This window comes from Micromonospora sp. DT47, from assembly GCF_049844475.1.
In the GTDB taxonomy this organism is placed as follows: domain Bacteria; phylum Actinomycetota; class Actinomycetes; order Mycobacteriales; family Micromonosporaceae; genus Micromonospora.
The window spans coordinates 220,899-276,911 of the sequence record NZ_JBNCLC010000004.1 but is presented as its reverse complement, the minus strand read 5'-3'; the positions used below and the strand labels follow the sequence as shown (position 1 = coordinate 276,911).

Annotated in this window: 53 protein-coding genes and 1 pseudogene (2 of these 54 running past the window's edge); 28 read left to right on the top strand and 26 right to left on the bottom strand. The window is 72.4% G+C overall.

From position 1 onward, the window contains the following. Both upp and ACLQ2U_RS08420 read left to right on the top strand, forming a co-directional pair. On the top strand, positions 1-513 hold the 3' portion of the coding sequence (gene upp, locus ACLQ2U_RS08425; RefSeq protein ID WP_425749986.1) for a uracil phosphoribosyltransferase. Its footprint begins 120 nt before the window's first position; the window shows 513 of its 633 coding nt (coding positions 121-633); the start codon falls outside the window, past its left edge; it ends in the stop codon at positions 511-513. Between the two features lie 75 nt (positions 514-588). Then, positions 589-1,266: a GOLPH3/VPS74 family protein gene (locus tag ACLQ2U_RS08420; RefSeq protein WP_425749985.1), complete on the top strand. Its 678-nt coding sequence runs from the start codon at positions 589-591 to the stop codon at positions 1,264-1,266. A gap of 86 nt (positions 1,267-1,352) precedes the next feature. Here the strand turns inward: ACLQ2U_RS08420 and ACLQ2U_RS08415 are convergent, their stop codons facing one another. Next, a complete protein-coding gene (locus ACLQ2U_RS08415) occupies positions 1,353-3,020 on the bottom strand; it encodes a phospho-sugar mutase (protein WP_425749984.1) in 1,668 nt (555 codons plus the stop codon). Positions 3,021-3,069: 49 nt separating this feature from the next. Further along, positions 3,070-5,082: a serine/threonine-protein kinase gene (locus ACLQ2U_RS08410; RefSeq protein ID WP_425749983.1), complete on the bottom strand. Its 2,013-nt coding sequence runs from the start codon at positions 5,080-5,082 to the stop codon at positions 3,070-3,072. A gap of 207 nt (positions 5,083-5,289) precedes the next feature. Between ACLQ2U_RS08410 and ACLQ2U_RS08405 the strand changes: the two genes are divergently transcribed. Then, positions 5,290-6,873, top strand: coding sequence for an acyl-CoA mutase large subunit family protein (locus tag ACLQ2U_RS08405; protein WP_425749982.1), 1,584 nt, complete (start codon positions 5,290-5,292; stop codon positions 6,871-6,873). 611 nt (positions 6,874-7,484) lie between these two features. Next, positions 7,485-8,744, top strand: coding sequence for an amidohydrolase (locus tag ACLQ2U_RS08400; RefSeq protein ID WP_425749981.1), 1,260 nt, complete (start codon positions 7,485-7,487; stop codon positions 8,742-8,744). Here the strand turns inward: ACLQ2U_RS08400 and ACLQ2U_RS08395 are convergent. After that, entirely contained in the window at positions 8,701-9,681 is a 981-nt protein-coding gene (locus tag ACLQ2U_RS08395) for a DUF4349 domain-containing protein (RefSeq protein WP_425749980.1), read from the bottom strand. The genes ACLQ2U_RS08400 and ACLQ2U_RS08395 overlap by 44 nt on opposite strands. Before the next feature lie 121 nt (positions 9,682-9,802). Between ACLQ2U_RS08395 and ACLQ2U_RS08390 the strand changes: the two genes are divergently transcribed. The 4 genes from ACLQ2U_RS08390 to ACLQ2U_RS08375 are packed head-to-tail and all read left to right on the top strand — an operon-like array spanning position 9,803 to position 13,168. Continuing rightward, entirely contained in the window at positions 9,803-10,432 is a 630-nt protein-coding gene (locus tag ACLQ2U_RS08390) for an MBL fold metallo-hydrolase (RefSeq protein ID WP_425749979.1), read from the top strand. 3 nt (positions 10,433-10,435) lie between these two features. Beyond that, positions 10,436-11,383 (top strand): hypothetical protein, encoded by a 948-nt coding sequence (locus ACLQ2U_RS08385; RefSeq protein WP_425749978.1) that lies wholly within the window; start codon positions 10,436-10,438, stop codon positions 11,381-11,383. 31 nt (positions 11,384-11,414) lie between these two features. Next, entirely contained in the window at positions 11,415-12,164 is a 750-nt protein-coding gene (locus tag ACLQ2U_RS08380) for an SCO6745 family protein (RefSeq protein WP_425749977.1), read from the top strand. A gap of 41 nt (positions 12,165-12,205) precedes the next feature. Continuing rightward, entirely contained in the window at positions 12,206-13,168 is a 963-nt protein-coding gene (locus ACLQ2U_RS08375) for a GNAT family N-acetyltransferase (protein WP_425749976.1), read from the top strand. Between the two features lie 72 nt (positions 13,169-13,240). Here the strand turns inward: ACLQ2U_RS08375 and ACLQ2U_RS08370 are convergent, their stop codons facing one another. Beyond that, entirely contained in the window at positions 13,241-13,696 is a 456-nt protein-coding gene (locus ACLQ2U_RS08370; RefSeq protein WP_425749975.1) for a gamma-glutamylcyclotransferase, read from the bottom strand. 106 nt (positions 13,697-13,802) lie between these two features. On the opposite strand from ACLQ2U_RS08370, the gene ACLQ2U_RS08365 reads away from it, so the two are divergent. The 3 genes from ACLQ2U_RS08365 (at position 13,803) to ACLQ2U_RS08355 (ending at position 16,908) form a co-directional block, all read left to right on the top strand. Beyond that, entirely contained in the window at positions 13,803-15,206 is a 1,404-nt protein-coding gene (locus tag ACLQ2U_RS08365) for an NAD(P)H-quinone dehydrogenase (RefSeq protein ID WP_425749974.1), read from the top strand. Positions 15,207-15,437: 231 nt separating this feature from the next. Next, on the top strand, positions 15,438-15,884 hold the full coding sequence (locus ACLQ2U_RS08360) for a MerR family transcriptional regulator (RefSeq protein WP_425749973.1): 447 nt from the start codon (positions 15,438-15,440) through the stop codon (positions 15,882-15,884). A 13-nt stretch (positions 15,885-15,897) separates the two neighbouring features. After that, the gene (locus ACLQ2U_RS08355; RefSeq protein ID WP_425749972.1) at positions 15,898-16,908 is read left to right on the top strand and encodes an aldo/keto reductase; all 1,011 of its coding nucleotides are present in this window, start codon (positions 15,898-15,900) and stop codon (positions 16,906-16,908) included. Positions 16,909-16,932: 24 nt separating this feature from the next. Here the strand turns inward: ACLQ2U_RS08355 and ACLQ2U_RS08350 are convergent, their stop codons facing one another. Then, the gene (locus tag ACLQ2U_RS08350) at positions 16,933-17,592 is read right to left on the bottom strand and encodes a DUF998 domain-containing protein (protein ID WP_425749971.1); all 660 of its coding nucleotides are present in this window, start codon (positions 17,590-17,592) and stop codon (positions 16,933-16,935) included. A gap of 175 nt (positions 17,593-17,767) precedes the next feature. Then, the gene (locus ACLQ2U_RS08345) at positions 17,768-18,376 is read right to left on the bottom strand and encodes a DedA family protein (protein ID WP_425749970.1); all 609 of its coding nucleotides are present in this window, start codon (positions 18,374-18,376) and stop codon (positions 17,768-17,770) included. 520 nt (positions 18,377-18,896) lie between these two features. On the opposite strand from ACLQ2U_RS08345, the pseudogene thrS reads away from it, so the two are divergent. After that, positions 18,897-20,115, top strand: a pseudogene (thrS, locus tag ACLQ2U_RS08340) (threonine--tRNA ligase). A 5-nt stretch (positions 20,116-20,120) separates the two neighbouring features. On the opposite strand, the gene ACLQ2U_RS08335 reads toward thrS, so the two are convergent. The 3 genes from ACLQ2U_RS08335 to ACLQ2U_RS08325 form a co-directional block, all read right to left on the bottom strand. After that, positions 20,121-22,064: an ABC transporter ATP-binding protein gene (locus ACLQ2U_RS08335; protein WP_425750137.1), complete on the bottom strand. Its 1,944-nt coding sequence runs from the start codon at positions 22,062-22,064 to the stop codon at positions 20,121-20,123. Positions 22,065-22,180: 116 nt separating this feature from the next. Then, on the bottom strand, positions 22,181-23,914 hold the full coding sequence (locus ACLQ2U_RS08330; RefSeq protein WP_425749969.1) for an ABC transporter ATP-binding protein: 1,734 nt from the start codon (positions 23,912-23,914) through the stop codon (positions 22,181-22,183). Further along, positions 23,908-24,426 (bottom strand): MarR family winged helix-turn-helix transcriptional regulator, encoded by a 519-nt coding sequence (locus ACLQ2U_RS08325; protein WP_425750136.1) that lies wholly within the window; start codon positions 24,424-24,426, stop codon positions 23,908-23,910. Before ACLQ2U_RS08325 ends, ACLQ2U_RS08330 begins: the two co-directional genes overlap by 7 nt. Positions 24,427-24,518: 92 nt before the next feature. Between ACLQ2U_RS08325 and ACLQ2U_RS08320 the strand changes: the two genes are divergently transcribed. Further along, a complete protein-coding gene (locus ACLQ2U_RS08320) occupies positions 24,519-25,136 on the top strand; it encodes a TetR/AcrR family transcriptional regulator (protein ID WP_425749968.1) in 618 nt (205 codons plus the stop codon). A 99-nt stretch (positions 25,137-25,235) separates the two neighbouring features. Here ACLQ2U_RS08320 and ACLQ2U_RS08315 read toward each other — a convergent pair whose 3' ends face one another. Both ACLQ2U_RS08315 and ACLQ2U_RS08310 read right to left on the bottom strand, forming a co-directional pair. Continuing rightward, the gene (locus tag ACLQ2U_RS08315) at positions 25,236-26,675 is read right to left on the bottom strand and encodes a GuaB1 family IMP dehydrogenase-related protein (RefSeq protein ID WP_425749967.1); all 1,440 of its coding nucleotides are present in this window, start codon (positions 26,673-26,675) and stop codon (positions 25,236-25,238) included. Positions 26,676-26,872: 197 nt separating this feature from the next. After that, on the bottom strand, positions 26,873-28,627 hold the full coding sequence (locus tag ACLQ2U_RS08310; RefSeq protein WP_425749966.1) for an acetyl/propionyl/methylcrotonyl-CoA carboxylase subunit alpha: 1,755 nt from the start codon (positions 28,625-28,627) through the stop codon (positions 26,873-26,875). A gap of 130 nt (positions 28,628-28,757) precedes the next feature. Between ACLQ2U_RS08310 and ACLQ2U_RS08305 the strand changes: the two genes are divergently transcribed. The 4 genes from ACLQ2U_RS08305 (at position 28,758) to ACLQ2U_RS08290 (ending at position 32,548) form a co-directional block, all read left to right on the top strand. Continuing rightward, the gene (locus ACLQ2U_RS08305; protein ID WP_425749965.1) at positions 28,758-29,384 is read left to right on the top strand and encodes a PadR family transcriptional regulator; all 627 of its coding nucleotides are present in this window, start codon (positions 28,758-28,760) and stop codon (positions 29,382-29,384) included. Positions 29,385-29,511: 127 nt separating this feature from the next. After that, positions 29,512-30,471, top strand: a complete 960-nt coding sequence (locus ACLQ2U_RS08300) for an ATP-binding cassette domain-containing protein (RefSeq protein WP_425749964.1) — start codon at positions 29,512-29,514, stop codon at positions 30,469-30,471. A 26-nt stretch (positions 30,472-30,497) separates the two neighbouring features. After that, complete coding sequence (locus ACLQ2U_RS08295) at positions 30,498-31,253, top strand: ABC transporter permease (protein WP_425749963.1); 756 nt, start codon at positions 30,498-30,500, stop codon at positions 31,251-31,253. Between the two features lie 59 nt (positions 31,254-31,312). After that, on the top strand, positions 31,313-32,548 hold the full coding sequence (locus ACLQ2U_RS08290; RefSeq protein ID WP_425749962.1) for an MFS transporter: 1,236 nt from the start codon (positions 31,313-31,315) through the stop codon (positions 32,546-32,548). A gap of 104 nt (positions 32,549-32,652) precedes the next feature. On the opposite strand, the gene ACLQ2U_RS08285 is transcribed toward ACLQ2U_RS08290, so the two are convergent. The 9 genes from ACLQ2U_RS08285 to ACLQ2U_RS08245 all read right to left on the bottom strand — a co-directional run bounded on the left by ACLQ2U_RS08285 (position 32,653) and on the right by ACLQ2U_RS08245 (position 39,883). After that, complete coding sequence (locus ACLQ2U_RS08285; protein WP_425749961.1) at positions 32,653-33,306, bottom strand: O-methyltransferase; 654 nt, start codon at positions 33,304-33,306, stop codon at positions 32,653-32,655. Between the two features lie 10 nt (positions 33,307-33,316). Beyond that, positions 33,317-33,973: a Maf family protein gene (locus ACLQ2U_RS08280; protein WP_425749960.1), complete on the bottom strand. Its 657-nt coding sequence runs from the start codon at positions 33,971-33,973 to the stop codon at positions 33,317-33,319. Between the two features lie 500 nt (positions 33,974-34,473). Further along, positions 34,474-35,643 carry a hypothetical protein gene (locus ACLQ2U_RS08275; protein WP_425749959.1) on the bottom strand — a complete coding sequence of 390 codons (1,170 nt, stop codon included), beginning with the start codon at positions 35,641-35,643 and terminating at the stop codon, positions 34,474-34,476. A gap of 29 nt (positions 35,644-35,672) precedes the next feature. Further along, complete coding sequence (locus ACLQ2U_RS08270) at positions 35,673-35,984, bottom strand: type VII secretion target (RefSeq protein ID WP_425749958.1); 312 nt, start codon at positions 35,982-35,984, stop codon at positions 35,673-35,675. Beyond that, a complete protein-coding gene (locus ACLQ2U_RS08265; protein WP_425749957.1) occupies positions 35,974-36,384 on the bottom strand; it encodes a YbaB/EbfC family nucleoid-associated protein in 411 nt (136 codons plus the stop codon). The genes ACLQ2U_RS08270 and ACLQ2U_RS08265 overlap by 11 nt, the downstream gene beginning before the upstream one ends. 76 nt (positions 36,385-36,460) lie before the next feature. Beyond that, a complete protein-coding gene (mycP, locus tag ACLQ2U_RS08260) occupies positions 36,461-37,630 on the bottom strand; it encodes a type VII secretion-associated serine protease mycosin (RefSeq protein ID WP_425749956.1) in 1,170 nt (389 codons plus the stop codon). Then, the gene (locus ACLQ2U_RS08255; protein WP_425749955.1) at positions 37,627-39,105 is read right to left on the bottom strand and encodes a hypothetical protein; all 1,479 of its coding nucleotides are present in this window, start codon (positions 39,103-39,105) and stop codon (positions 37,627-37,629) included. Before ACLQ2U_RS08255 ends, mycP begins: the two co-directional genes overlap by 4 nt. Next, positions 39,102-39,554, bottom strand: a complete 453-nt coding sequence (locus ACLQ2U_RS08250) for a hypothetical protein (RefSeq protein ID WP_425749954.1) — start codon at positions 39,552-39,554, stop codon at positions 39,102-39,104. Before ACLQ2U_RS08250 ends, ACLQ2U_RS08255 begins: the two co-directional genes overlap by 4 nt. 116 nt (positions 39,555-39,670) lie before the next feature. Further along, positions 39,671-39,883: an acyl-CoA carboxylase subunit epsilon gene (locus ACLQ2U_RS08245; RefSeq protein ID WP_425749953.1), complete on the bottom strand. Its 213-nt coding sequence runs from the start codon at positions 39,881-39,883 to the stop codon at positions 39,671-39,673. Positions 39,884-39,973: 90 nt separating this feature from the next. On the opposite strand from ACLQ2U_RS08245, the gene ACLQ2U_RS08240 reads away from it, so the two are divergent. After that, complete coding sequence (locus ACLQ2U_RS08240; RefSeq protein ID WP_425749952.1) at positions 39,974-41,872, top strand: serine/threonine-protein kinase; 1,899 nt, start codon at positions 39,974-39,976, stop codon at positions 41,870-41,872. Positions 41,873-41,961: 89 nt separating this feature from the next. After that, positions 41,962-42,192, top strand: a complete 231-nt coding sequence (locus ACLQ2U_RS08235) for a hypothetical protein (RefSeq protein WP_425749951.1) — start codon at positions 41,962-41,964, stop codon at positions 42,190-42,192. Positions 42,193-42,282: 90 nt separating this feature from the next. Here the strand turns inward: ACLQ2U_RS08235 and ACLQ2U_RS08230 are convergent, their stop codons facing one another. Beyond that, positions 42,283-43,038, bottom strand: a complete 756-nt coding sequence (locus ACLQ2U_RS08230; RefSeq protein WP_425749950.1) for a GH25 family lysozyme — start codon at positions 43,036-43,038, stop codon at positions 42,283-42,285. A 126-nt stretch (positions 43,039-43,164) separates the two neighbouring features. Beyond that, positions 43,165-43,716: a Uma2 family endonuclease gene (locus ACLQ2U_RS08225; RefSeq protein ID WP_425749949.1), complete on the bottom strand. Its 552-nt coding sequence runs from the start codon at positions 43,714-43,716 to the stop codon at positions 43,165-43,167. A gap of 101 nt (positions 43,717-43,817) precedes the next feature. Between ACLQ2U_RS08225 and ACLQ2U_RS08220 the strand changes: the two genes are divergently transcribed. The 4 genes from ACLQ2U_RS08220 to ACLQ2U_RS08205 all read left to right on the top strand — a co-directional run bounded on the left by ACLQ2U_RS08220 (position 43,818) and on the right by ACLQ2U_RS08205 (position 47,114). Further along, the gene (locus ACLQ2U_RS08220; protein WP_425749948.1) at positions 43,818-44,561 is read left to right on the top strand and encodes a M50 family metallopeptidase; all 744 of its coding nucleotides are present in this window, start codon (positions 43,818-43,820) and stop codon (positions 44,559-44,561) included. A 108-nt stretch (positions 44,562-44,669) separates the two neighbouring features. Further along, entirely contained in the window at positions 44,670-45,653 is a 984-nt protein-coding gene (locus ACLQ2U_RS08215; RefSeq protein WP_425749947.1) for a ketopantoate reductase family protein, read from the top strand. Positions 45,654-45,712: 59 nt separating this feature from the next. After that, on the top strand, positions 45,713-46,213 hold the full coding sequence (locus ACLQ2U_RS08210; RefSeq protein WP_425749946.1) for a SigE family RNA polymerase sigma factor: 501 nt from the start codon (positions 45,713-45,715) through the stop codon (positions 46,211-46,213). Beyond that, positions 46,206-47,114: a hypothetical protein gene (locus ACLQ2U_RS08205; RefSeq protein ID WP_425749945.1), complete on the top strand. Its 909-nt coding sequence runs from the start codon at positions 46,206-46,208 to the stop codon at positions 47,112-47,114. The genes ACLQ2U_RS08210 and ACLQ2U_RS08205 overlap by 8 nt, the downstream gene beginning before the upstream one ends. A gap of 57 nt (positions 47,115-47,171) precedes the next feature. On the opposite strand, the gene ACLQ2U_RS08200 is transcribed toward ACLQ2U_RS08205, so the two are convergent. Further along, positions 47,172-48,755, bottom strand: coding sequence for an acyl-CoA carboxylase subunit beta (locus ACLQ2U_RS08200; RefSeq protein ID WP_425749944.1), 1,584 nt, complete (start codon positions 48,753-48,755; stop codon positions 47,172-47,174). 85 nt (positions 48,756-48,840) lie between these two features. Here ACLQ2U_RS08200 and ACLQ2U_RS08195 point away from each other — a divergent pair, with 85 nt between their 5' ends. Together ACLQ2U_RS08195 and ACLQ2U_RS08190 are read left to right on the top strand one after the other, a co-directional pair. Next, positions 48,841-49,716, top strand: a complete 876-nt coding sequence (locus ACLQ2U_RS08195; protein ID WP_425749943.1) for a biotin--[acetyl-CoA-carboxylase] ligase — start codon at positions 48,841-48,843, stop codon at positions 49,714-49,716. 115 nt (positions 49,717-49,831) lie between these two features. Continuing rightward, entirely contained in the window at positions 49,832-50,404 is a 573-nt protein-coding gene (locus ACLQ2U_RS08190; RefSeq protein WP_425749942.1) for a PH domain-containing protein, read from the top strand. Positions 50,405-50,459: 55 nt separating this feature from the next. Here the strand turns inward: ACLQ2U_RS08190 and ACLQ2U_RS08185 are convergent, their stop codons facing one another. Next, the gene (locus ACLQ2U_RS08185) at positions 50,460-51,173 is read right to left on the bottom strand and encodes a GtrA family protein (protein WP_425749941.1); all 714 of its coding nucleotides are present in this window, start codon (positions 51,171-51,173) and stop codon (positions 50,460-50,462) included. Between the two features lie 62 nt (positions 51,174-51,235). Beyond that, a complete protein-coding gene (locus tag ACLQ2U_RS08180) occupies positions 51,236-51,826 on the bottom strand; it encodes a GtrA family protein (protein ID WP_425749940.1) in 591 nt (196 codons plus the stop codon). A gap of 419 nt (positions 51,827-52,245) precedes the next feature. Here ACLQ2U_RS08180 and ACLQ2U_RS08175 point away from each other — a divergent pair, with 419 nt between their 5' ends. From ACLQ2U_RS08175 to ACLQ2U_RS08165, 3 genes are all read left to right on the top strand, one after another. Continuing rightward, complete coding sequence (locus ACLQ2U_RS08175) at positions 52,246-54,096, top strand: phosphoenolpyruvate carboxykinase (GTP) (protein ID WP_425749939.1); 1,851 nt, start codon at positions 52,246-52,248, stop codon at positions 54,094-54,096. A gap of 31 nt (positions 54,097-54,127) precedes the next feature. After that, positions 54,128-54,988: a hypothetical protein gene (locus ACLQ2U_RS08170; RefSeq protein ID WP_425749938.1), complete on the top strand. Its 861-nt coding sequence runs from the start codon at positions 54,128-54,130 to the stop codon at positions 54,986-54,988. Between the two features lie 129 nt (positions 54,989-55,117). Then, positions 55,118-55,888, top strand: a complete 771-nt coding sequence (locus tag ACLQ2U_RS08165; protein ID WP_425749937.1) for an isoprenyl transferase — start codon at positions 55,118-55,120, stop codon at positions 55,886-55,888. Between the two features lie 95 nt (positions 55,889-55,983). Here ACLQ2U_RS08165 and otsB read toward each other — a convergent pair whose 3' ends face one another. Next, positions 55,984-56,013: the final stretch of a trehalose-phosphatase gene (gene otsB, locus ACLQ2U_RS08160; protein ID WP_425749936.1), read on the bottom strand. Its footprint extends 795 nt past the window's final position; the window shows 30 of its 825 coding nt (coding positions 796-825); its start codon lies beyond the right edge, outside the window — the gene reads right to left on this strand; it ends in the stop codon at positions 55,984-55,986.

The window sequence follows — 56,013 nt, the reverse complement described above, 5'->3', positions numbered from 1 at the left end:
TACGAGGCCGCGCGCTCCTTCCCCGTCGAGCAGTACCCGATCCAGACCCCGGTCACCGCCACCGAGGGCACCCGGCTGGCCAACCCGCCGCTGCTGGTGCCGGTGCTGCGGGCCGGTCTCGGCATGGCCGACGCCGCGCTCGGCCTGCTGCCCGAGTCGTCGATGGGCTTCGTCGGCCTGGCCCGGGACGAGGTGACGTTCGAGCCGCGCGCGTACCTGGAGTCGCTGCCCCGCGACCTGACCGGCCTTCCGGTGCTGGTCCTCGAACCGATGGTGGCCACCGGCGGCTCGCTGGAGCACTGCTGCCGGCTGCTCGCCGACCGCGGCTGCACCGACATCACCGTGCTCTGCGTCCTCGTCGCGCCAGTGGCCATCGAGCGGCTGGAGAAGTCGGGCCTGCCGCTGCGCCTGGTCACCGCCTCGATCGACGAGCGGCTGAACGAGGACATGTTCATCGTGCCGGGCCTCGGCGACGCCGGTGACCGGCAGTTCGGCGGCATGCCCCGGTTCTGACCCCATCACGGTCGGCGGGTCGGGTGTCGGCGGGTCGGCGCGCGGGGCAGCGCCCACCCGCTACCGTCTCGGGCCATGACTGGTGTTGCGCTCGCCGAAGAGCTGCTGCTGCTGGCGTACGACGACGAGACCGGCAAGGCGACCATGCCCCGGATCAGCCTCGACCTGGGGATGGCCGCCGCCGTCCTGGTCGAGCTGGCCCTGGCCGGCCGGATCGCGTACGCCGAGGGGAACCTGGCGGTCACCGACCCGACGCCGGTCGGTGAGCCGATCCTCGACGAGGTGCTGGCCCGGATCGCGGCGGACACCCCGCACACGCCGTCCTCGTGGGTGCAGCGGCTGCGGCACCGCCTGCGCGACCGGATCCTCGGCGACCTGGTCGCCCGCGGCGTGGTGCGGGACGTGGAGGAGACCGAGCTGGACTTCATCCACGTGCACCGCTACCCGATGGCGGACGCGTCCGTGGAGGAGGAGACCCGGCAGCGGCTCGCCGAGGCGCTGGCCGACGGGCAGCTGCCCGACGAGCGGACCGCCGCGCTGGCCACCCTGGTCGCGGTGCTCCGGATGGAGCCGGCGCTCGGCCTGACCGGCACGGCGGCCGCCGAGGCTCGCCGCCGGCTGGAGGAGATCGCTGGCGGCGCCGGCTTCTCCGGCAACGTCAGCCTGGACGACTCGGTCGTCCGCCCCTCGGTGGGCCTGGTCATCGCCGCCCTCGGTCAGGCCGTCGACCAGGCTCTCGGCAAGCGCTCCTGAGCCACCCCGCTCCCGGCGATCAAGGGGTTCGCGTCCTCCGGAAGCGCTCCGGGACGCAAACCCCTTGATCAATCTGGCGTGGGGGGTCAGACACCCAGCGCGGTGGCGATCTCGGCGCGCAGCGTCGAGATCGCTGCCTGGGCACGGGTGCGGGCCGCGGCGACGTCGCCGTCCGCGACCGGCTCCACCACCTCGAGGTACGCCTTCAGCTTCGGCTCGGTGCCGGACGGGCGGATCACCACCCGGGCGCTGTCGGTCCGCAGGATCACCACGTCCGAGGCGGGGAGCAGGTCCTCCGCCGCGGTGACCGGGTGCCCGAGCAGGGCGGCCGGGGTGGCCGCCCGGATCCGGGCCATCGCGTCGGCGATCACCCGCAGGTCGTCGACCCGGACGGAGAGCTGGTCGGTGTGGTGCACGCCGAACTCGGCGGCCAGCTCGTCCAGCCGGTCGGTGAGCGTGCGGCCCTGCGCCTTCAGGCCGGCGGCCAGCTCGGCGACGGTCAGCGCGGCGGTGATGCCGTCCTTGTCCCGGACGTGCTCCGGCGCGACGCAGTAGCCGAGCGCCTCCTCGTAGCCGAAGACCAGCGGTTCGGCCCCGCCACCGGCCCGGACGATCCACTTGAATCCGGTCAGCGTCTCGTCGTACGGCAGGCCCCGGGCGGCGCACATCGCCCGGAGCAGGGACGACGACACGATGGTGGTGGCGTACAGGCCCGTCACGCCGCGCCGCATGAGGTGGTCGGCGAGCAGCGCGCCGACCTCGTCCCCGCGCAGCATCCGCCAACCGGTCCCGCCGTCGCGGACGACCACCGCGCAGCGGTCCGCGTCCGGGTCGTTGGCGATCGCGAGGTCCGCGCCGGTGGAGTCGGCGAGCGCGACCAGCCGGTCCACCGCCCCCGGCTCCTCCGGGTTGGGGAAGCTCACCGTCGGGAAGGCCGGGTCCGGCTCGGCCTGGTCGGGCACCACGCCGGGCACCGGGAAGCCGGCCCGGGCGAAGGCGGCGGTCAGCACCGCCGCGCCCACTCCGTGCAGCGGGGTGTACGCCACCGTCAGGTCGCGCGGCCCGTCCGGCGCGATCACCGCGGCGGCCCGGTCGACGTACGACGCCACCAGGTCGTCGCCGAGCACCTGGCCGTGCGGGCCGAGCGGCACCTGCGCCAGCGGGCCGACCGCCCGGATGGCCGCCTCGATCCCGGCGTCGGCCGGCGGCACGATCTGCGCGCCCGCGCCGAGTACCCCGCCGAGCTGAGCACCGAGGTAGACCTTGTAGCCGTTGTCCTGCGGCGGGTTGTGGCTGGCGGTGACCATCACTCCGGCCACCGCCCCCAGGTGCCGGACCGCGTACGCCAGCACCGGGGTGGGCAGCGGTCGGGGTAGCAGCAGCGCGGGCCGGCCGGCACCGGTGGCCACCTCGGCGGTGCGCTCGGCGAACGCGCGGGAACCGTGCCGGGCGTCGTACCCGATCACCAGCGGGCCCTCGCCGCCCTGGGCGGCGAGCCAGCCGACCAGCCCGGCGGCGGCCCGGGTGACCACGGCGAGGTTCATGCCGTTGGGGCCGGCGCGCAGCGGGCCGCGCAGCCCGGCGGTGCCGAAGGTCAGCGGCCCGGCGAACCGGTCGGCCAGCTCCGACGCGCTCCCCGGCAGCCGGTCGAGCACCGCCCGCAGCTCGTCCCGGCTGGCCGGGTCGGGGTCGTCATCGAGCCAGCGCCGAGCCTGGTCGCGAATCTGGTCAAGGTCAGTGGTTTCCGCCGCCATTGCCTCTTGATAGCACGGCGGCGGACCACCACTCTGCGTTGCCCTCAGCTCAGCTGGCGGCGGCGAGCTTGAACGACCCCACCATCGCGTCGAAGATGGGCTTGCTCCCGGCAAACTTGGCGTCGGTCGAGGTGAGGTAGAACGAGTAGACCTTGCCATCGTGCACCACGCCGCGCCACACCCCGTGCCGCATGTTGTCGCCCTCACCGCAGGTGTACTCGAACTCGGCTGCGGCCTCACCGGCCAGCTCCTGCTCGGTCATCGAGAGCTGGTGGTACGGCTTGACGCAGGACTTGCTGCGCTCCTTCAGGCCCTTCGCCGCGATCTCGGCCCACCGCATCGAGCTGTCGCCGCGGAAGTCCTCGGTGAGGATGCGGACCTTGCGGCCGCTGTCCTCCGGGTCGACGTAGTCGACGAAGACGCCGCCGGTCGCCTTCTTCCAGCCCTTCGGCACCATCACCCGCACGCCCTTCGCCGAGTGCTCCTGCAACTCGACGCCGGGGTTGGCCGGGGCGGTCGCGGTCGGCTGGGTCTGGAGCGGGGCGGTGGGCTTCGGGTCGCCGCCGCTGAACATCGCCACCATGCCGATCAGCAGGACCACCGCCAGGCCGCCGGCCGCTGCGAGCTGGACCTTGCGGGGCCAGCCCTTGACCGTGGTGACCAGCTGACCGCCGGCACCCTTGGCCTTGCCGAGCGGGCCGCCGTCGGCCCCGCCCGGCGCGGTGGCCGGCGAGGTCCACGGCTGGCCGGTGCCGGGCACCGACCACTGGCCGCCGCCGTAGACCGGCTGGGTGGCGTCCGGGTGGCCGCCGTAGACCCGCTGGGTGGCGTCCGGATGGCCGGTGCTGATCCGCTGGGTGGCCTCCGGCGCGCCGCCGTACGTCCCGGCCACCGGCCGACCGGGTGGGGGCATCGCCCCGGTGGGGGTGTGCAGCGGGCCGGCCAGCGCGTCGGCGCTGGTGTCGTCGAGCCCGGCGGCGGCCACGGCCGGCGTCGGCCGCTCGCCGCGGCGCAGCGCGGCCAGCCGGTCGGTCAGCGACTCCCTCGGGTCGAGCATGGCCCGGCCGCCGATCTGCCCGCTCGGCTTCGGCTCGGGCTGCGCGGGCAGGGCGGGCGGCGCCGGGGGGCGCTGCACCGGCACCACCGCGTACGGGTCGGTGACCGAGTTGACCGCGGTCGCGGTGCTGGTCAGCGGCCCGGCGAGCAGTTCGCGGAGCATCGCCCGCGCGGTGTGCACGTCGAGCCGGCGGCCCGGGTCCTTCTCCAGCAGGCCCATCAGCACCCGGGTCAGCGGGCCGCTGCGCTGCGGCGTGGCCGGCGGGTCCTCGACCACGGCGTGCATGGTCTCGATCGGGTCGCCCCGGTCGAACGGGGGCCGCCCCTCCACCGCGGTGTAGAGCGTCACGCCGAGCGAGAAGAGGTCGCTAGGCGGGCCGAACTCCTGGCCCATGGCCCGCTCGGGGGAGATGAAGTGCGGCGAGCCGAGCACCATGCCGGGGGTGGTGAGCTGGACGTCGGTGGGCATCCGGGCAACGCCGAAGTCGGTCAGCACGCAGCGACCGTCGGTGCAGATCAGCACGTTGGCCGGCTTGACGTCGCGGTGCAGCACGCCGTTGGCGTGCGCCACCTCGAGGGCGCCGAGCAGCGCGATGCCGATCTTGGCGACCGCGCGGGGCGCGATCGGCCCGTCCTCGATCACCATGTCGGCCAGGCTGCGCGCGTCCAGCAGTTCCATCACGATCCAGGGGCGGCCACGCTCGGTGACCACGTCGTACACCTGGACCACGGCGGGGTGCTGGATGGCCGCGGCGGCGCGGGCCTCGCGCAGGGTGCGCTCGTACATGGCGTCCCGGTCGCTGGGGGCCAGCCCCGGGGGCAGGACGACCTCCTTGACCGCCACGTCACGCCGCAACAGGGTGTCTGTGGCACGCCAGACCGTGCCCATGCCGCCGTTGCCCACCGAGGAGCGCAGCGAGTAGCGACCACCGATGGTGGTGCCGGGTGCCGCGCGTCCGTTCGGAGGACTGACTGGTCCGCCGCTCCACGTCGGGATCTGAGTCACAGAAAAGCCACCGGGGGATATCGAGGGGGCTGGGACACAACTCCCCTATCTTGCTGGTTCCGACGCCCGATGCGAAACCCGACGCGGCGGACCTTTGCTCTACTCGACGCTACGTGCGCAGGTGTTCACCTCTGGGCGATCTCCGTCGTGCCTGGGTGTGCGGTATCCCTCACCCATAGATGCCGCCCGGCGTCCTACCATCCGGTGATGAGCGAACGGCGGTCCAGCGAGTCCGGTTTCCCCATCAAGGGCGTCTACACGGCGGCCGACCTCCCCGGTGAGCTGGAGACCCGACTCGGCGGGCCGGGCGAGTTCCCGTACACCCGTGGGGTCTACCCCACCATGTACACCTCCCGCCCGTGGACCATGCGGCAGTACGCCGGCTTCGGCACCGCCACCGAGTCCAACGCGCGCTACCACCAGTTGTTGCGGGCCGGCACGATGGGTCTCTCCGTCGCCTTCGACCTGCCCACCCAGATGGGCTACGACTCCGACGACCCGATCGCGCACGGCGAGGTGGGCAAGGTCGGGGTGGCCATCGACTCCATCGAGGACATGCGGCTGCTCTTCGACCGCATCCCGCTGGACAAGGTCTCCACCTCGATGACCATCAACGCGCCTGGCTCGGTGCTGCTCCTGCTCTACCAGCTCGTCGCCGAGGAGAACGGCGTCGCCAGCGGCGCCCTCAACGGCACCATCCAGAACGACATTCTCAAGGAGTACATCGCCCGGGGGACGTACATCTTCCCTCCGAAGCCCTCGCTGCGGCTGGTCGCCGACACCTTCGCGTACTGCCGCAAGGAGGTGCCGAAGTGGAACACCATCTCGATCTCCGGCTACCACATGGCGGAGGCCGGCGCGACGCCTGCGCAGGAGATCGCGTTCACCCTGGCCAACGGCGTGGAGTACGTCCGGGCCGCGCTGGAGGCCGGGCTGGCCGTGGACGACTTCGGGCCCCGACTGTCGTTCTTCTTCGTCGCCCGAACCACCCTGCTGGAGGAGGTCGCGAAGTTCCGCGCCGCCCGGCGGATCTGGGCCCGGCTGATGCGCGACGACTTCGGCGCCAAGGACCCGAAGTCGATGATGCTGCGCTTCCACACCCAGACCGCGGGCGTGCAGCTCACCGCCCAGCAGCCCGAGATCAACCTGGTCCGGGTCGCGGTGCAGGGGCTGGGCGCGGTGCTCGGCGGCACCCAGTCGCTGCACACCAACAGCTTCGACGAGGCGATCGCGCTGCCCACCGAGAAGGCCGCCCGGCTGGCGCTGCGGACCCAGCAGGTGCTGGCGTACGAGACGGACCTGACCGGCACCGTCGATCCGTTCGCCGGGTCGTACGTGGTCGAGGCGATGACCGCCGAGATCGAGGCGGCGGCGACCGAGCTGATGGAGCGGGTGGCCGACCACGGTTCGGCGGTGGACGCCATCGAGGCCGGTTTCCAGAAGCGGGAGATCGAGCAGTCCGCGTACCGGATCGCCCAGGAGATCGACTCGGGCGAGCGGGTGGTGGTCGGCCTCAATCGCTTCACCATCGACGAGGAGGAGCCGTACGAGCCGCTGCGGGTGGACCCGGCGATCGAGGCGGCCCAGGCGGAGCGGCTGGCCCGGTTGCGCGCGGAGCGGGACAACGCGGCGGTCGAGCGGGCCCTCGCGGAGCTGCGCGCCGCGGCCGAGGGCTCCGACAACGTGCTCTACCCGATGAAGGAGGCGCTGCGGGCCCGGGCCACCGTCGGCGAGGTCTGCGGGACGCTGCGCCAGGTGTGGGGGACGTACCGGCCGAGCGACCGGTTCTGACCTGAGCTTCCACGGCGGCCCCCGCTCGCGCTCCGGCGCGGCCGGGGGCCGCCGTGCGGGTAGGGGTGGTGGTGGATCCGGGGGTCGCCGGCCGGCCCGCCGGAGAGCTACCGTCGGTCACAGATCCCCGGTGGCGCATCGCGATCCGCGGCGCCGCCCGGGCAGCGTGGCCCGCCGGGGCGGGTGTGTGCCCCCCGGGGTTCCTGGGTAACCCGAGCGGGTGAATCGGACGGACAGCGTGTCCGGTCGCGCGCGGGACCGCTGTGTCACCGTCGGGAGTCGCCTGACTGCCGAGGGTCGTCGGTTAATTGTCGGAGCGGCAGTTAATCGCGGCGACTAATGCGACAATTCGGAACGACGGCCCCGGATCGACGGCGATTTCGTGACCGCCGAAACGGTTACGCGTTGTAGGAGGTGTGGGGCAGATGACGGCGTTCGAACGCGATCTACCTGCTGTCCCGCAGATTTTCGAGCCCTCTCACCAGGGCTTACGTGACGCTGCGCGGTCCGATCACTACCGTAACGAGGTTGCGCAGCGTCACCGGCGGAGGTCTAGGCTGTCTGCTGTCCTCCCCGATGATCCATCCATTCCTAGTGATCGAGAATTCGACGTGACGAGTGCGTTGACGCTGCCGAACGGCAGCCAGCTGGCGTCGTCCTGGCCGGAGGCACCGTCCGGGTCCCAGCCCCTGCCCTTCGAACTGGATCATCTGCTCGCCCTGCGGGTACCCGGCCTCATCGCCACCCGTCGCCACATCCACTCCCACCCGGAACTCTCCGGCGAGGAGTTCGAGACGGCGGCGCTGATCGCGCGCGAGCTCTCCCTGGCCGGCCTGCACCCGCGGCTGCTGCCCAAGGGCAACGGTGTCATCTGCGACATCGACGGGCGCCCCGACGGCCCGGTGATCGCGCTCCGCGCCGACATCGACGCGCTGCCGCTGACCGACCCGAAGGACGTCTCGTACCGGTCCACGGTGGAGGGCGCCTGCCACGCCTGCGGCCACGACGTGCACACCACGGTGATGCTCGGCGTCGGCATGCTGCTGGCACAGCTCGCCGACGCCGGCCAGCTCGACGGCCGGATCCGGCTGATCTTCCAGCCGGCGGAGGAGATCCTGCCCTGCGGGTCGCTGGAGGTCATCGAGGCCGGCGGCCTGGAGGACGTGGTCCAGATCTTCGCGGTGCACTGCGACCCCACGCTGCCGGTCGGCAAGGTGGGGCTGCGGGTCGGGCCGATCACCGCGGCCGCCGACAACGTCACCGTCCGGCTCACCGGCCCGGGCGGGCACACCGCCCGACCGCACCTGACCGTCGACCTGGTCGACGCGCTGGGCCGGCTGGTCACCGAGGTGCCGGCCCTGGTCAGCCGCCGGGTGCCGGCCAACAGCGGACTGCTGCTGGTGTTCGGCCACGCTTCGGCCGGCACCCGCTACAACGTCATCCCCTCCGAGGCGTGCGCTTCCGGCACCCTGCGGGTGATGGACCGCGACACCTGGGAGCAGGCTCCCAAGATCGTCGCTCAGGTCGTCCGGGACGTCATCGCGCCCACCGGCGCCACGGTCGACCTGGAGTACCTGCGCGGCCGGCCGCCGGTGAGCAACGACTCCCGGGCGATCCAGGTGTTCACCGCCGCCACCGCCGCGGCGCTCGGCCCGGAGGGGATCGCCGAGACCCCGCAGAGCATGGGCGGCGAGGACTTCTCCTGGTACCTGGAGTACGTCCCCGGCGCGCTGGCCCGCCTCGGCGTCGGCCGGTCCGGGCCCAACGTGGACCTGCACCGGGGTTCGTTCGACGTGGACGAGCGGGCCATCCCCGCCGGGGTGCGACTCATGGTGCAGACCGCGTTGCGGGCACTGGCGGCGGCGCGGTAGGAGCCGGCGGACGCGGGCCGCCGGGAGCCGGCGGACCGCCGACCGGCGTCGTGGGCGGCGCCGGGGGAGCGGGCCGTCGCCGACGCCGCCGGCGCAGCACCACCATCAGCACCACCAGGGGTACGCCGAAGGTCAGCAGCCAGGGCAGCACCGCCCCGAGCACGGTGAGCAGGATGCTCATCGAGGCCACGAAGACCCGCCAGCCGCCGCGCAGCCCGACCAGGAAGCCGGTGTCGGTCTCCTCCTCGGCCGTCGAGGCGTCCTTGCCGACGAACGTCACGGTGATCGTGGAGAGCGCGGTCAGGTCCGCCAGCCGCCGCTTCTTCGCCTCCAGTGAGGCGAGATCCGCCTCCCGCCTGGCCACATCCTCCTCCAGCGACACCAGCTCGGAGATCGAGGTGGCCCGGGCCAGCAGCTTGCGGGCGCTCTCCACCCGGGCCCGCTGGGTGGTGATCCGGGCATCCAGGTCGACGGTCTCCTCGGTGACGTCCTGCGTCCGCACCTCGCGGCGCTGCTGCCGGCCGTACGTGGCCAGCTCGTCGATGAGCGCGGTGAACTTCGCCGCCGGCACCCGCAGCTCCAGCTCGGCCTCCGCGTCGGCGGCGACGCTGCGCCGCTGGTCACCGCCGACGAACCCGCCGGCCGCGGTCACCGCGGCGACCGCCTTGCGGGCCGCGCCCTCCACGTCGTCCACCTGCACCCGCATCGTTCCGGTGTAGATGATCGACCGCTGGTCCACCCGCAGGTCCGGGGCGCCCGCACCGGCCTTGCCCGGCTCGGCCGCCCCACCCGCCGGCGCCCCGCCGGCCGGCGCGTCCGCCCGGGAGCCGTTCGAGTCGGCCGAGTCACCACCCGCACCGCAACCGGCCAGCAGCAGCACCGCCAGCCCCAGCGCCGCCCACGTCGATCCGCGGCGGCGTCCCATCTGTCTGCTCATCCCCGCTCCGTCCTCTGAATGCCCCGGTTCCCGGGGGCGATGGCTCGGACGCGACGCGACACCGCGCCGGTTCCGGCAGACTGCGCTGAGGACGTCACGATTCGGTAATCGAGGAGTCACGATGCAGCTCACCAAGTACGCGCACTCCTGCCTCCGGGTCCAGCACGACGGGGCGGTGCTGGTCATCGACCCGGGCGTGTTCAGCGAGCCGGAGGCGCTGGACGGGGTGGACGCGGTGCTCATCACCCACGAGCATCCGGACCACGTGAACGTCGAGGCGGTGGTCCGGCAGCTCGACAAGAGGCCGTTCCCGATCCACGGCCCCGCCTCGCTCGCGACCACCCTCGGGGACGCGGCCGAGGCGCTGACCCCGGTGCAGCCCGGCCAGTCGTTCACCGCGGCCGGCGTCGCGGTCCGCGCCTACGGCGGGCGGCACGCGGTCATCCACCCGGACATCCCGGTCGTGGACAACCTGGGGTACCTGGTCAACGACGTGGTCTACCATCCCGGAGACTCTCTGGTCGTCCCCGACGAGGTGCAGGTGGACACGCTCTTCGCCCCGATCCACGCGCCCTGGTCGAAGTTCTCCGAGGTGGTCGACTTCATCCGGGCGGTCGCGCCGCGCCGCGCGTACGCCCTGCACGACGCGCTGCTCAACGACAACGGGTACGGCGTGCTGGACCGGCAGTACGCCGCGCTGTCCCGCACCGACTACCAGCGGCTCGAACCGGGCAGCCGGATCGACGCCTGACCCGTGCCCGCCGTCCCGTCCGACCTGGTCCGGCAGCTCTACCGCACGCCGCCGGACCGGTTCGTCGCCGCCCGGGACGCCGCCGTCGCCGAGGCCCGCAGGGCCGGTGACGCCGCTGGCGCCCGCCAGATCGCCAGGCTGAAGCGTCCCACCGTGGCGGCCTGGCTGGTCAACCTGCTCGCCCTGGAACGCCCCGAGCTGGTCGCCGACCTGGCCCAGCTCGCCGAGGCGCTGCGCGCCGCCCAGCGCGACCTCAAGGGCCCGAAGCTGCGGGAACTCTCCGCCCAGCGACGGGCCGTGGTCTCCGCCCTGGTCGCCGAGGTCCGCCGGATCGCCGCCGGTACGCCGGACGCCCCGTCGGCCGGGAAGCTGCCGCTGGCCGAGGTGGAGGCCACCCTCAACGCCGCACTGGCCGACACCGAGGTGGCCGAGCAGGTCCGCTCGGGACAGTTGCTGCGGGCGGCCCACTATGCCGGCTTCGGCGAGGTGCCCCGGCCGCAGCTGCGGTTGGTCACCGGGGGCGCCGAGGAGCCGCAGCCGGAGCGGGCGCCCGACCGGGCGGCGGAGCGGGCCGGGGCGCGCCGGGCCCGGGACGAGCGAGCGGCGGCGCGGGCGGCCCGGGCCGAGCGCGCGAAGCGTCGCCGGGCGCTGGAGAAGGAGCTGGCCGCGGCGCGTAGCGACCAGGAGCAGGCCGAGTCCGAGCTGGACGGCGCGACGGAGGCCGAGCGGGACGGCACCGCCGCCCTGGACCGCATCGAGGCCGAACTGGCCGAACTGGAGCGTCGGCGGGCCGCCGCCGAGCAGGAGCTGAGCCGGTCGAAACTGGCCCGCCGCGCCGCCGAGCGGGCGCTGACCGCCGCCCGCCGGCGCGCCGGCGAGGTGGAGGCGGCGGTCGAGGCGGTGGATGCCGAAGAGGAGGATGCCGCCACGGCCGACGACCGGACAGAATGAGCCCGATGGATGCCGCTAACGGGCGGTCCGCGTGACGCCGGAGCAGGTGGCGGCCGCCAGCAAGCCCGCCGTGCTGGAGCTGGGGGAGGCGTTCAGCCGCTGCCCGGGCACGCTGCGCCGGGCCCGGCTGCTCGGCATCTCCGGCTGGGCCTTCTACATCACCGGCCGGGCCGGCGCGCTCGGCGATGTCCGCGCCGAGACGGTCGCCGCCGCGCTCGGCTTCATCGCCCCGGAGGCGGTCGCCGACGGGTGGGACGCGGCCGCCCGGGTGGTCCGGCCGCTGGACGTGGCCGCGGCCAACCTCGCCGAGTGCTGCCGCTGGGGCGCCCAGCACCTGGACGACCTGCCGGGGATGCCGCGGCTGGCCGCGCTGCTGGAACGGGTGGTGGCCGCCGCCGATCCCACCGGGATGCCGCTCTTCGCCGCCTGGCGGGCCATGCCGGTGCCGGCCCACGCCGCCGGCGCCCGGGCCGCGGTCGGGCTGCTGCTGCTCCGCGAGCACTTCACCGGGGCGTACCTGCTGGCCGTCCGGGCCGGTGGGATGACGCCGCTGGAGGCGGTGCTGGCCGGCCCGGAGGGCGAGACCGGGGCGACGGCGTGCGGCTGGTCGCCGCCGTACCCGCCGGTCGGCCCGCTGGTCCGCCGGCGGCTCTGGGCGGAGGCGGTCACCGACCGGCTGGCGTCGGCGGCGTTCCAGGCGCTGCGCCCGGGGGAGGGTACGGAGCTGGTGGAGCTGCTCGCCGCCACCCGGGCCCGGCTCGCCGCTCCGGTGGCGCGATAAATCGGCGGCGGGCGGCCCGGTCCGCTGCCAGAATCCGGTCCGTGACCCTCCCCGCCGGCTGGACCGCCCGCCGACCCACCAAGGACGACGTCCCCGCGATCCTCGCCGTGGTGCACGCCGCCGACACCTTCGCCGTCGGCTACCCGGACTTCGACGCCGAGGACGTCGAGGCCGCGCTGACCGCGCCGTTCTTCGACCCGCAGCGTGACTCCTGGCTGGTCGCCGACCCGGAGGGGACGGTGGTCGCCTGGGCGACGCTGGACAACCCGACCGGGGTGGGCCGGGAGTTCGTCGAGGTCCACGTCGACCCGGAGCGCGGCGGGTCGCTGCGCGCGCCGCTGCTCGCCCGGCAGCTGGACCGGGTCGCCGGGCGGGCCGCCGAGCGGGGCCTGCCCGCGCTCACCGTCCGCGCCGCCGTCTCCGCGCCGGAGACCCACTGGGCCGCCGAGCTGGCCGAGGTCGGCTTCACCCGGGTCAAGCGGTACGTGCGGATGACCCGCCCGCTGGCCGGCCTGCCCGCCGAGCCGGCCGCCCCGACCGGGGTGACGATCCGGGCGCTGCGCGTCGACGACGAGGCCGACCTGCGCCTGTTCCACCGGATCTTCGACACCGCGTTCCGGGACACCCCGGACTACGAGCCGCTCGACTTCGACCGCTGGCGGGAGCAGATCCCCACGTACGGCAGGGTCTGGGACGAGTGGTTCGTCGCCGAGGTCGACGGGGAGCCGGCCGGTGCCCTCCAGTCCTCCGACCAGGCGCTCGATCAGGACATGGGCTGGGTGCGCACTCTGTCGGTCCTGCCCGCGTACCGGCGGCGCGGGGTGGGCGCGGCGCTGCTGTGGCGGGCCTTCACCGTCTACGCGGCCAAGGGGCGCGGCTCCGCCGGCCTCGGCGTCGACCTGACCAACCCGACCGTCCCGGTCACCCTGTACCGCTCGGTGGGGCTGCACGAGGGTCGCTGGACCGACATGTACGAGCGGATCGTCCCGGCCGCCGGTGTGTGATGCACGACGCCCGTCGGGGTCGGCGGCGAGCGCCGGCGGCCCCGGGAGCAGACTGGGGGCGTGGGATACGCGCTACGCCGACGCGGTGCCGGTGGGGCGGGACCGCAGCTCGGTGACGTAGTCGTCCGGCGCGCCCGCCTTCTCGGCCGCGTTCGCGATCTCCGACAGATACCAGGAGGTCGGCAGGCCGCCCTCGTACCCGTCGAAGACATACATCCACGCGGTCACGTCGCCGTCCAGAGTCGAGACCCGGACGTGCAGCTTGCGGTACGTGCCGGCGGTGACGCCGTCGATCTCGTCGAGCTGCGCGGCGTCGTACGGGTGGATGTCGTACAGCGCCACGAAGACCCGGTCGCCGGGGGACTCGACGACCGTGCTGACCGAGCCCTCCCAGCCGATCACGTCCTCGCCCGCGAAGGTCAGCCGCCAACCCTCCAGCCAGCCGACGCCCACCATCGGCGAATGCGGGCAGTAGGCGCGCATCCGGGCGGGGTCCAGGTTTGAGCCGTAGGCCGCGTAGTGACGCACGGCGATGACGATAGCCCGGCGGACGGGTGGGGGAGAATACGACGGTGCGTGTCGGACGCGTTCGGGAGAAGAAAGTCACTGTGAGCACTGACGGAGGGCGGGGGCTGTGAGCCACATCGTGATCATCGGCGGGGGGCCGGCCGGCTACGAGGCGGCGCTGGTGGCCGCCCAGCTGGACGCCGACGTCACCGTGGTGGAGGCCGAGGGGGCCGGCGGCGCCTGCGTGCTCTCCGACTGCGTCCCGTCGAAGACCTTCATCGCCAGCTCGGAGGTGGTGACCGGCTACCGGGACACCGAGGAGTTCGGGGTGCACTCCGACGGCCTGGAGGCGGTGACGGTCGACGCCCAGACGGTCCACGAGCGGGTGAAGCGGCTGGCCCTGGCCCAGTCCGCCGACATCCACGCCAAGCTGGTCAAGGCCGGGGTCACCTTCGTCGCGGGCGCCGCCCGGCTCGGCGAGGACACGCTCGGTCACACCCACCGGGTGATCGTCACTCCCGCCGACGGTGGCGTTGAGTATTCGATCGCCGCCTCCACCGTCCTGGTGGCCACCGGCGCCACCCCCCGCCAGCTGCCCACCGCCGTACCGGACGGCGAGCGGATCCTCACCTGGCGCCAGGTGTACGACCTGCCCGAGCTGCCCGATCACCTGATCGTGGTCGGTTCCGGCGTGACCGGCGCCGAGTTCGCCAGCGCGTACCTGGCGATGGGGGTCGAGGTCACCCTGGTCTCCAGCCGGGACCGGGTGATGCCGCACGAGGACGCCGACGCGGCGATGGCCATCGAGCGGGTGTTCCGCAACCGGGGCATGAGCATCCTCAACAACTCCCGGGCGGACGCGGTCCGCCGTACCGACGAGGGCGTCGAGGTCCAGCTCTCCGACGGCCGGATCGTGTACGGCTCGCACGCGCTGATCGCCGTCGGTTCGGTCCCGAACACTGCCAACCTGGGGCTGGCCGAGTACGGCGTCGAGCTGGCCCGGGGCGGTTACGTGACGGTCGACCGGGTGTCCCGGACCAACGTCCCCGGCATCTACGCGGCCGGCGACTGCACCGGAGTGCTGCCCCTGGCCAGTGTCGCCGCCATGCAGGGCCGGATCGCGATGTGGCACGCGCTCGGCGAGGCGGTCCGGCCGCTGCGGCTGCGTACCGTCGCGGCGAACGTCTTCACCGACCCGGAGCTGGCCACCGTCGGCGTTTCCCAGGACGAGGTGGACGCCGGCAAGGTGCCCGCCCGCCAGGTGATGCTGCCGCTGTCGGGCAACGCCCGGGCGAAGATGGACGACCTCGCCGACGGCTTCGTCAAGCTCTTCTGCCGGCCGGCCAGCGGCCAGGTGATCGGCGGCGTGGTGGTGGCGCCGAAGGCCAGCGAGCTGATCCTGCCGATCACGATGGCGGTGGAGAACAACCTCACCGTCAACGAGCTGGCCCACACCATCACGATCTACCCGTCGCTCTCCGGTTCGATCACCGAGGCCGCCCGCCAGCTGATGCTGCACGAGCTGGAGTAGACCGGGCATCTCCGCCCATCGCAGGTCACGCCCGATCGCCCGGCCGATGGCGCGCACCTGTTTCCGCTGGCTCAGCGGTGAGGTCAATCCCGCATCCGCTGACGGACGAGGTGACCGCGATGATGCCGAGCGGCGTACCCCGCGACGAGGATCAGCTGCGGCTCGGGACCCCGGCGGACGCGGACGTCGGCGTTTGCGCTGGAGTGCGCTCCAGCGGCTAGCGTCGTGCGCATGGCGATCGCAACCGATGAGGCCACGATCGGGATCCGCGCCGTCTCGGAGCGGACCGGCCTCAGCCTCGACACCCTGCGCTGGTACGAGAAGGAAGGCCTGCTGCCGCCGGTCGACCGCAGCCCGGACGGCCGTCGCGCCTACTCGGCGGCCTCCCTCGGCTTCCTCGAACTCATCCAGGCGCTGCGGCGCACCGGCATGCCGGTGGCCGACGTCCGGGCGTTCGTGCGGCTTCTCGACGAGGGCGCCGCGTCGCATGGGCGGCGGATGACGCTGCTGGAGCAGCAGCGTGCCGCCATCCAACGGCAGATCGGCCAGCACACCGCGGACCTCGCGACGGTCGAATGCAAGATCGCCCACTACCGCGAGCTGATCGACCGTGGCCTCGACTGCGCCGGGGCGCCGGTCGACCAGGCCACCGTCGCGGCCCAGCGCCAGCTTTCCTAGAAGGGACGACATCATGACGAACGTTCCCACCACCACTCTCGGCGACGACCTTGCCGTCAGCCTGCTCGGCTACGGGGCGATGGGCCTCGCCGACGTGTACGGCCCGGCCGACGAGGCCGAGTCCCTCGCCACCCTGAACCACGCCGTCGACGCCGGCGTCACCTTCATCGACACCGCCGACCTGTACGGCGCCGGTTCCAACGAGCGGTTGATCGCCCGGCTGCTCGCCGACCGCCGCGACGAGGTCACCCTCGCCACCAAGTTCGGCATCGTCACCGAGGACGGCGACCTGGGCAGCATGTCGACCCGCGGTGACGCCGCGTACGTGCACCAGGCCTGTGACGCGAGCCTGCAACGCCTCGGCGTCGAGGTCATCGACCTCTACTACATGCACCGTCGGGACCTGACGGTGCCGGTGGAGGAGACCGTCGGCGCGATGGCCGAGTTGGTGTCCCGGGGCAAGGTCCGGCACCTGGGGCTCTCCGAGGTGACCGCCGACGAGCTGCGCCGGGCCCACGCGGTCCACCCGATCGCCGCGGTGCAGAGCGAGTGGTCCCTGTGGAGCCGGGACGTCGAACGGGCCGTGGTCCCCACCGCCGCGGAGCTGGGCATGGGCTTCGTGCCGTACTCGCCGCTCGGGCGGGGTTTCCTCACCGGCACCATCGTCGACCGGTCCGCCGTCGCCAGCGACTGGCGTGCCAACCTGTCGCGGTTCTCGGGCGCGGCGTTCGACCGCAACCAGGCGGTCATCGAGGCGGTCCGCGGCGTCGCGGCCGAGGTCGGCGCCACCCCGGCGCAGGTCGCGCTCGCCTGGCTGCGGATCCGGGGCGAGGAGCTCGGTCTGCCCGTGGTGCCGATCCCGGGCACCCGGCGGGCCGCCCGGGTGGACGAGAACGTGGGCAGCCTCGACGTGGAACTCGACGCCGGGCAGCGCAAGCTCCTCGACGACCTGGCCGCCGGGGTGGTCGGCCCGCGCTCCGACCACAGCGACCCGAACTGGGTGTCGGACACCCGCGAGGGCTGACCCCGGGGGTGACCCGCCCGCCGGTCAGCGGCGGGTGGGCACCGGGTCGCGGCCGACGGCGGGCGCCCGGCGGGTCAGGGTCGTCGCGACCACGGTGAGCAGGCCGACCTCCGCGAGGATGAGCAGCCGCTCGGCGAGGCCGATCAGCACCCGGTGGCCCGGGTACGCCGACCAGACCATCGCCGCCGCGAGCGCCAGGCTGGCCACCGCGAAGCCGCGTAGCCAGCGGTCGGCGGAGCCGATGGCGAGGCGACGGGCGAGCAGCCAACCGCCGAGCGGCAGTGCCAGGAAGGCAACCACCGACGCGTACCGGTGCAGGTAGCCGGCGGTGGTCATGGGCAGGCCGGGCTCGTCGGTCGGCACGATCGCGGCCGTGACCAACCCGCCCGCCCAGGCCCACAGCAGGAGTTCGCCGAGCCGGCCGGCCCGGTCGCCGACACCCGGGCCGGCCGGCGTCAGGGCGGCGGTGCGGCGCAGGGCGAGGAGGGTAACGGCGGTGGCCGCGGCGAGCACCGCCATGGCGACGTCGATGACGCCGCCCCGGTCCGAGACGGCGAAGTCGCTGACGGTCAGCGACCAGGGATTCAGGTCGTCGTTCACCTCGAGGTGTCCGATCACGGCCAGCAGCGCCGCCAGGGCGATCCCGCCGAGGGCCAGCAGCCCGTGGTTCCGGGTTTCACGCATGCCCCAGCCTGTCGCCGGAACCACCCGAAGCGGATCCGGCGCACCCACCGACACCGATCCCCGGGACCACCCCTAGGTCCCGGGCGGGGCACGTGGGGTGCCGCGCACGCAGGTTGCTGCTTCGCCGACGACCTCGACGTCGTGGCGGGGCGAACACCCCGGCGGCGCTGCGCCGTCAGTCGACCGGGACCTCGGCGCGCGCGTTGCGGGCGCCGATGACCGTCATCGCCCAGCCCGCCGCCGCGAACCCGGCCGCCGCCGCGGCCGCGATGATCGCCAGCCGCCAGGCCGACTCGGTCAGCGCCGCGCCGCCCAGGTGGCCGACCAGCGCGCCGTAGCTCGCCCAGCCCAGTGCCGCCGCGGCCTCGTAAACCAGGAACAGGCGGTACGGGTAGCGGCTGCGGCCGGCCGAGAAGCAGGCCGCCATCCGACCGCCGGGCACGAAGCGGCAGAGCAGGATCACCATCGGCCCCGGTTGGCGCAGCCCGCGGGTGACCCGGCCGGCGACCCGTCGGGCCCGGCTCGGCTCGACGTGTCGCCCCTGGCGGCGGTCGGGAGCGTTGCGCCCCAGCAGGTAGCAGGCCAGGTCGCCGGCGAAGACGCCGAGCGCCCCGACGCCGATGGTGAGCGGCAGGTTGAGTCCGCCGTAGACGGTCAGCGCACCGCTGGTGATCATGACGACCTGGGTGGGGACGACCGGCACGAAGGCGTCCGCGATCAGCAGGGCCAGCAGCACCAGGTACGCCCACGTCGGCGACGCGACGTCAGTGAGTAGTTCGGGCACGCCTGCCACCTCGCCGGTCAGGGCCGATTGGGTGTATCGAGCCTGACGGCGTGTCCGGCGTCACCGCGGACAGCCCCGGCCACTGGTGACCACGGACACGACAGATCCACCGGAGTGCAACGACGCAGCTCGGCCGGGGGTGACGGGTCCCCGGCGCGGGAATCGGACCGGGAGCGGTCGGCGAATCCGCGCTCGTCGGCGTACCGTTGTCGGCGCGCGGCCCCACACCCGTCGGGTCCCCCGTTCCTGACGAGCGGGCCGCCGCGGGTCGCCGGCAGGTCCCGTGCCGGCGGCCCGCCCCCTTCCCCCGCGCCGCGTCGTCCGTAAATCCGGTCGCCCCGAGGGCCGCCCCGGCCGTACGGTCTCGACATGCGCAGCGCGGAACTGACCACGACGCCGGGAAACCCCGGCGCGCCGCACTGACGCTTGACGTCGACGAGGCCCCGGGCGATCCGCCCCGGGGCCTCGCGGCGTTCCGGGCCAGGTCGCCTCCGGGTCGTACCCGATCAAGGAGCGCCACATGATCGACCACCGCAGGCTCGGCCGGGAGCTGGACCTGTTCGTCTCCGACCCCCTCGCGGGCGCCGGCCTGCCGATCTGGCTGCCGGCCGGCGCCGCCGCCCGGCACGCCGTCGAGGAGTACGTCCGGGAGCTGGAACGCCGGGCCGGCTACCGGCATGTCTACTCGCCGCCGCTGGGCAAACGGGAGCTGTTCGAGCTCTCCGGGCACCTCGGCTACTTCGCCGACGACATGTTCCCGCCGCTGCGGTTGAGCGCCGACGACGAATTCGTGCTGCGCCCGGCGCTCTGCCCGCACCACGCGCTGGTGTACCGGGCGCGCGGCCGCTCCTACCGGGAGCTGCCGCTGCGGATCGCCGAGCTGGGCGGGATGTACCGGGCGGAACGCTCCGGGGTGCTCGGCGGGCTGTCCCGGGTCCGCGCCATCTCGCTCAACGACGCGCACAACTTCTGCGCCCTGGACCAGGTCGACGGGGAGGTCCGGGAGATCCTCCGGCTGATCCGCGAGGCGCACGCCGCGCTCGGCGTACGACCGGCCGGTTTCCGGCTGTCGCTGCGCGGGCCGGGGGGAGAAGTACGTCGGGGACGACGCCCAGTGGGCCCGGGCCGAGGAGCTGCTCCGCGCGGCGCTCGACGGGGTCGACGTCACCGAGGCGCCCGGCGAGGCCGCCTTCTACGGCCCGAAGATCGACATCCAGATCGTCGACGCGGCCGGCCGGGAGTCGACCATCTCCACCATCCAGCTCGACTTCGACAAGCCGGAGCGGTTCGACCTGTCGTACACCGACGCCAACGGCGCCCGGCGGCGGCCGGTGATGGTGCACCGCAGCCTGGTCGGCAGCATGGAGCGGCTCTTCGCCTACCTGATCGAGGTGCACCAGGGCGCCTTCCCGCCCTGGTACGCCCCGGTTCAGCTGGTCGTGCTCCCGGTCGACGCCGAGCAGGCCGGCGTGGCGGCCGCGCTGGCCCGGCGTGCGCTCGACGCCGGGCTGCGGGTCGAGGTCGACTCCGCCGGCTCGCTCGGCGCCAGGATCCGCGACGCCGCCCGGCGGAAGATCCCGTACGTCGGGGTGCTGGGTGCCCGCGAGGCGGCCGACGACCGGGTCTCCCTGCGCCTGCGCGGCGGTCGCGGGCTGGAGCTGATGCCCGCCGCCGACGCGCTCGCCCTGATCGGCCGGGCGGTCGCCGCCCGCGCGCCCGACCTGCTTCTGGCAGCCTGAGCCCGTCACGACGACAGCGCCCCCTGGACCGACGGAGTCCGGGGGGCCTCGTCGGCCTCGCCGTCGACCACTGCGCCGGTGAACTGGGACCGGTACAGCCGGTGGTACGCCCCCTGCGCGGCGAGGAGTTGCTCGTGGGTGCCCTGCTCGACGATCCGGCCGTGCTCCATCATCAAGATCAGGTCGGCGTCCCGGATGGTGGAGAGCCGGTGCGCGATGACGAAGCTGGTCCGGTCCGAGCGCAGCGCCGCCATGGCCCGCTGGAGCAGCACCTCGGTGCGGGTGTCCACCGAGCTGGTCGCCTCGTCCAGGATCAGCAGCGACGGCTCGGCCAGGAACGCCCGGGCGATGGTGATCAGCTGCTTCTCGCCGGCGCTGACGTTGCTGCCCTCCTCGTCGATCACGGTGTCGTAGCCGTCGGGGAGGCTGCGGACGAAGCGGTCCACGAAGGTCGCCCGGGCCGCGGCGAGGATCTCCTCCTCGGTGGCACCCGGCCGGCCGTAGGCGATGTTGTCCCGGATGGTGCCGCCGAAGAGCCAGGTGTCCTGGAGCACCATGCCGATCCGGCCGCGCAGGTCGTCCCGGCGCATGGTGGTGATGTCCACCCCGTCCAGGGTGATCCGGCCCGCGTCCAGCTCGTAGAACCGCATGATCAGGTTGACCAGGGTGGTCTTGCCGGCGCCGGTCGGGCCGACGATCGCCACGGTGTGACCCGGCTCGGCGACCAGCGCCAGGTCGTCGATCAGCGGCTTGTCCGGGTCGTACCGGAAGGAGACGTGTGCGAACTCGACCCTGCCGGTGACCCGGGCCGGTGTGGCCCGGGTCGGTGCGGCCCGGGACGTGGTCTGCTCGTCGGCGTCGAGCACCGCGAAGACCCGCTCGGCGGAGGCCACCCCGGACTGGAGCAGGTTCGCCATCGAGGCGACCTGGGTGAGCGGCTGGGTGAACTGCCGCGAGTACTGGATGAACGCCTGCACGTCGCCGAGGCTCATCGACCCGGAGGCCACCCGCAGCCCGCCGATCACGGCGATCGCGCCGTAGCTGAGGTTCCCGACGAACATCATCGCCGGCATGATGAGCCCGGAGATGAACTGGGCCCCGAAGCTGGCCTGGAACAGCTCCTCGTTCTTGGCCGCGAAGGCGGCCTGCACCTCGCGCTGCCGGCCGAAGACCTTGACCAGCTCGTGGCCGGTGTACGCCTCCTCGATCTGGCCGTTCAGCTCACCGGTGTGCCTCCACTGGGCGATGAACCTGCGCTGCGACCGCTTGGCGATCTGCTGGGTGACGATCACCGACAGCGGCACCGCGACCAGGGCGATCAGCGCCAGCAGCGGCGAGATCCAGAACATCATCGTCAGCACGCCGACCACGGTCAGCAGCGCGGTGAGCAGCTGGCTGAGTGTCTGCGACAGGGTCTGCGAGATGTTGTCGATGTCGTTGGTGACCCGGCTGAGCAGTTCGCCCCGGGGCTGCCGGTCGAAGTAGGGCAGCGGCAGCCGGTTGAGCTTCTCCTGTACCTCGGCGCGCAGCCGCAGCACGGTCCGCTGCACCACCCCGTTGAGCAGCCAGCCCTGCCACCACATCAGCAGGCTGGCGCCCAGGTAGAGCGCGAGCGCGAGCAGCAGCGTACGGCCCAGCGCGCCGAAGTCGATCCCCACCCCGGGCACCACGTCCATCCGGGCCAGCATGTCGGCGAGGTTGTCGTTGCCCGAGGCTCGGGCCCCGGCGACGGCCTGGTCCAGCGTGGTGCCGGGAGGCAACTGCCGGCCGACCACCCCGGCGAAGATGATGTCGGTGGCGTGACCCAGGATCTTCGGCCCGACCACGCTGGCCGCGACGCTCGCCACCGCCAGGGTGATGATGGCGGTCAGCTGCAGCCGGTGCGGGCGCAGCCGGCCCAGCAGCCGCCGGGCGGACGGCCCGAAGTTCATCGACTTCTCCGCCGGCATGGCGGCGCCCATCCACGGCGGGCCGCCGCGCTGCCCGCCCTGGGGCAGCCGCGTCGGCGTCCGCGCGTCGGCGGCGGCCTTCCGGCCGGCGGCCGGCTTCTGCTCGGGTACGGCGCTCACGCGGTCACCTCCGCCGTCTTCTGGGACGCCACGATCTCGGCGTACGTCGGGCAGTTCTCCAGCAGGTCCTCGTGTCGCCCCATGCCGACGACGCCCCCGTCCTCGAGCACGATGATCTGGTCGGCGTCGGCGATCGTGGAGACCCGCTGGGCCACGATCACCACCGCCGCGTCCGCGGTGACCGGCCGCAGCGCCGCCCGCAGCCGGGCGTCGGTGCCGAGGTCGAGCGCCGAGAACGAGTCGTCGAAGAGGTAGATCTCCGGCTGGCGGACCAGCGCCCGGGCGATGGCCAGCCGTTGCCGCTGGCCGCCGGAGATGTTCGTGCCACCCTGCGCGATCTGGGCGTCCACCCCGCCGGGCATCTGGGCCACGAAGTCCCGAGCCTGGGCGATCTCCAGCGCCCGCCACAGCTCCTCGTCGGTCGCGTCCGGGTTGCCGTACCGGAGGTTGCTGGCGACCGTTCCGCTGAACAGGTACGGCCGCTGCGGCACCAGCCCGATCCGGCGCCACACCTCGTCCGGTTCCAGCAGCCGCACGTCCACCCCGTCGACCAGCACCGTGCCGGCGGTCGGGTCGACCAGCCGGGGGATCAGCGTGAGCAGGGTGGTCTTGCCGGCGCCGGTGGAGCCGATGATGGCCGTGGTCCGGCCGGGGCCGGCCCGGAACGAGATGTCGTGCAGCACCGGTGCGCTCGCCCCCGGGTACTGGAAGGCGACGCGGCGGAGCTCCAGCTCGGCGTGCCTGGTCACCGCGATCACCGGCTCGGCCGGCGGCACCACCGACGATTCGGTGTCCAGCACCTCGACGATCCGTTCGGCGCAGACCGCCGCGCGCGGCACCATCATCAGCATGAAGGTGGCCATCATGACGGCCATCAGGATCTGCATCAGGTACTGCAGGAACGCGGTCAGCGCGCCGATCTGGATCTGGTCGGCGTCGACCCGCTGCGCGCCGAACCAGAGCACCGCGACGCTGGAGACGTTGAGCACCAGCATCACCACCGGGAAGATCAGGGCCATCAGCCGGCCGACGCGCAGCGCGGTCGCGGTGAGGTCGGCGTTGGCGACGCCGAACCGGTGCGTCTCGTACGGCTCGCGGACGAATGCCCGGACCACCCGGATGCCGGTGATCTGCTCGCGCAGCACCCGGTTGACCGTATCGATCCGGGTCTGCATCTCCCGGAATCCCGGCACCATCCGCCGGATGACCAGGCCCAGCGCGATCGCCAGCACCGGCACGCTGACCAGCATCAGCCAGGAGAGCCCGACGTCCTCCCGCAGCGCCATCACCACCCCGCCGACGCTCATGATCGGTGCGGCGACCAGCATGGTGCAGCTCATCAGCACGAGCATCTGCACCTGCTGCACGTCGTTGGTGTTACGGGTGATCAGCGAGGGCGCGCCGAACCGGGCCACCTCGCGGGCGGAGAAGCTGTTGACCTGCCCGAAGATGGCGGTCCGGACGTCCCGGCCGACGGCCATCGCGGTCCGCGCGCCGAGGTAGACCGCCGTCACCGAGCAGGCGATCTGCACCAGGCTGACCAGCAGCATCCAGCCGCCGGTGCGCATGATGTAGTCGGTGTCGCCCCGGGCCACGCCCAGGTCGATGATGTCGGCGTTCAGGCTCGGCAGGTAGAGCGAGGCCATCGTGCCGACGAACTGGAGCAGCACCACCGTGACGAGCGGCCGGTGGTACGGGCGCAGGAAGCTGCGCAACAGGCGGTTCAGCACGGACCGCTCCCCGGTGTCGTCAGGTCGGAGTCCTGTTGTGGGTTCAACCTGCCGTCCTCCCCGTCGGACGTGGTCAGGATCAGTTCGGTGAGGAACTCGCGGATCACCGCCCGCTTCGCCGGGTCGGCGTCGACGGAGGTGAGCGGCGGATCGCCGTGGACCAGGTCGGTGAGGACCTGCGCGTGCCGGCGCCCCTTGTCGGTCAGCGCGAGCTGCACCGTGCGGCGGTCGGCGGTGTCCCGGCGGCGTTCGACGAAGCCGTCGCGTTCGAGGGTGTCGACGATGCCGGTGAGGGTGGCGGGCCGGACGAAGCAGTGCTCGGCGACCTCGCGGTGGGTGGCGTCGCCGGTGCGGCTGAGGATGAACAGCACCCGCATCCCGGCCGAGGTGAGGCCATGGTGTTCGGCCAGGTAACGGCCCCAGTACTGCTCGACCAGGTGACCGGCGACCGAGACCAGCCGCCCGAGCGGCGCGTTGCGCAGCATGTCAGGGAAGCGGGCCGGTGGTTCCATCTGCACGGCGATGATGTTAGGCCCCCAACCGTAAGGGGCCAAACGAATTGTGGATACGCGACATCTTGTCGGCGGCAAGTTAGGCTTCCGTCATGGCGACGCGCGGCTACCACCACGGGGATCTGCGACGGGCCCTGCTCGACGTCGCGGTCGAGGCGATCGGGGAGTCCGGTCCGGCCGCGCTGAGCCTGCGCGAGCTGGCCCGCCGCGCGGGCGTCTCGCACGCCGCCCCGGCGCACCACTTCGGCGACAAGGCGGGCCTGCTCACCGCGCTCGCCGTCGAGGGGTACGACCGCCTCGCCGCCGCGCTGGGCCGGGCCGGCGACGACCTGCTGGAGGTCGGCGTGGCGTACGTCCGGTTCGCGGTCGACCACCGCGCCCACTTCGAGGTGATGTTCCGGCCGGACCTCTACCGGGGTGACGACGCCGGGGTGACGGCGGCCCGGGCGCGGGCCGGGGCGGCGTTGCGTGGTGGCGTGGCGGCACTGCGCGGCCGGTCGGCCGGCGGCCCACGGCGGGAGGTCGGGGCGCAGCCGATCCCGGCCGGGGGCGCCGGGCCTGAGTGGCCGGACGCCGACCCGGACACGCTCGCCGCCTGGTCGATCGTGCACGGCTTCGCCACGCTCTGGCTGGCCGGGGCCCTGCCGCTCAGGGCGGACACCGACCCGGAGTCCGCGGCCCGCGCCGTGATCCGCCGCCTCTTCGAGTGACCGTCCGCCCCCCGGGAGACCCCGGTTGCGCGACGTCGCGGTGTCCGACTGCCCGGGACACCGCGACATCGCGCAACCTCAGTGAATCGACCCCGCGGGTCACCAGCTGGTCGGCAGCGGCATCCCCTCGGTGTAGCCGGCGGCGCTCTGCACCCCGACGAGCGCCCGCTCATGGAACTCGTCCAGGTTGCGGGCGCCGGCGTAGGTGAACGCGCTGCGTACCCCGGAGATGATCTCGTCGATCAGGTCCTCGACGCCGGGACGGGCCGGGTCGAGGTACATCCGGGCCGAGGAGATGCCCTCCTCGAAGATCGCCTTGCGGGCCCGGTCGAATGCGCTGTCCTCGGCGGTACGCGCGCTGACCGCGCGCGCCGAGGCCATGCCGAAGCTCTCCTTGTACCGCCGGCCGTCCGCGTCGGTGTAGAGGTCGCCGGGGGACTCGTAGGTGCCGGCGAACCAGGAACCCACCATCACGTTGGACGCCCCCGCCGCCAGCGCCAGCGCCACGTCCCGGGGGTGCCGGACGCCGCCGTCGGCCCAGACGTGCCGGCCCAGCTCGCGGGCCGCCGCGGAGCAGTCGAGCACCGCGGAGAACTGTGGCCGGCCCACCCCGGTCATCATCCGGGTGGTGCACATCGCGCCGGGTCCGACGCCGACCTTCACGATGTCCGCGCCCGCCTCGACCAGGTCGCGTACGCCGTCGGCGGTGACCACGTTGCCGGCCGCCACCGGGACGGCCGGGTCGAGCTTGCGCACCGCCCGCAGCGCGGAGATCATCCGCTCCTGGTGCCCGTGCGCGGTGTCCACCACCAGGGTGTCCACCCCGGCCGCCAGCAGCGCCTCGGCCTTGCCGGTCACGTCGCCGTTGATGCCCACCGCCGCAGCGATCCGCAGCCGGCCCCGGTCGTCCACCGCGGGCCGGTAGAGGGTGGCGCGCAGCGCGCCCTGCCGGGTGAGCACCCCGACCAGCCGACCGTCGGCGTCCACCACCGGGGCCAGTCGGCGGCGGCCGGCGGAGAGCCGCTCAAAGCCGGTACGCGGGTCCGCGTCCGCCGGTACGGTGTGCAGCTCGGTGGACATCACGTGCCGCAGCTGGGCGAAGCGGTCCACGCCGACGGTGTCCGCCTCGGTGACCACGCCGAGCGGCCGGCCCGCGTCGTCGACCACGACCACCGCGCCGTGCGACCGCTTCGGCAGCAGGTGGATGGCGTCGCCGACGGTGTCGGTCGGGCCGAGCGTGATCGCGGTGTCGTGCACCAGGTGCCGCCGCTTGACCCAGGCGACGACGTTGGCCACCACCTCGATCGGGATGTCCTGCGGGATGACCGCGATCGCGCCGCGCCGGGCGACGGTCTCCGCCATCCGCCGGCCGGCGACCGCCGTCATGTTCGCGACCACCAGCGGGATGGTCGTGCCGGTGCCGTCACCGGTGGCCAGGTCGACGTCGAGCCGCGAGCCCACCTCGGAGCGGGCCGGCGCCATGAAGACGTCGTTGTAGGTCAGGTCGTGCGCGGGGACCGCGCCATGAAGGAACCGCACCCCGCCATCATTCCTGCTCCCGGCCCGGCCCGCCGCCGCTGGTGGCCCAAACCACTCGCCGGCCGGGCTCCGCCTGTCCGCTCCAGCAGCCGACGGTACGGGCTCCGACCGACACGTCACCGACGGAGTGGCCCGGCGTCCCGGCCCGGCCCGGTGGCGCTGTACCGGGCCGCGGCGACGGTCGAGTGGGACGAGGCTCAGGCGATGGTGCAGATCGCGGCGCCGGCGGTGATCACCGCGCCGACCTCGGCGGAGAGTCCGCTGACCGTGCCGGCCTTGTGGGCGTGCAGCGGCTGCTCCATCTTCATCGCCTCCAGCACGACCACCAGGTCGCCCTCGGCGACGGTGTCCCCGTCGGCCACGGCGATCTTGACGATGGTGCCCTGCATCGGGGAGGTGAGCGCGTCGCCGCTGACCGCGGCGCCGGCCTTGGCGCCGCCGCCCCGGCGGCCCGGCTTCTTCGCGGCGGGCGCGGCGGTGGCCGTACCCGCGCCGAGGCCGGCGGGAAGGGTCACCTCCAGCCGCTTGCCGCCCACCTCGACCACGACGGTCTCGCGCTCGGCCGGCGCCTCGGCGGCGCCGGCGGCGGCGGCGGTGAACGGCGGCACGGTGTTGTCGAACTCGGTCTCGATCCACCGGGTGTGCACGGTGAACGGCTCGGCAGTGAACGCCTCGTCCCGGAGCACCAGCCGGTGGAACGGCAGCGCGGTGGCCATGCCCTCGACGACCATCTCGTCCAGCGCCCGACGGGCCCGCTCGATCGCCTCGGTTCGGGTCTCGCCGGTGACGATCACCTTGGCCAGCAGCGAGTCGAAGTTGCCGCCGATCACGTCGCCGGCGGAGATGCCGGTGTCCACCCGGACGCCGGGGCCGGTGGGCAGCCGCAGCGCGGTGACCGTGCCCGGCGCGGGCAGGAAGTTGCGGCCCGGGTCCTCGCCGTTGATCCGGAACTCGATGGAGTGCCCGCGCGGCGTCGGGTCCTCGGTGAACCGCAGCTTCTCGCCGTCGGCGACCCGGAACTGCTCGCGGACCAGGTCGATGCCGGCGGTCTCCTCGGTGACCGGGTGTTCGACCTGCAGCCGCGTGTTGACCTCCAGGAAGGAGATGGTGCCGTCCGTGCCGACCAGGTATTCCACCGTGCCGGCCCCGTGGTAGCCGGCCTCCCGGCAGATCGCCTTGGCGCTGTCGTGGATCTGGGCGCGCTGCGCCGCGGTGAGGAAAGGCGCGGGGGCCTCCTCGACCAGCTTCTGGTGCCGGCGCTGCAGGGAGCAGTCCCGGGTGCCGACCACGATCACGTTGCCGTGCTGGTCGGCCAGCACCTGCGCCTCGACGTGGCGGGGCTTGTCCAGGTACCGCTCGACGAAGCACTCGCCCCGACCGAACGCGGCGACCGCCTCGCGGGTGGCCGACTCGAACAGGTGCGGGATCTCCTCCATGGTGCGGGCCACCTTGAGGCCGCGCCCACCGCCGCCGAAGGCCGCCTTGATGGCGACCGGCAGGCCGTGGTCGATGGCGAAGGCGAGCACCTCGTCCGGGCCGCCGACCGGGTCGGGGGTGCCGGGGACCAGGGGCGCGCCGGCGCGCTGGGCGATGTGCCGGGCGGTGACCTTGTCGCCGAGGTCGCGGATCGCCTGCGGGGTGGGGCCGATCCAGGTCAGCCCGGCGTCGATGACGGCCTGGGCGAAATCGGCGTTCTCGGCGAGGAAGCCGTAGCCGGGGTGCACCGCGTCGGCGCCGGCCTTGCCGGCGATGTCGATCAGCTTGTCGATCCGCAGGTACGTCTCGGCCGCGCTGTCGCCGCCGAGGGCGTACGCCTCGTCGGCCAGGGTGGCGTGCAGGGCGTCCCGGTCGGAGTCGGCGTAGACGGCGATGCTGCCCAGGCCGGCGTCGCGGCAGGCGCGGATGACGCGGACGGCGATCTCTCCGCGGTTGGCGATGAGTACCTTGCGCACCGTGGTGGCTCCTCCCAGGGTCGTTGCCCGGGAGTGTATCGGCCACCCTGATCGCCCTAACGATCGCTCAGTGTGGGATGCCGCACTGCCGCGCCCGACCCTAGTCAAACTTGTCTATTACGCTTGTCGGATGTCTGCGACACGGATGATGATCCTCGGCCTGGTCCGCTGGATGCAACCGGTGCACGGCTACGACGTGCGCCGCGAGCTGCTCAGCTGGAACGCTGACAAATGGGCCAACGTGCAGCCCGGCTCGATCTACCACGCGCTGCGCAAGCTGACCGAGGAGGGGCTGCTCCGGACCGTCGCCACCGAGCAGGTGGGTGCCCGGCCGGCGCGCACCACGTACGAGATCACGCCGAAGGGGGAGGACGAGTTCGAGACGCTGCTGCGCGGGCTCTGGTGGCAGTTGCACGAGGTGCCGGACCCGTTCGCGGCGGCGTTCTCCTTCCTGCCCGCGATGCCGCAGGACGAGGCGGCGGCCGCCCTGCGCAACCGGGCCAACCTGCTGCGCGCCAGTGTCGAGTCGATGCGCGCCTCGTTGGACTCTGACTGGATGCGCGACACCAAGCCGGTGCACGTGGCCTGGATGTTCGAGCTGTGGGCGGTCCGGGCCGAGGCGGAGATCGGCTGGTGCGAGCGGACGGCCGAACGGATCGACTCGGGGGTGTCGTACCTGCCTGCGGGGCTGGCCGGGGCGCCGGGCTGGTCGGGGTGGTCGGACGGCGGGCCGGGTCGCGACCCTGACGCGCAATAATCAACGTTGACCAGAAGAGCTATATCGCGTTAGCCTGCCCACTGCACAACGGGGGGAGCGCGCCATTCGGCGTCGTCCCCGGGGGAGAGACGGCCGGCGCATCCGGCCCGGACGACCAGGAGCGGACATGATCGAGACCAGGGGGCTGCGGAAGTCGTTCCGCTCCCGTCAGGGTCGGGAGACGAAGACGGTCGACGCCGTGCGGGGGGTGAACCTGAAGGTCGCCGAGGGGGAGATCTTCGGCTTCCTCGGCCCGAATGGCGCCGGCAAGACCACCACGCTGCGGATGCTCGCCACCCTGATCGAGCCGGACGGCGGCGAGGCCACCATCGCCGGCGCCGACCTGCGCAAGGACCCGGCCGAGGTGCGCCGCCGGATCGGCTACGTGGCCCAGGGCGGCAGCACCTGGGACGAGTCCACCGCCCGCGAGGAGCTGGTCCTCCAGGCCCGGATGTACGGCATCGCCAAGGCCGAGGCCCACCGCCGGGCCGCCCGCGCCCTGGACGCCTTCCAGCTCACCGAGTACGCCGACCGCAAGTGCCGGACCTACTCCGGCGGCCAGCGGCGCCGGGTGGAGATCGCCCTCGGCATCATCCACGAGCCGAGGATCGTCTTCCTGGACGAGCCGACCTCCGGCCTGGACCCGCAGAGCCGCGCCCACATGTGGGACGAGATCCGCCGGTTGCGCGCCGAGGGGATGACCGTATTCATCACCACGCACTACCTCGACGAGGCCGACGCGCTCTGCGACCGCATCGCGATCATGGACAACGGCGAGGTGGTCGCCGAGGGCACCCCGGCCGAGCTGAAGCGGGAGATCTCCGGTGACGTGGTGCTGGTCGGCCTGGGCGTGGCGACCACCGCGCAGGCCGCCCAGGTGCTCGACGGCGAGCCGTACGTGAACAAGCTGGAGACCGCCGACGAGGGCGGGCTGCGCCTCTACGTCGACGAGGGCGCCACCGCCATCCCGCAGATCCTGCGCCGGCTCGACCACGCCGGGCTCGCGCTCACCTCGATCGAGCTCCACCGCCCCAGCCTCGACGACGTCTTCCTCACCAAGACCGGCCGCTCGCTGCGCGAGTCCTGATCCCGACGCCCGACAGGAGAGAACCCGTGAAACTCGCCCGCGACACCTGGCTCATCTTCCAGCGCCAGACCCAGCTGCTGCTGCGCAACCCGGTCTGGGTCTTCGTCGGAGTCTTCCAGCCGGTCATGTACCTGCTGCTCTTCGCCCCGCTGCTCAAGCCGGCGCTGAACGCGCCCACCCAGGCCGCCGCCTACAAGATCTTCGTACCCGGCCTGCTGGTGCTGCTGGCCATCTTCGGCGGCCTGTTCCAGGGTTTCGGCCTGATCGCCGAGCTGCGCGCCGGGGTCATCGAACGCTCCCGGGTCACCCCGGTCAGCCGGCTCGCCCTGCTGCTCGGCCGCTCGCTGCGCGACGTGGTCTCGCTGATCGTGCAGGCGGTCATCATCACCCTGCTGGCGCTCCTGTTCGACCTGCGCGTCTTCATCGGCGACCTGCTGCTGGCGTACCTGATGCTCGCGCTGATCGCGCTGATGACCTCGGCCGTCTCGTACGGCATCGCGCTCAAGGTGAAGAGCGAGGACGCCCTCGCCCCGCTGATGAACACCGTCGCCCAGCCGGTGCTGCTGCTCTCCGGCATCCTGCTGCCGCTCACCTTCGCCCCCGGCTGGCTGCAGGGCATCGCCGAGTGGAACCCGTTCTCCTGGGCGGTGGACGGCACCCGGGCGCTCTTCGCCGGCGACCTCGCCAACGACAGGGTGTGGCAGGGGCTGAGCATCATCGCAGTGCTCGCCGCCGCCAGCGTCTTCTGGGCCGCCCGGCAGTTCGCCCGCAGCGTGCGCTGAGCGAGAGTTGCCTCTCAGCAGGGGCGGGGCACCGGCCGGACGCTTGTAGCGTAAGGCCGGTGCCCCGCCTCACCCGTGACAGGACCACCTGGCTGACCTACGCCCAGCTGGGCCTCTGGGGCTTCTTCCTCTACGGGTTCGGCCCGGTCGTCCCGCTGCTCCGCGATGAGCAGGGCACCAGCGCCGCCGTCGCCGGCCTGCACAGCACCGCCGTCGCGGCCGGCGCGCTGCTCGGCGGGGCGCTCTTCGCCCCGCTCGCCCGGCGGTTCGGCCGTGGCCCGGCGATCTGGCTCGGCCTGGCCGGGCTCGCCGTCGGCGTCACCGCGTTCGGCACGCTCCGCCCGCTGACCGCCACCCTCGCCGCGGTCGTCGTGATCGCCACCGCCGGCATGATGGTGATCAGCGGCGTCTCCGTGGTGATCACCGCCCGGCACGGCCCGGCCGCGCCCGCCGCGCTCACCGAGGCCAACGCCGCCTGCGCCGGCATGGGCATCCTCGCCCCGCTGGTGATCGGCGCCAGCGTCGGCGCCGGCCTCGGCTGGCGGCCGGTGATGGCCGTCGAGGTCGGGCTGATCGCGCTGGTCGCGCTCACCGCCCGGATCTTCCGGGTACGCCTGCCGCAGGCCGCCCCCGCTACCGCGGCTGCCGCCGCCCCGATCGGGGTGACCGCCCCGGCGGCGGGTGCCGGCGGCAGCGACCGGCTGCCCAGGGCGTACTGGATCGCCTGGGTGCTGATGGCGGTGACCGGCTCGATCGAGGTCTGCCTGTCGCTCTGGACCGCCGACGTGCTCCGCTCGCATGCCGGGATGACCGCCGCCGCCGCGTCCGCGGCCATCGCGGCGATCGTCTGCGGCATGTTCCTCGGCCGGCTGGTCGGCGGCCGGATCGCCCTGCGCTGGCCGCCCGCGCCGCTGCTGCTCGGCGCGCTCAGCGTGTCGCTGGTCGGGTTCACGCTCTTCTGGCTCGCGCCGGTCGGCTGGCTCGCGGTGACCGGGCTGGTCGTGCTGGGGCTGGGCAACGCACTGCACTACCCCCTCGCGATCTCGATCGCGCTGGCCGTGGCCGGGCCGGCTGCCGACAAGGCGGCCGGCTGGGCGTCGTACTCGATGGGGGTGGGCTTCGGGATCGCGCCGGTGGCGCTGGGCGCGGTGGCCGACGGGATCGGACCCCACCTGGCCTTCCTGGCGCTGCCCGGCTTCATCGCTGCGGCCGTGCTGCTCACCGTGCGGCTCGGCCGGGCCCTCCAGGCGTCCGCCCCGGCGCCCGACCGGAACCCCGTGCCAGCCGGCGCCTGACCGCGTCCCGGCCGACCCACGCGTGATCGACTCCGTTTCGCCGATATGGCGGAACCCCGGTGGATGCGACCCCGCCATTCCGGCGGGCGGAGTCGATCTCAGGCTCAGTGCACCCGGGCGAGGGTGACGCCGTCGGCGATCGGGAGCATCACCGCGTCGACGCGGACGTCGGTCAGCACGTCGTCGTTGAAGGCGGCGATCGCCCGGTCGTCGGCGTTCTGCGGGGCGATCACCCGGCCGCCGCGCAGCGTGTTGTCCACGGCGATGACCGCGCCGGGACGCATCCGGGGCACCAGCTCGGACCAGTAGATCGGGTAGCCGGTCTTGTCGGCGTCGATGAAGGCGAAGTCCAGGTAGCGCTCGTGCGGCAGCTCCCGCAGCCGGTCGGCGGCCGGACCGATGCGCAGCTCGATCCGGTCGTCGACGCCTGCGCGCGCCCAGTACCGCCGGGCGACGCCGGTGTACTCCTCTGAGATGTCGAAGCAGGTCAGCCGGCCGTCCTCGGGCAGGCCCCGGGCGATCGCCAGCGCGGAGAGGCCGGTGAAGGTGCCCACCTCGACGGCCTGCCGTACGCCCAGCAGCTGGGTGAGGAAGGTCAGGAACGCGGCCTGCTCCGGCGCCACCTGCATGGTCGCCTGATCGGGGAGGAGGGCGAGCGTCTCCGCGGCCAGGTCGCGGATGATCTCGTCCGGCGGGGAGCCGTGCGCGACGAGATACGCGTGCAGTTCCGGGGTGAGCGGCAACGGCTTGGTGGTCATGAAACGGACGCTAGCCGAGATGCTCGATCTCCTGGCCCCCTGGCGCGACCTTCGTCCACAGATCGGTGATGCTCAGCTGCAGCTCGCCGAGGAGCCGGCGCAGCAGCGGCAACGACAGCCCGACGACCGTGCCCGGGTCCCCCTCGATCCCGGTGAGGAACGCCCCGCCGATCCCGTCGATGGTGAACGCCCCCGCCACCGCCAACGGCTCGCCCGTCCCGACGTACGCATCGATCTCCTCGTCGCTGATGTCGGCGAAGTGCACCGTGGTCGAGGCGACCGCCTCCGCGCGGGCCTCGTGCGTGACGTCGATCAGGCTGTGCCCGGTGTGCAGCACCCCGCTCCGCCCACGCATCCGCTGCCAGCGGCGGACGGCGTCGGCGGCATCTTCCGGCTTGCCGAGGATCTCGCCGTCGAAGGCCAGCACCGAGTCGCAGCCGAGCACCAGGGTCCGCTCGTCCGGGCTGGCGCGCAGCCGGTCGAGCACCGCCCGCGCCTTCAACCGGGCCAGCTCCAGGCAGAGATCCTCCGCCCGCGCGGCCACCACCTGGGACTCGTCGACCCCGCTCACCAGCACGTCGGGTTCGATCCCGGCGGCCTGGAGGAGCTTGCGGCGGGCGGGACTCTGCGAGGCGAGTACGAGGCGCAATGGCAGGGAGTTCGGCACGTCGCCGACGCTACCGGCTGATCCGCTGAGGCGGTGGGCGAGGCCGCCGACGAGTCGTCAAGGCTTGGAGATGACTACCAACTCCCCAAGTTGTGCGGGGATCGCGAGGGTGACGACGGCGTCGGCGGTGTGTGCTCTACAGTCTCGACCGTGCCCATCCCGCCGCGGCGGTGGGGACATTCGACGGTCACCCTGTCACCGACGCGGAGTGGTGTCCGACGAGCGAGCCTATGCCGGCATGTCGGGCGGTCTGGTCGTCCATATGCGGCCGGGGGTCACCAATGCCGCGTCATCCCGGGCTACGACAATAAGCTGCTGACCGGTTCGCCGGGTCCTCGGGGTGGGAAAGTCGACGCCAAGAATCCGGAGCGGCTTTCCAGTCAATTCGTCGACGAAGGCGGGGACTCCCGTCAGCGAACCCGTGAGCAGCGTCCCGCAGACGACGAGCCCGTGTCTGACCGGTAGGTCGAACACTTCATCCACGCGGAACCTGAGTTGAGTCATCGGTTTCCTCTGAATCTTTCCAACGCACCCGGCTCGATCGCATACGCCTCGTCCTCAAGTTCCCGCCACGTCCGCCGGAAGTGCTCGCCATCCCGCAGTTGAACGGCATGGTGGTGTTCGTGAGCGATCGTAGCTGCCAAGGTTTCGTCGTCGGCGAAGCTGGCTGGGCCGAGGCGGATAGCTCGCCCATCCATCTCGCTCGGGGTGTAGGCGCAGGCTTCCATGGCATCCAGATATCGGATCTCGTCCGGCTCCTCCACTAGGTGAAGATCGATGCCGTGGAGGTCGATGCCCATTCGTAGGGCGACCGCCTGGGCGTTCTCGATGGTCCTCGGCGTGCCGGGACCGTTGTCGAGCACATCTCTATTGGTGCGAGGACTATTTCGCGAGTGAAGGTTTGCGGTCGGGCTGGGACTGGACGGATGCTGGCGGGCGAGACGGCGAAGCAGGCGGTGTAGCTCGTCCCACACATCGTCGAGGCGGCGCAGCATCGGTGCCAGGAGCCGCAGGCTGCTGAGCAATCCGGTCAGCAGCCGTGCGATCTTTGCCGCCCACTTCGCGGCCAGCGTCGACACCTGGGCGACCACCCAGGGCGTGGCAGCGCCCAGAGTGCCGCCCGCGATCGCCAGCCACTCCCACAGTCGTACCGCGAGCACCGAGACGAAGTCGGCGATCAGGTCCCGGATTAGCTCCCGCACCAGGGCGACAACCAGTCCGGTGCCGACCGTGATCGTCGCCATCGCCTCCGCACCACCGCCGAGGGTGGCGAACGCGTGTTGTTGCTGGCCGGCATGGACCCGGTACGCCCCTGCCGTTTCGCCCAGCCAGCCGCCCAGATCGACCTCGACCGCCGCCCCGAGATCCTCCGCTGACGAGCGCATCGCTGCCGCGACGTTCGTCCAGGTCGCGGCGTACGCGGTGATCTGGTCGGGATCTCCGGCGAGCCAGTCGAGCGCGTCCGACAAGGGCTTGACGTGCTCGATCAACCAGGCAACGCCCCAGGATACGAGTTGACCGAGTGGATCCACGATGACGGCGAGCGTGTCCATCCCCGCCGCGAAGCCGCCAATCGTGCCATCGATCCACGAGCCGCTGCGGAACGCGGCGACCAGCAGGTCGACGTCCTCGGCGAGCCCCATACCGGACCACCCGGTGGTGCTGTCCACTCGCTCTCCGAGCAGCGGATTCGGTGTGGTCACCGGCCCGACCCGAACCGGTGTGCCGCCCGATCGTCGGTGTTCCGGTAGCGGCGCCCCGCTGCCCGGACCGCATCCGCCGACTCCTCCAGCGCGGTGAGGGATTCCCGCAGCACCCGGTCGGCCAGGTCGTGCAACGGCTCGAGCATGGCCGGCAGCGCGACGCACAACCGCCCGTACGCCTCGCTGCCGAGCCGGACCTCCCCAGCCGCCGCGATGCCGTGTCGCAAGGTTTCGCCGACCCGGTCGAGGTTATGGGCGTGTGTCGCCAAGGCCTCCGGCGTCACTTCGAGCGGACGGTCAGCCGCCATGTCGTCCGCCGTCGTTGTCTCCGTCCTCGGCCACGGCGGGGAAACGTCGCTCGTATCCGCCGAGCACCGCCCGGCCGGTCTCGGAGTCGGCGCCGACCGTGTCCGCGACTGTTGCCGCGATCTGCTCGAACAGCGCAGTCTGCGCCTGACGCAGGGTGGTCATGATCATGCGTTCGATCCGGGCGGCCGGCCAGCCGGTCACCCGGTCGTCGAGATGCAGGGCGGTGAGGGCGCCCGAGCTGTCAACGCGAACCTCGATCAGGCCACTCGCATCGGCAGCGGCGCCGGTTACCCCGGCGACACGGGCCGCAAGGCGCTGGGCCTGCTCGGCCCGTTCGGAAACGCTGGCCGACCAGTCGGCGACCCACCGCTCCGCCTCGTCCAGTTCCCGACCCCACACCCTTTCGCCCTCCCGCAGACCTGGTCAGTTTCGGTCGACATCATCGGCGTTCGGCGTGCCGCCGAGTCCGAGCGCTCTAACGGCTGATCTTCGGCGGGTCGTCTGTACGTCGTCGCCGCCGCCAGAGCAGGTAGCCGCCGCCGGCCGCCACGATCACGCCGAGGGTGGCGAGGCCGCGTGCGGTCGCCCCGTCGTCGCCGTTGCCGTTGCTCGCCGGCTCCGCGACCGCCGTCGTGGCCGGTGTGGTGGTGATCGCCGGCGCGCTCGCCGTCACCGGCGCGGGCTCCAGCGGGGGTACGTCCGCGGTCAGCGCCGCCACCAGGTCGATCACGCCGTAGCCGTACTGGTCGTCCTGGCCCGGCGGGCCCTTGTCGATGGCGGTGGCGGTGAGCCGGTGCGCCACCTCGCTGGCGGACAGGTTCGGGTACTTCGACCGGATCAGCGCCGCCGCCCCAGCCACGATCGCGGTCGCACCCGAGGTTCCGGTGCCCTTTGAGTACTTCCCGTCGTTGCTGGTGCTGTAGATGTCGACGGCAGGGGCGGCTACGTCTACTTCGGGCCCGGTGACGGAAATGCTGGCATGCTCTCCGTTGCGGTCCACCCCGGCAACCGCTATTACGCCTTCACGTCTTGCTGGGTAGCCGACCATAACGCTTGCCGGTCGATTACCGACTCCTGCTACTACAACGACATCCGCCTTCAGCGCGGCGTCCACAGCCCGGTCTAGCTGAGGTGTATTGCCAGTGACTCCTGAAATGCTGATCACACTGGTCCCATGTCCTATGGCCCATTCAATGCCGGCCGCCAGGCCGGCACTTTCTCCTTGATCGCTAGTAGGAATGCCATAGATCGGTAGGATTTTGGCCTTAGGGGCGATGCCGAGCGCGCCGTCGCCGTCTCCTTGGCCGTATGCAGCAATCAGGCCAGCCATCGAAGTGCCGTGGCTGTCTCGGTCTTGACGTCCATCGCCGTTGCCTCCGGGGATGACGTCAGTGCCGGGGAGCAGATTACGGACTAGGTCGGGGTGTGGGTCGACGCCCGTGTCCGGGACAGCCACTGTGACGCCTGCGCCCTGACTGGTCCGGTGCGCGTCGGCCACTTTCAGGTAGCGCAAATGCCATTGGTCACCACGCACCCGCTCCTCACCGGAGGGCGACGGCGCTGCTCGCGGCGGGGCGACCGGTACCAACGTGGCGGCTAAGGCAACGGGCACCGCGAGGATGGCTTGGGCGGCGTGCCGCCTCACCGGTCGAAGCCGATGGCCGGCCCTGGATCGATCGGACCCTGGTCGTCCGGCGGGCGGACCACCGGGGTCACGCCCTCGTCGATCTCCCACGGATGGTCGGGATCCCAGCGCCGTGGCTCGCCCTCATCCGGGTTCCGTCGTCCCGACGTCGCGCCGACGCCCTGGCCGCTTCCACCCATGCCGTGCGGGCCGTCACTCCTACCGTGTGCGGTGCCGCCAATCCCGGGGGCACCGCCCATCGGCACCATGCCTTGCATTCCGCCGAACTGAGCAGCGCGTCCGGCGCCGGGACGGGAACCCGCTGCGCCGCTCGGCGCCGTTCCGGCACCGCCGCCCCCGATCACGCCGCCAACCGGATTGACCCGGCGGGGAGGGGTGGCTCCTGCGCTTGGTTGGCCAAGGCCAATGCCAGGCACGCCGCCGATCAGGCCACCCGGTGGCATCGCGCGGGGCTGCGTGACGTGCGGCAATGCTCCATTGCGGCCGGTGATAGGGCGGCCGAGGGGCCCCTGCTGTCCTCGCGCTGGGCCCGAGTGTGGACCCCGACCGGTGGATCCGGAAGCCAGCGGAAGATTCGGGGCCATCCCCAAGCCGGTACTAGGCGACGGGGTGGCCGGCGTGGTTGGCGTGAGGCCGGGTAAGCCCGGATTTGCTGGCGTTGGCGCCAATCCGGTGCCGGCGGATCCAAGCACGGGGCCCGGTCCCGAGGTCGGCCCAGCTCCGAGAACAGGCCCAGGGTTCGGCGCCGTCGGCGTGGGCAGCGGACGAGCTGCCTTCGTCGCCCTGCTAATTGCGCTGGTCCCACTTGATGGAACGAGAGGCACCGCCACAATCGGCGGAATGATTGGGGCGGCTGAAGTGGTGCCGTAGACATCAGGATTGTCATGCTGAATAGGTGACCATGGCTTGGGTGGAGGTTGGCGGAGCGTCACCTGGGCTTGCTGGAGTTCGCCGCTGAGTCCGAGCATGACGCTGCGGGCCTGCTCGTTGATCCGCTCCAGGACGGCATCCGTGACCAGCGGCCCGGTCTGCCGGCTGCCCGCCGCCGCCTTGGGGTCGGCGACCGTCTGCTCGTACGCCAGCTTCTGCTGGAGCTTGGCCGCGTACGCGTCGAAGAGGGGCTTCATCTCGTCGCGCGTGCTGCTGATCGCACGGGTGGCGGCGGCGAGCGCGTCGTAGTTCGCGGTGGCTGCGTCGTGCGTGCGCTGTACCTGGTCGATGAGCTGATCGAGTTCCCCGATGTAGGCGCGCGCGGCCGCGTTGGTCTCGGGCGGCCACGCCTCGGCCAGGCCGCGCCGGTATTCCTGAAGGCGGCCGAGGTGGGTCTGGGCCAGGTCGCAGACCTTGCGCCACCCGGCGACCTGCTGCCAGTGACCATTGGTGTCGTGGCCCTCGATGCAGGACCACATGCTGATCACGTCCATCGAGTTCCAGTTGGTCAGGCCGGACGTCTGGCCGCTGCCGCGCTCGATCACGACGACCTCTCGGGCCGGACGTCGAACCTGTCCGGATCGGTCAGCGCCGGCATTGGACCCGCCGCGACGGCCGACGGGTTGGCGAGTGCCCGCTCCACGTCGACCACCCGGGCCGCGGAGAAGACGTCGGAGCGTGAGTACTGGTCGGCGACGATGCCCGCCGCGCCTGCCAGGTGGCCGGTCTGGTCACGTACGGACCAGATCATCTCGGCGGTGGCCGTCTGCGTGTCGTGGTGCGCCTGAAGGAACTGCACCAGTTCGACGAACGCGTCGCACGGGTTGGGGATGGCGGCTTTCATGTCGTCGGCGATGTACGACAGGTGCGGCGCGTAGTTCCGTTCGACCTCGGCCTGGAGCCGTTCGGCGAACTCGCGCATCTGGCGGATGTCGGCCTCGATGCCGCCGTAGTCGCGCAGCCAGGAAGCTGGGCGGTCCTCCTCAGGGATCATCGACCCTCCCTACCGTCACGGCCCCGTTTCCCTGAGTGAGGTTAATGGCTGTGACGCGATCTCGGCAGCCCCGAGGATCTACTCCCAGCTCAATCGGGCCGTACCCGTGGGACGGGTCAGCGGGGGAGGCCGGAGGCGCGCCACGCGCCCGGACCGGCTACGGGCACCGCGACGGCCGGTCGGCCGCTGCGCGCCCAGGCGGACGTGGTCACCGGCGCGGGGGCGGCGGCCGGCCGGGACCGGACCACGATCGCGCCCACCAGCGCGGCCAGTTCGTCGGCGGTGGGGACGCCTCGGACGACCCGGAACAGCGGCTCATCGGCAGACATGGAGTCAGCGTACGCGTCAGGAAGTTGACCTTCGCCGCACAGTGGCGTGCCGGCGGTGTGACGATTGTCCGCGCCGGGTACCGTCTCACCGTGTCTAACGCGCTTCCCCAACTCGTCGCTGACCGATACCGGCTCATCTCGCCGCTCGGTCAGGGCGGCATGGGTCGGGTGTGGAAGGCGCGGGACGAGGTGCTGCACCGGGACGTCGCCATCAAGGAGCTCGTCCCGCCGCCCAGCCTCACCGACGACGAGCGCCGCGAGATGCGGGAGCGGTCGCTGCGCGAGGCCCGGGCCATCGCCCGGCTCAACCACATCAACGTGGTCCGCGTCTTCGACGTGCTGCGCACCGACGGCGACCCGTGGATCGTCATGGAGTACGTCGCGTCGAAGTCCTTGCAGGACACTCTCGCCGAGGACGGGCCGGTGCCGGCGGCCCGCGCGGTGGAGATCGGCCTCGGCGTGCTCGGCGCGTTGAAGGCGGCGCACAAGGCCGGCGTGATGCACCGCGACATCAAGCCGGGCAACGTGCTGCTCGGCGACGACGGCCGGGTGGTGCTGACCGATTTCGGTCTGGCCACCATCCCGGGCGACCCGAACGTGACCCGTACCGGCATGGTGCTCGGCTCGCCCGCGTACATCGCGCCGGAGCGGGCGACGGACGGCACCGCCGGGCCGGAGGCCGACCTGTGGTCGCTGGGCGCGACCCTCTACGCGGCAGTCGAGGGAAAGTCCCCGTATGCCCGGTCGTCGGCGATCGCCACCCTGGCCGCGCTGGCCACCGAGCCGCTGCCGCCGCCGAAGAACGCCGGCACGCTCAAGCCGGTGCTCCAAGGGCTGCTCCGCAAGGACCCGAAGGAGCGGATCACCGCCGAGGTGGCCGAGCGCCTGCTGCGCCGGGCCGGCGCCAAGCGCGCCAAGGGCATCTCGCTGCTCGACGGCGTACGCCGGCCGGGGCCGAACGGTCCGCGCGAGCCGCGCCCGCCGCTGGTGCCGGCGCCGCGCCCGGCGGAAGAGCGTACTGAGAAGAAGAGCCCGCGGGTCGCCGCCGCGGCCGCGGCGGCCGCAGCCGATGCGAGGGCCTCCGACGAGGCCGCCGCGAAGACTCCGGCCGACACGGACGCCGCGCCGACCGCGAAGGTCGACCCGCCGCCCCCGACCCCGGACGCCGATCCCACCAGCAAGCTCGACCCGCCGAAGCCGACCAACCCCACGTCGGTCATGCCGGCTCCGGTGAGCCCGCCGGCCGCGCCCGCCGGGCGCGTTCCCGGTTCGGTGTACGACGGGAACAAGCGCGACCGCAAGCGCCGCAACCTGCTGATCGGCGCACTGGTGGCGGCACTGCTGGTCGGTCTCGCCGTGCTGGTGCCGCTGCTCGGCAGCGGGGGCGACCCGGACGACGACGGCCCCCCGCAGGCGGGATCGACGAGCGCCGGCCCGAACTCCTCCGCCGCGGCCCCGTCGTCGGAGCCGGCCGCGCCCGCGCCGACCAGCGCCGCACCGCCGAGCCCGACCGCGACGGCCAGCCCCTCCACCGACCCGAACGCCCTGCCGGCGGGCTGGACCCGGTACAGCCGGAGGGAATTCTCCATTCCGCTCCCGCCGGGCTGGAGTTTCCGCGGTGAGGGCAGGGACGACACGGTCATCTTCCGCCAGAACGGTGGAGTGGGTGAGCTGCTGGTCCAGTGGGGTTCCTCGCCGAAGAGGGACGCGGTCGTCGACTGGCAGGAACAGGAACCGAACCGGTCGAGCCGCGTCAACAACTACGAGCTGCTGGGCATCAAGCGCTGCGACTGGTACCGGACCTGCGCCGACTGGGAGTGGCTGGAGACCCGGGACAACACCCGGATCCACGTGCGCAACCGCGGCTTCGCGACGGCAAGTAACCGGGGCTACGCCATCCGGTGGGAGATCGCGGAGAAGGACTGGCAGGCGAACCTCGCCAACTTCGACCAGATCGTCAAGGGTTTCAAGCCCGACCGGGAGAGCTGACGCCCGGGATTCGCGCCGGTGCCAAGTTCGTTTGCATGACTCTCCGTCGTATGGGGTACCTGACCTTCGACGACGGAGGGAGGCACGACATGGGTTACCGACGCAGAGACGCCCGGCCCCGGCTGGCACTGTGGATGCTCGTCGCGCTCGGCGACGTCGTCCTGCTGATGGTCAGCGCCGGTCTGCCGGCGATGGTGGCGCTGCTCGCTGTGGTGACGGTCGCCGCCGCCGGGGTCGCCGTCTGGCGGTTCACCCGGCGCAACGCACTGGCCGGCCAGGACGCCGTGCCCGTGCCGGTGGTGGCACGGCGGAGGGCCTGACCCCACGCAGGACGGTGGCGGCAGCCGGACCGGACATCGACCCTGCGGTGATGACCGATCCCGCTGCCGCCGACCTGTGTCCCGCGCTCGTCAGGCGGTGTTGTTGGCCAGCGCGATCAGCCGGGTCCGGTCGCCGTTCCAGTAGTTGCGGTCGACGTTGCCGCTGATCCCGGAGACGCTGCCGGTGCTGGTGTACTGCCAGAAGCTCCAGACCGGGGCGCCGGCCGGGAGGGTGCCCGGGGTGCTCGACCAGCGGGCCAGCCAGAGCGGGTGGTTCGCCCACGGGCCGGTCCAGCTGCCGGTGCACTGGTTCCACCAGCTCGTCGTCGTGTAGATGACCGCGTACCGGCCGGTGCGGGAGCGGTAGGTGTTCAGGAAGTCCTGGACCCAGTTGCGCATGCCGGTCGTGGACAGGCCGTAGCAGTAGCCGCCGCTGTACGGGTTCGCCTCGATGTCGAGCGCGGCGGGCAGCGTACGGCTGTCCGCCGACCAGGCCCCGCCGTTGCTGGCCAGGTAGCCGGCCTGGGTGGCGCCGGAGGAGATGTTCGGCCGGGCGAAGTGGTACGCCCCGCGGATCACCCCGGCGTAGTAGGAGTTGGTGTAGTTCGTGTTGAAGTTCGGATCCTTGTAGCTCGTACCCTCGGTGGCCTTGATGAAGGCGAACTGGATGCCGGCGTTGCGGACGCTGGTCCAGTTGATGGTGCCCTGGTAGCGCGAGACGTCGATGCCGGGGGTGGTGGCCGCGGCCGCCGGTCCGGCGGTGGCGACGAGGGCCGCCGCCGCGGTGGCGGCCACGGTGAGGCTAGCGGCGAGCAGCCGGCGCAGCGAGAATCTGGTACGGGTCATGGATGCCTCCAGGGACGCCAGATCGATTGGCGTCAATTTTTGGAGATAGTTGCCCTGGAGCGCAAGAGGGGTAGAGGAAATTTCCATCGACGGCGGTCGAAGGTATGGCTGGCCGATCGGGGACGGTCAGCGGAGTGCGGCCGGGTCGATCTGCCAGCGGAACGGCTCGGTGAGGGTCAGCGTCTCGCCGGCCTTCGCCACCTGGTCCTCGACGTAGTGGGAGCCGTCGAGCCGGTACAGCCGCAGTGGGTGGCTGTCGCCGTCCTGCTCGACCAGGAGATACCAGGGAATGCGGGCGATCGCGTAGAGCTGCATCTTGAGTACCCGGTCGGCGGCGGCGTTGCCCGGGGACACGATCTCACCGACGAGAAACACTCGGCCAGCGTCGAGAAAGGTTCCTTCGTCATCGGCGTCGGTCACGACCAGATCCGGAATGACGATCCGGTCCACACCGAGCCGAACATCGATCGCGTCGTAGACCGAGAGTCCTCGAGGCTCTGCCGCCGCCTCGATGCTGTTCGCCAGTCGACGCGCCACCCGCTGGTGCCGTCGACTCGGGGCAGGGCTCACGATCAGGCTCCCGTCGAGCAACTCGATCCGGTTCGGCGTCTCGCCCATGGCGAAGTAGTCGGCCTCCGTCCAGAGGCCGACGTGGGGTTCCAGGGGTGCCGCGCTCACCGGCGTCCACCTCCCGCTCTGATCGCCACCCGGTCAGTTTCACACCATACGAGCCCGCACCCGGGGAACGACACCAGCTCCGGGCGGTAGGCTCCCCGCCCATGGTGTCGATCGACGGGCTGGGCGACCTCTGGGACAGACTCTTCAGCGCACAGCCGGACCCCCCGCCGCTGCTGGTCCTGCTCACCGCCGTCGTCGCGCTGGTGGTGGTCTCCACCCGAATGCCCTGGCGGATCGCCCGTAACGCGGTGACCATCGCGCACGAGGGCGGGCACGCGCTGGTGGCGCTGCTGACCGGGCGTCGGCTGCACGGCATCCGGCTGCACTCGGACACCTCCGGCCTCACCCTCTCCGCCGGCCGCCCCACCGGCCCCGGCATGATCCTCACCCTGCTCGCCGGGTACGTCGCGCCGTCGCTGATCGGCCTCGCCGGCGCCTGGCTGCTCGGCGGCAACCGGATCACCCTGCTGCTCTGGGTGGCTGTGGCAATGCTGCTGGCCATGCTGGTGATGATCCGCAACGTCTTCGGCGTGCTGTCGCTGCTGGTCACGGGCGGGGTGGTGCTCGCCATCTCCTGGTACGCCACACCCCAGGTGCAGGCCGCGTTCGCCTGGACCTCGGTCTGGTTCCTGCTCCTCGGCGGCGTACGCCCGGTCTTCGAGTTGCAGCGGCTGCGCGGCCGGGGCCGGATGCCGGAGTCCGACGCCGACCAGCTGGCCTGGCTGACGCCCTTCCCGGCGTTCTTCTGGGTGGTCGTCTTCGGTCTGGTCAACCTGCTCGCCCTCGTCGTCGGCGCGGCCCTGCTCGCCGGCCCGATCCTCACCGACGCCGGCCTCACCCTGTAAGCGTCCGAGCGGCGGGCTTCACCTCGCTGCGGCTGGAGCTGGACGTCTCGCCGGTCGGGCAGAGCTGGATGGTCCATCTCGCCGTGTCCGTACCGGCAGAATGAGGCCGTGCACTACGTGATCATCGGAGCGGGCGCGGTCGGCGGGACCATCGGCGTACGGCTGGGGGAGGCCGGCCACGATGTGACGCTGGTGGCCCGCGGCGCGCACCTGGAGGCGATCCGGCAGCGGGGGTTGACCCTGCGCTCCCCGGACGGCGTGCGGACCTGGCGCGGGACGGCCGTCGACCGGCCGGCGGAGCGACCGCTGCCGGCCGACACCGTCCTGATCCTGACGGTCAAGTCGCAGGACACCGCCGGCGCGCTGACGACCTGGGCGGACGCCCCGGTCGACGGCGGCGGTACGGCCGGCGAGCGGCTGCCGCTGCTCACCGCGCAGAACGGGGTGGCCAACGAGCCGACCGCCCTGCGGCGCTTCGAGCGGGTGCACCCGGTCTGCGTCTGGCTGCCCGCCACCCACCTGGAGCCGGGCGTGGTGGTCGCCAACGGCCACCCGTACCCGGGGATGCTGCACCTGGGCCGCTACCCCTCCGGCGCGGACAAGCTGGACCGCGCGGTGGCGGCGGACCTGGCCGGCGCCGGCTTCGTCGCCCCGGTCCGCGACGACGTGATGCGCTGGAAGTACGGCAAGCTCCTGGCCAACCTCGGCAACGGCCTGGGCGCCCTGCTCGGCCCGGACGTCCCGGACGACCTGCGCCGGCGGGTCCGGGCCGAGGGCGAAGCCGCGCTCGCCGCGGCCGGGATCGCGCACACCACGCGCGAGGAGGAGACGGCCGACCGCGGCGACCGGGTGGGCATCCGACCGGTCGACGGCCAGCCGCGCGGCGGCAGCTCGACCTGGCAGAGCCTGGCCCGGGGCGCCGGCTCGGCCGAGGCCGACCACCTCAACGGCGAAATTGTGCTGCTCGGCCGGCTGCACGGCGTACCGACGCCGGTGAACGCGGCGGTCCAGCGCGGGGTGCGCCGGGCGGTGCGCGAGCGGATCCCGGCCGGCGGCCTCCCGCTGCCGGAGCTGGAAAAAATGATCGGCTGAGCGGGCAACCGCAGGCACGACGCCAGGCGTGTCCCCTGCGACCACACGGGGAGGTGGCAGTGCCGGACGTCGACGGGTTCGACGAGTTCTACCGGGGCAGCCGACAACGGCTGCTCGGCTTCGTCTATGTGCTCACCGGGAACCTCGCCGAGGCCCAGGACGCCGTCCAGGAGGCGTACATCCGGGCCTGGCAGCGCTGGTCGACCGTGCGCGACTACGACGACCCGGAGGCGTGGCTGCGGGTGGTGGCGAGCCGGATCGCGGTCAGCCGCTGGCGCAGCCTGCGCAGCCGGGCCCGGGCCTACCTCCGGCACGGGGCCGAGGAGAGCGTCCCCGCCCCGAGCACCGAGACGGTCGACGTGGTGGCCGCGCTGCGCAGGCTGCCAGAGGCGCAGCGCACCGTCATCGCGCTGCACTACCTGCTCGGCATGCCGGTCGCCGAGGTGGCCCGGGAGACCAACGCGCCGGTAGGCACCGTCAAGGCCCGACTCTCCCGGGGACGGGCCGCGCTCGCCGGGCTGCTCGCGGTGTCGGATTTCAAGGAGGCCGCCGATGCGTGACGACGACCTGACATTCGCCGAACGGGTGGGCTGCGACCTGCGGGACGTCCGCTGGCCGGCCCCGGCGGAGATCCGCGCGAGGGCGCGCCGCCGCACGATCCGCACGGCGGTGGTGACCCCGACGGTGCTGGCGCTGGTGTTCGCCGGCGGGTGGGCCGCCCTCGCCGGACGCCCGGTCGACCGGCCCGCGCCCGCGCCCGCGGATTCCGCGACGCCAACCCCGGCGGTGACGACGCCAGCCGCGACACCGTCGCCGCTGCCCACGTTCGTGGTGCCGGGCGACCCGGCGTGGATCGGACCGGAGGCGCTGCTGCAACCCGAGGACGTCGGCCCGGGGATGCGGCTGCACGGCGAGGACAGCTTCGAGCCGCGCGAGCGGCAGCCGTGGACGTTCGACCTGACCGGAACCTGCCCGGCGTACGCAGGTCTGCGGGTCACCGCCCACCAGCGGTACCGGTACCTGCGAATCCACACCGTGGAGCGGGTGGCGGACTACAACGGCCTGGAGGCGGTGGAGGTCGAGGTGGAGCGCTATTCGGGCCGTGGCGCCCAGCAGGTGCTGGCCGACATGCGGAAGGTCGCGTCGGCCTGCGCCCGATCGGAGTACGACTCGCCCGAGGACTCCACGCCGAGCCACCCGGCCCGGGCGTACCACCGATGGGCGGTGCTGAGCAGCGGGTTCGCCGGCGACGAGTCGCTGCTGGTGCGGCACGAGAGGTTCGTCCGGGAGAGGGGCACCGGTCGGCAGATGGGCGACCACACCGTCACGCTGCTCGCGGTGGTCCGGGTCGGCGACCTGGTCACCGTGCTGAGCAGCGGCAACCGGACGGAGGCGCGGATGCGGGAGCTGGCACGATCGGCCGCCCACCGGATGTGCGCCGCCGCCGACCCGCCCTGCTGAACCCGGATCGGCGCGACGTTCCGGATGTCGCGCCGATCAGCGGGCGAGAGCCGCGGGCTACAGCGGGATGTTGCCGTGCTTCTTCGGCGGCAGGGTCTCCCGCTTGGTGCGCAGCACCCGCAGCGCCCGGACGATCTGGGTCCGGGTCTCGTGCGGCGGGATCACGCTGTCGACGTACCCGCGCTCGGCGGCGATGTACGGGTTGGCCAGGGTGTCCTCGTACTCGGCGATCTTCTCGGCCCGGACCGCGGCCGGGTCCTCGGCGTTCGCCAGATCCGAGCGGTAGAGGATGTTGACCGCGCCCTGCGCGCCCATCACCGCGATCTGCGCGGTCGGCCAGGCGAAGTTCAGGTCCGCGCCGAGGTGCTTGGAACCCATCACGTCGTACGCGCCGCCGTACGCCTTCCGGGTGATCACGGTGACCTTCGGGACGGTGGCCTCGGCGTACGCGTAGATGAGCTTGGCGCCGCGACGGATGATGCCCTCCCACTCCTGCCCGGTGCCGGGGAGGAAGCCGGGCACGTCCACGAAGGTCAGCACCGGGACGTTGAACGCGTCGCAGGTGCGCACGAACCGGGCCGCCTTCTCCGAGGCGGCGATGTCCAGCGTGCCGGCGAAGTGCATCGGCTGGTTGGCGACCACGCCCACCGGGCGCCCCTCCACCCGGCCGTAGCCGACCACCAGGTTCTGCGCATAGAGCGGCTGGACCTCGAGGAACTCGCCGTCGTCGAGGACGTGCTCGATCACCCGGTGGATGTCGTACGGCTGGTTGGCCGAGTCCGGGATCAGCGTGTCCAGCTCCCGGTCCTCGTCCGAGATGTCGAGATCCACATCGGTCGGGTAGACCACCGGCTCGTCCAGGTTGTTCGACGGCAGGTACGACAGCAGCGCCTTGACGTACTCGATCGCGTCCTCCTCGTCGGTGGCGAGGTAGTGCGCGTTTCCGCTGCGCGAGTTGTGGGTCCGGGCGCCGCCCAGCTCCTCCATCGCCACGTCCTCACCGGTGACCGTCTTGATGACGTCCGGGCCGGTGATGAACATGTGCGAGGTCTTGTCGACCATCACGGTGAAGTCGGTGACCGCCGGGGAGTAGACCGCGCCGCCCGCGCACGGGCCCATGATCAGGGAGATCTGCGGGATGACTCCGCTGGCCCGTACGTTGCGGAAGAAGATCTCGCCGTAGAGGCCGAGCGAGGCGACGCCCTCCTGGATCCGGGCGCCGCCGGAGTCGTTGATGCCGACGACCGGGCAGCCGATCTTCATGGCCAGGTCCATCACCTTGACGATCTTCTCGCCGAAGACCTCGCCGAGGGAGCCGCCGAAGACCGTGAAGTCCTGCGCGAAGACGCAGACCTGCCGGCCGTCCACGGTGCCGTAGCCGGTCACCACGCCATCGCCGTACGGGCGGGTCTTCTCCAGCCCGAAGTTGATGGACCGGTGCCGGGCCAGCTCGTCCAGCTCGACGAAGGAGCCCTCGTCGAGCAGCAGCTCGATCCGCTCCCGGGCGGTCTTCTTGCCCCTCGCGTGCTGCTTCTCGACCGCGCGCGCCGAGCCGGCGTGCACCGCCTCGTCGACCCGTCGCTCCAGGTCCGCCAGCTTGCCCGCGGTGCTGTGGATGTTGATCCCGGTCTCGGTAGTCACCCAGGGAATATAACGATGGTTCAGAACCGTGCCGCTGTGCAGTACGCCTCAATACCCTCCGTCGACCGGCCCGTAGGCTGGCGGGATGCCGGGCTCGCCGTACACCGATCTGGACCGCCCGCCGCTGTCGGCGGCGCGGCTGGCCCGCGCGCTGACCGCGCCGCACGGCCCGTGGCGCCGGCTGGACCTGCGGGTCGAGACCGGCTCGACCAACGCGGACGCGGTCGCCGCGGCCCGCGCCGGTGAGCCGGAGGGGCTGGTGGTGGTCGCCGAGCGGCAGACCGCCGGGCGCGGGCGGCGCGGCCGGGTCTGGCAGTCGCCGCCGCGGGCCGGCATCGCGACCAGCGTCCTGCTCCGGCCCGGCGAGGCCGTCGCCGACCGCGGCTGGCCGCCGGCCCCGCCCACCGGGTACGGCTGGCTGCCGCTGCTGGCCGGCGTCGCGCTGGTGGAGGCGGTCACCCGGCTGGCCGAGCTGGACGCCGGCCTGAAGTGGCCGAACGACCTGCTGGTCGGCGACGCCAAGTGCGCCGGGATCCTGGCCGAGGCGGTGCCGGGCGCGTCCCCGGCGCAGCCGCCCGCGGTCGTGCTCGGCGTCGGCCTGAACGTGACCCTGCGCGCCGACGAGCTGCCGGAGAACCCGACCGGCCTGCCGGCCACCTCGCTGCAACTGGCCGGCGCCGTGGCCACCGACCGGGACCCGCTGCTGCGGGCCCTGCTCCGTGCGCTCGCCGACTGGTACGACCGCTGGCGGGCCGCCGGCGGGGACGCGGTCGGCTGCGGCCTGCACGAGGCGTACCTGGCCTCCTGCGCCACCGTCGGCCGGCAGGTACGCGTGCTGCTGCCCGACGGTGCGGCGCTGACCGGCCTGGCCACCGGGGTGGACGCCGACGGCCAGCTGGTGGTCGACACCGGTGCCGGTGAGCGCCGGCTGGCCGCCGGGGACGTGCTGCACCTGCGCTGACCGGGACGGGCCGGCGCCCGTACGCGCCGGGCGCGATGGGAGCCGCGCGGCTGATCCGCCCGGTCGCGCGGACCGGTTACGGTCAGCGCGTCCGGTTCTGGCTCTGGAGGTTCCCGTGGCGTTCCCCGAAGACGTGCTCACCGAGGACGAGCACGTCGTCCTGCACCTGCACCCGCACTGGAAGGCGCTGTTGCGGCCGATCCTGGTGGTGCTCCTCGGCGTCGCCGCAGTGGTGGCGGGCTGGACCCTCCTGCCGGAGGGCGACGGCGGCACCATCGCGCTGTACGTGATCGCCGGCCTCGCCCTGGTGCTGGCGTTCTGGCTGGCGCTGTGGCCGTTCCTGGTCTGGCGCACCACGCACTACCTGTTCACCAACGAGCGGGTGCTGCTCCAGCAGGGCGTGCTCTCCCGGGATCGGCGGGACATCCCACTGACCCGGATCAACGACCACGCGATGAGCCAGCGGTTCGTCGAGCGGATGCTGGGCTGCGGCACGCTGACCATCGAGTCGGCTGGTGAGCGGGGCCAGTCCGTGCTGCGCGACGTGCCGTCCGTGGGCATGGTCCAGACGAAGCTCTACGAGCTGGTCGAGGCCCACCACGACAAGCACTCCCTGGGCGACGGCGAGATGCGCGAGATCCTGGCCGACATGCGCGACGGCAAGCCGCTGCGCGACACCACCAGCTGACCCGGCGTCGACGGAGCCCCGGCCCCTTCGCGGGCCGGGGCTCGATGGTGCGGGGTCAGCCGCGGGGCGAGCGCCGGGTGGCGGCGTGCAGCTCCGCGGCCAGCTCGGCGTCGAGACCGCCGCCGACCGACTGTCCCAGCCCGGCGTCGAGCGGCGCGGCACGGCCCTGCGGCTGCCGGAAGACCGGCTCGGTCGCCGGCGCGGCCCGGCCCGGCTGCCCCTGGGCCTCCTCCAGCTCGCTGACCGACTCGGCCAGTTCGGCCACCGGGTCCAGCTCGGCCATGGTGTCCCACTCGTCCCGCGGGATGGTGTGCCAGGTCTTCTCGGCGTGCTGCGGGACCGGCTGGAAGACGAAGGTCCGGTACGACCAGAACCGGAACAGGGTGCCCAGCAGCACACCGCCGGTCTTCGCCACGTTCATCGCGATCAGGCTGTTCACGCCCAGGCCGTACTTGGCGGCGGCGAGGACGCCGAGTTCGATCAGCAGCCCGGCCGCGTTGAACAGGAAAAACAGGGCGTATTCGCGCTGAAGCGCCGACTTGGGTCGATCCCGGTACGTCCAGTGCCGATTCATCAGGTACGACGTGATCGTCGCCACGATGGTGGCGATGACCGTCGCCTTCAGTTGGCCGTCGACAAAAACCGTGAGTGCCAGGGCATTGAACAGCGCGTAATTGATGACGGTGTTGATGCCCCCGACGGTGCCGAATTTGAGCACCTCGTGGATGAACTTCTGCCAGCGCTCGGGCAGCAGACGGACAAGACGCATGCGGAACACCTTAGGGCAGAGGACGGGCAGGCTCAGTCCGGCTGGACAGGATGGGCGGCAGGTCACGCCCCGGGCGATCGGTCGCGGGCCGCCTCCGGAACTCGGGGAGTTCCCGGTTCCGCGAAGACGAAGCGTCGGTACGACCAGAATCGGAACAGCGTCCCCAGGGCGGTGCCGACGATGTAGCTGGCGATGTTGTCGGCCAGCACGGTCTGGAACACGCCCGGCCAGATGCTGCCCAGGCCGTACCGGCTGATCACCAGGCAGGCCACGGTGATGCCCAGGCCGATGGTGTTGAAGAAGAAGAACAGCCCGTACTCCCGGGCCGGGTGGGAGCGCTGCCGGTGCCGCCAGGTCCAGAACCGGTTGCCGAGGAAGGCGACGGACGCCGCGATGACGGTGGAGATCGTCTTCGCGAGGACCGGGTGCACGTGCCGGACGCTCGCCAGGTAGTTGAAGAGTGCGAAGTCGATGAGGAAGGCGATGCCGCCCACGGTGGCGAACTTGCTCATCTCGCGGACGAGGTGACCGAAGCGGTCGAGCAGCGAACGGACCAGACCCCGGCGGGTCTGCGGGGAGCTTGGTTGGTCCCCGGTCATCGTCGCGGCCACTCGGCGAGCGTACCGGTTGCGGGCACGCCGGACGGGGAGCAACGACGAGCCGCCCGGGTGGTCGTGGACCGGCCGACGCGACCGTGGTCGACCCGGGCGTCGGGATGCCGCCGGTGGTGAGCAGAGCGTAACTCCTTGTGGACCGTCGGCGGATCGGTCGACGGAATCGCCGCCCGCGACACCGGACGTCCGGTTCCGCTGTTCCTCGTCGTCCGTTCTCGCGGTCGACGACAGTTCCCCGCAGGATTTGCGTGAAACTGCGCGCAAAAGCGGGTATCAGCTCGTGATGCCGCAGCCGGGCCGTACCTTGTGCAGTTCTTCACAACCAGTCCCACTGACTGGCGGGTCCGCCCGGTTTACGCTGAGCGCAATCCCAGGTTTCCACGAAGGCGACGCGGCTCGCGCCCGCCACAACTCGTGCACCCATAGATCGGTCAGCGTCGACCACAAGGAGATGTGTCATGGTTGCTCCGGCTGCTGTGCGGGGTATCGATCAGGCCCCGACGACCCACCCCAAGCTGCTCGCCTGGGTCAGAGAAGTCGCGGAACTGACCACCCCCGACCGCGTGGTCTGGGTGGACGGGTCCGATGAGGAGTGGGGGCGCCTCACCGACGAGCTGGTCGAAGCCGGCACCCTGATCCAGCTGAACCCCGAGAAGAAGCCCAACTCGTTCTACGCGCGGACCGACCCGACGGACGTCGCCCGGGTCGAGGAGCGCACCTTCATCTGCTCCGTCGACGAGGCGGACGCCGGCCCCACCAACAACTGGATGGCGCCGGCCGAGATGAAGCGGACGATGACCGAGCTGTACCGCGGTGCGATGCGCGGGCGCACCATGTACGTCATCCCGTTCTGCATGGGCCCGGTCGAGGCCGAGAGCCCGATGTTCGGCGTCGAGATCACCGACAGCCCGTACGTGGTCGCCTCGATGCGCATCATGACCCGGATGGGCGCCAAGGTCCTCGAGGCGATGGGTGACGACATCGACTTCGTGCACGCGCTGCACTCGATCGGCGCGCCGCTCGCCCCGGGCCAGCAGGACGTCGCCTGGCCGTGCAACGAGACGAAGTACATCTCGCACTTCCCGGAGACCCGGGAGATCTGGTCCTTCGGCTCCGGCTACGGCGGCAACTCGCTGCTCGGCAAGAAGTGCTACTCGCTGCGGATCGCCAGCGTGATGGGGCGCGACGAGGGCTGGCTCGCCGAGCACATGCTGATCCTCAAGATCACCTCGCCGGAGGGCAAGGTCTACCACATCGCCGGCGCCTTCCCGTCGGCCTGCGGCAAGACCAACCTCGCCATGGTGGAGCCGACCATCCCGGGCTGGAAGGTCGAGACCATCGGCGACGACATCGCCTGGATGCGTTTCGGCGCGGACGGCCGCCTCTACGCGGTCAACCCCGAGTACGGCCTCTTCGGCGTCGCGCCGGGCACCGACTGGAAGACCAACGCCAACGCGATGCGGACGCTGGAGCGGGGCAACTCCGTCTTCACCAACGTCGCCCTCACCGACGACGGTGATGTCTGGTGGGAGGGCCTGGGCGAGCCCCCGGCGCACCTGATCGACTGGAAGGGCAACGACTGGACGCCGGAGAGCGACAGCCTCTCCTCCCACGCGAACAGCCGGTTCTGCACTCCGATCACCCAGTGCCCGATCCTGGCCGAGGACTACTACGACCCGAACGGCGTGCCGATCGACGCCATCCTCTTCGGCGGCCGCCGCCGGGACACCGTCCCGCTGGTGACCGAGGCCCGCGACTGGGTGCACGGCGTCTACATGGGCGCGACGCTCTCCTCGGAGACCACCGCCGCCGCCTCCGGCGCGGTCGGCGTGGTCCGCCGCGACCCGATGGCGATGCTGCCGTTCATCGGGTACCACGCCGGCGACTACTTCCGGCACTGGATCGAGATGGGCAAGGGCGCCGACGGTGACGCGGCCAAGCTGCCCAAGATCTACTACGTGAACTGGTTCCGCAAGGACCCGGAGGGCTCCTTCCTCTGGCCCGGCTTCGGCGAGAACTCCCGCGTGCTCAAGTGGGTCGTCGAGCGGATCGAGGGCCGGGCCGACGCGGTCGAGACCCCGATCGGCATGGTCCCGGCGCAGGACGCGCTGGACGTCGAGGGCCTGGACATGACCCCGGAAGACGTCCGGATCGCCCTCAAGGTGGACCCGGAGGAGTGGCGCAAGGAGCTCCCGCTGGTCACCGAGTGGTTCGAGAAGTTCGGCGACAAGCTGCCGGGCGTCCTCTGGGCCGAGCTGGACGCGCTGCGTGCCCGGCTCGACGCGGAGCAGCCCCAGCGACAGGTGTGATCCGCGCCCGTACCGGGCAACAACGGATGCCATGAGGACGGCCGCCGAGACCGAGGTCCGGCGGCCGTCCGCCGTCCGGGCGCTGACCACCCTGCTCGCAGTGACCGCGGCGGCCACCGTCGTGATCGAGCTGCTCAATTACTGGTACGCCCCGGAGCAGGAGTTCGGCCTGGCCGTCCGGACCGGCTGGGCGATGCTCCGCTCGCTCGGCTTCCTGGTGCTGATCGGGCACGTCAACCGCGGCCGTACCGTGGCGAAACCGTTCGGGCTGATCCTCGCCGTCACCACCGTCTTCGCGGTCGGCCGGCTGGTGGTGCCCCGGCAGGGGGTGCCCCCGCTGCCCGGCCTGCTCGGCTTCGCCCTGCTCACCGGCCTCTGCGTGAGCGTGGTCGTGCTGCTGTACCGCTCCGACGCGGTCGCCGGGCACCTGGTCCGGCACCGGAAGACCCTGGTCGTCGAGGGCGGCACGATCTCCTGGCGGGAGACCGCCCCGAAGCGGCCCCCGGTAACCGGCTGGCTGCTCACCAGCCGGGTCGCCGCCTTCACCTACAGCCCGCTGATGCTGGTGCCCGCCCTGGTCGCCGGGGGCGCCGTGCTGGACGGCCGGCTGGCCGCCGTGCCGGCGGTGCTGCTCTGGTTCCTGGTCGGCATCGCGGCCAGCTACGCGGTGCTCTTCTGCACCGCCTTCCTGATGCGCGGCCGGCACTGGGCCCGCCGGATGCTGGTCGCGATCACCCTGGGCGTGCTCGCCGTCGACCTGCCGCTCTGCTGGTGGCTGCTGGGCGTGGACGGCCTGGTCCGCGACGGCGGCCCCCTGCTCGCCGCTGCCGCGCTGGCTCTGTACGGCCTCCGCCGCGCCGCCCGCGCCGAAGCCCCACCCACCCCCACCTGACCCCCGCCCCCCGACACCCGCGGTGATCATGAAGTTGGCGGCACCGGCGGGTGGTCGGCATCGGTCTCTCGGCGTGGGATCGGCCACCGAGGCGGTGATCCCTCCGGAGGGTCGCTACCCTGCAAGGTGATGACTCTGCGGAAACTCCTCTACTCCGTCTACGAGCGCCGGCTGACGGCCAAGCTCGCGGGCCGGCCGGTGCCCCAGCACGTCGGCGTGATGTGCGACGGCAACCGCAGGTGGGCGCGGGAGATGGGCCTCGTCGACCCCAACGACGGGCACCGGAAGGGCGCCGAGCGGATCAAGGAGCTGCTGCGCTGGTGCGACGCCGCCGGTGTCGGCCACGTCACGCTCTGGCTGCTCTCCACCGACAACCTGTCCCGGCCGGCCGAGGAGCTCGACCCGCTGCTGCAGATCATCGAGGACCTGACCACCGAGCTGGCCGAGGAGGGCAACCCCTGGCGGCTGCGGATGGTCGGCGCGCTCGACGTGCTGCCGGCACCCCACGCGCAGGCGCTCAAGGCCGCCGAGGAGCGCACCCGGGAGCGCACCGGCGGCGCCCAGGTCAACATCGCCGTCGGCTACGGCGGCCGGCGCGAGATCGCCGACGCGGTGCGCTCGCTGCTGCTGGAGCACGCCGCCAACGGCGGCACCATCGAGGAGCTGGCCGGATCGCTGGACGTCGACCACATCTCGGAGCACCTCTACACCCGTGGCCTGCCGGACCCGGATCTGATCATCCGGACCAGCGGGGAGCAGCGCCTGTCGGGCTTCATGCTCTGGCAGTCGGCCCACTCGGAGTACTACTTCTGCGAACTCAACTGGCCCGACTTCCGCCGCGTCGACTTCCTCCGCGCCCTGCGCTCCTACGCCACCCGCCAACGCCGCTACGGCGTCTGACCCGCCCTGGCATCGCGGCGATCACGGAGCAGTGGTTGCCCGTCGCGGACGCCACCACAACTCCCTGATCGGCGCCCCGAGGGGGCGCGAGCCGGTCAGGTGAGGTGGGGGAGGGCGGCGGTGAG

What these genes read in the sequence shown, in the direction of transcription:
- ACLQ2U_RS08185 (WP_425749941.1), bottom strand. Translation starts at nt 51,173, where the DNA reads ATGCGTCTTGTCCGTCTGCTGCCCGAGCGCTGGCAGAAGTTCATCCAC.
- ACLQ2U_RS08395 (WP_425749980.1), bottom strand. Translation starts at nt 9,681, where the DNA reads ATGAGCAGACAGATGGGACGCCGCCGCGGATCGACGTGGGCGGCGCTG.
- ACLQ2U_RS08205 (WP_425749945.1), top strand. Translation starts at nt 46,206, where the DNA reads ATGCGTGACGACGACCTGACATTCGCCGAACGGGTGGGCTGCGACCTG.
- ACLQ2U_RS08195 (WP_425749943.1), top strand. Translation starts at nt 48,841, where the DNA reads ATGCCGGGCTCGCCGTACACCGATCTGGACCGCCCGCCGCTGTCGGCG.
- ACLQ2U_RS08335 (WP_425750137.1), bottom strand. Translation starts at nt 22,064, where the DNA reads ATGCCGGCGGAGAAGTCGATGAACTTCGGGCCGTCCGCCCGGCGGCTG.
- ACLQ2U_RS08270 (WP_425749958.1), bottom strand. Translation starts at nt 35,984, where the DNA reads ATGGCGGCTGACCGTCCGCTCGAAGTGACGCCGGAGGCCTTGGCGACA.
- ACLQ2U_RS08235 (WP_425749951.1), top strand. Translation starts at nt 41,962, where the DNA reads ATGGGTTACCGACGCAGAGACGCCCGGCCCCGGCTGGCACTGTGGATG.
- ACLQ2U_RS08165 (WP_425749937.1), top strand. Translation starts at nt 55,118, where the DNA reads ATGACTCTGCGGAAACTCCTCTACTCCGTCTACGAGCGCCGGCTGACG.
- ACLQ2U_RS08355 (WP_425749972.1), top strand. Translation starts at nt 15,898, where the DNA reads ATGACGAACGTTCCCACCACCACTCTCGGCGACGACCTTGCCGTCAGC.
- ACLQ2U_RS08245 (WP_425749953.1), bottom strand. Translation starts at nt 39,883, where the DNA reads ATGTCTGCCGATGAGCCGCTGTTCCGGGTCGTCCGAGGCGTCCCCACC.
- ACLQ2U_RS08175 (WP_425749939.1), top strand. Translation starts at nt 52,246, where the DNA reads ATGGTTGCTCCGGCTGCTGTGCGGGGTATCGATCAGGCCCCGACGACC.
- ACLQ2U_RS08325 (WP_425750136.1), bottom strand. Translation starts at nt 24,426, where the DNA reads ATGGAACCACCGGCCCGCTTCCCTGACATGCTGCGCAACGCGCCGCTC.
- ACLQ2U_RS08405 (WP_425749982.1), top strand. Translation starts at nt 5,290, where the DNA reads ATGAGCGAACGGCGGTCCAGCGAGTCCGGTTTCCCCATCAAGGGCGTC.
- ACLQ2U_RS08350 (WP_425749971.1), bottom strand. Translation starts at nt 17,592, where the DNA reads ATGCGTGAAACCCGGAACCACGGGCTGCTGGCCCTCGGCGGGATCGCC.
- ACLQ2U_RS08420 (WP_425749985.1), top strand. Translation starts at nt 589, where the DNA reads ATGACTGGTGTTGCGCTCGCCGAAGAGCTGCTGCTGCTGGCGTACGAC.
- ACLQ2U_RS08415 (WP_425749984.1), bottom strand. Translation starts at nt 3,020, where the DNA reads ATGGCGGCGGAAACCACTGACCTTGACCAGATTCGCGACCAGGCTCGG.
- ACLQ2U_RS08300 (WP_425749964.1), top strand. Translation starts at nt 29,512, where the DNA reads ATGATCGAGACCAGGGGGCTGCGGAAGTCGTTCCGCTCCCGTCAGGGT.
- ACLQ2U_RS08390 (WP_425749979.1), top strand. Translation starts at nt 9,803, where the DNA reads ATGCAGCTCACCAAGTACGCGCACTCCTGCCTCCGGGTCCAGCACGAC.
- ACLQ2U_RS08250 (WP_425749954.1), bottom strand. Translation starts at nt 39,554, where the DNA reads ATGATCCCTGAGGAGGACCGCCCAGCTTCCTGGCTGCGCGACTACGGC.
- ACLQ2U_RS08305 (WP_425749965.1), top strand. Translation starts at nt 28,758, where the DNA reads ATGTCTGCGACACGGATGATGATCCTCGGCCTGGTCCGCTGGATGCAA.
- ACLQ2U_RS08220 (WP_425749948.1), top strand. Translation starts at nt 43,818, where the DNA reads ATGGTGTCGATCGACGGGCTGGGCGACCTCTGGGACAGACTCTTCAGC.
- ACLQ2U_RS08360 (WP_425749973.1), top strand. Translation starts at nt 15,438, where the DNA reads ATGGCGATCGCAACCGATGAGGCCACGATCGGGATCCGCGCCGTCTCG.
- ACLQ2U_RS08170 (WP_425749938.1), top strand. Translation starts at nt 54,128, where the DNA reads ATGAGGACGGCCGCCGAGACCGAGGTCCGGCGGCCGTCCGCCGTCCGG.
- ACLQ2U_RS08320 (WP_425749968.1), top strand. Translation starts at nt 24,519, where the DNA reads ATGGCGACGCGCGGCTACCACCACGGGGATCTGCGACGGGCCCTGCTC.
- ACLQ2U_RS08230 (WP_425749950.1), bottom strand. Translation starts at nt 43,038, where the DNA reads ATGACCCGTACCAGATTCTCGCTGCGCCGGCTGCTCGCCGCTAGCCTC.
- ACLQ2U_RS08285 (WP_425749961.1), bottom strand. Translation starts at nt 33,306, where the DNA reads ATGACCACCAAGCCGTTGCCGCTCACCCCGGAACTGCACGCGTATCTC.